Annotated in this window: 38 protein-coding genes and 1 pseudogene; 27 read left to right on the forward strand and 12 right to left on the reverse strand. The window is 41.9% G+C overall.

All coding sequences use genetic code 11. The annotated features are described in order from the left end of the window. Positions 1 to 170: 170 nt before the first annotated feature. Entirely contained in the window at positions 171 to 857 is a 687-nt protein-coding gene (locus ACYVLS_RS07225; protein WP_460323014.1) for a DUF4230 domain-containing protein, read from the forward strand. Between the two features lie 236 nt (positions 858 to 1,093). Here the strand turns inward: ACYVLS_RS07225 and ACYVLS_RS07230 are convergent, their stop codons facing one another. From ACYVLS_RS07230 to ACYVLS_RS07240, 3 genes are all read right to left on the reverse strand, one after another. Then, positions 1,094 to 2,206: an alpha-hydroxy-acid oxidizing protein gene (locus tag ACYVLS_RS07230; protein WP_460323016.1), complete on the reverse strand. Its 1,113-nt coding sequence runs from the start codon at positions 2,204 to 2,206 to the stop codon at positions 1,094 to 1,096. 64 nt (positions 2,207 to 2,270) lie between these two features. After that, positions 2,271 to 2,975, reverse strand: a complete 705-nt coding sequence (locus ACYVLS_RS07235) for an LrgB family protein (protein ID WP_460323018.1) — start codon at positions 2,973 to 2,975, stop codon at positions 2,271 to 2,273. Further along, positions 2,968 to 3,375, reverse strand: coding sequence for a CidA/LrgA family protein (locus ACYVLS_RS07240; protein ID WP_460323020.1), 408 nt, complete (start codon positions 3,373 to 3,375; stop codon positions 2,968 to 2,970). Before ACYVLS_RS07240 ends, ACYVLS_RS07235 begins: the two co-directional genes overlap by 8 nt. Positions 3,376 to 3,630: 255 nt before the next feature. Between ACYVLS_RS07240 and ACYVLS_RS07245 the strand changes: the two genes are divergently transcribed. Further along, positions 3,631 to 4,515: a LysR family transcriptional regulator gene (locus ACYVLS_RS07245; protein ID WP_460323023.1), complete on the forward strand. Its 885-nt coding sequence runs from the start codon at positions 3,631 to 3,633 to the stop codon at positions 4,513 to 4,515. 96 nt (positions 4,516 to 4,611) lie between these two features. On the opposite strand, the pseudogene ACYVLS_RS07250 reads toward ACYVLS_RS07245, so the two are convergent. After that, positions 4,612 to 5,836 (reverse strand): annotated as a pseudogene (locus ACYVLS_RS07250) (IS256 family transposase). Positions 5,837 to 5,943: 107 nt separating this feature from the next. Between ACYVLS_RS07250 and ACYVLS_RS07255 the strand changes: the two are divergent. Further along, positions 5,944 to 6,330 (forward strand): helix-turn-helix domain-containing protein, encoded by a 387-nt coding sequence (locus tag ACYVLS_RS07255; RefSeq protein WP_460323025.1) that lies wholly within the window; start codon positions 5,944 to 5,946, stop codon positions 6,328 to 6,330. A gap of 72 nt (positions 6,331 to 6,402) precedes the next feature. Here the strand turns inward: ACYVLS_RS07255 and gloA are convergent, their stop codons facing one another. Next, complete coding sequence (gene gloA, locus ACYVLS_RS07260) at positions 6,403 to 6,783, reverse strand: lactoylglutathione lyase (protein ID WP_460323027.1); 381 nt, start codon at positions 6,781 to 6,783, stop codon at positions 6,403 to 6,405. Between the two features lie 106 nt (positions 6,784 to 6,889). Further along, on the reverse strand, positions 6,890 to 7,357 hold the full coding sequence (locus ACYVLS_RS07265) for a hypothetical protein (RefSeq protein ID WP_460323029.1): 468 nt from the start codon (positions 7,355 to 7,357) through the stop codon (positions 6,890 to 6,892). Between the two features lie 411 nt (positions 7,358 to 7,768). Here ACYVLS_RS07265 and ACYVLS_RS07270 point away from each other — a divergent pair, with 411 nt between their 5' ends. The 3 genes from ACYVLS_RS07270 (at position 7,769) to ACYVLS_RS07280 (ending at position 10,738) form a co-directional block, all read left to right on the forward strand. Then, entirely contained in the window at positions 7,769 to 9,181 is a 1,413-nt protein-coding gene (locus ACYVLS_RS07270; RefSeq protein ID WP_460323031.1) for a DEAD/DEAH box helicase, read from the forward strand. 199 nt (positions 9,182 to 9,380) lie between these two features. Continuing rightward, positions 9,381 to 10,253, forward strand: a complete 873-nt coding sequence (locus tag ACYVLS_RS07275; RefSeq protein ID WP_460323034.1) for a DegV family protein — start codon at positions 9,381 to 9,383, stop codon at positions 10,251 to 10,253. 188 nt (positions 10,254 to 10,441) lie between these two features. Further along, positions 10,442 to 10,738: an MGMT family protein gene (locus ACYVLS_RS07280; RefSeq protein WP_460323036.1), complete on the forward strand. Its 297-nt coding sequence runs from the start codon at positions 10,442 to 10,444 to the stop codon at positions 10,736 to 10,738. Between the two features lie 339 nt (positions 10,739 to 11,077). On the opposite strand, the gene fabV is transcribed toward ACYVLS_RS07280, so the two are convergent. Continuing rightward, the gene (gene fabV / locus ACYVLS_RS07285; protein WP_460323038.1) at positions 11,078 to 12,274 is read right to left on the reverse strand and encodes an enoyl-ACP reductase FabV; all 1,197 of its coding nucleotides are present in this window, start codon (positions 12,272 to 12,274) and stop codon (positions 11,078 to 11,080) included. A gap of 233 nt (positions 12,275 to 12,507) precedes the next feature. Between fabV and gloB the strand changes: the two genes are divergently transcribed. The 4 genes from gloB (at position 12,508) to ACYVLS_RS07305 (ending at position 16,052) form a co-directional block, all read left to right on the forward strand. Further along, positions 12,508 to 13,209, forward strand: a complete 702-nt coding sequence (gloB, locus tag ACYVLS_RS07290; protein ID WP_460323040.1) for a hydroxyacylglutathione hydrolase — start codon at positions 12,508 to 12,510, stop codon at positions 13,207 to 13,209. A gap of 203 nt (positions 13,210 to 13,412) precedes the next feature. After that, positions 13,413 to 14,456, forward strand: coding sequence for a zinc-dependent alcohol dehydrogenase family protein (locus tag ACYVLS_RS07295; RefSeq protein ID WP_460323042.1), 1,044 nt, complete (start codon positions 13,413 to 13,415; stop codon positions 14,454 to 14,456). 279 nt (positions 14,457 to 14,735) lie between these two features. Next, positions 14,736 to 15,593, forward strand: coding sequence for a DMT family transporter (locus tag ACYVLS_RS07300; RefSeq protein ID WP_460323044.1), 858 nt, complete (start codon positions 14,736 to 14,738; stop codon positions 15,591 to 15,593). A gap of 66 nt (positions 15,594 to 15,659) precedes the next feature. Then, positions 15,660 to 16,052 (forward strand): VOC family protein, encoded by a 393-nt coding sequence (locus tag ACYVLS_RS07305; protein WP_460323047.1) that lies wholly within the window; start codon positions 15,660 to 15,662, stop codon positions 16,050 to 16,052. 28 nt (positions 16,053 to 16,080) lie between these two features. Here ACYVLS_RS07305 and ACYVLS_RS07310 read toward each other — a convergent pair whose 3' ends face one another. Next, positions 16,081 to 16,572, reverse strand: a complete 492-nt coding sequence (locus tag ACYVLS_RS07310) for a cupin domain-containing protein (protein ID WP_460323049.1) — start codon at positions 16,570 to 16,572, stop codon at positions 16,081 to 16,083. Positions 16,573 to 16,750: 178 nt separating this feature from the next. Between ACYVLS_RS07310 and ACYVLS_RS07315 the strand changes: the two genes are divergently transcribed. After that, the gene (locus ACYVLS_RS07315; RefSeq protein ID WP_460323051.1) at positions 16,751 to 17,188 is read left to right on the forward strand and encodes an OsmC family protein; all 438 of its coding nucleotides are present in this window, start codon (positions 16,751 to 16,753) and stop codon (positions 17,186 to 17,188) included. A 59-nt stretch (positions 17,189 to 17,247) separates the two neighbouring features. Here ACYVLS_RS07315 and ACYVLS_RS07320 read toward each other — a convergent pair whose 3' ends face one another. Further along, complete coding sequence (locus tag ACYVLS_RS07320) at positions 17,248 to 17,988, reverse strand: class I SAM-dependent methyltransferase (RefSeq protein ID WP_460323053.1); 741 nt, start codon at positions 17,986 to 17,988, stop codon at positions 17,248 to 17,250. Between the two features lie 241 nt (positions 17,989 to 18,229). On the opposite strand from ACYVLS_RS07320, the gene ACYVLS_RS07325 reads away from it, so the two are divergent. Genes ACYVLS_RS07325 through ACYVLS_RS07340 form a run of 4 tightly spaced genes read left to right on the forward strand, consistent with a single transcriptional unit; the run spans position 18,230 to position 22,431 of the window. Beyond that, the gene (locus ACYVLS_RS07325; protein WP_460323056.1) at positions 18,230 to 19,075 is read left to right on the forward strand and encodes a MurR/RpiR family transcriptional regulator; all 846 of its coding nucleotides are present in this window, start codon (positions 18,230 to 18,232) and stop codon (positions 19,073 to 19,075) included. Between the two features lie 17 nt (positions 19,076 to 19,092). Continuing rightward, positions 19,093 to 19,965, forward strand: a complete 873-nt coding sequence (gene murQ / locus ACYVLS_RS07330) for an N-acetylmuramic acid 6-phosphate etherase (protein WP_460323101.1) — start codon at positions 19,093 to 19,095, stop codon at positions 19,963 to 19,965. A 17-nt stretch (positions 19,966 to 19,982) separates the two neighbouring features. Then, on the forward strand, positions 19,983 to 21,407 hold the full coding sequence (locus ACYVLS_RS07335; RefSeq protein WP_460323058.1) for a PTS transporter subunit EIIC: 1,425 nt from the start codon (positions 19,983 to 19,985) through the stop codon (positions 21,405 to 21,407). Further along, positions 21,400 to 22,431 (forward strand): MupG family TIM beta-alpha barrel fold protein, encoded by a 1,032-nt coding sequence (locus tag ACYVLS_RS07340; protein WP_460323061.1) that lies wholly within the window; start codon positions 21,400 to 21,402, stop codon positions 22,429 to 22,431. The genes ACYVLS_RS07335 and ACYVLS_RS07340 overlap by 8 nt, the downstream gene beginning before the upstream one ends. 560 nt (positions 22,432 to 22,991) lie before the next feature. Here the strand turns inward: ACYVLS_RS07340 and ACYVLS_RS07345 are convergent. Continuing rightward, a complete protein-coding gene (locus ACYVLS_RS07345) occupies positions 22,992 to 23,948 on the reverse strand; it encodes a zinc-binding dehydrogenase (RefSeq protein WP_460323064.1) in 957 nt (318 codons plus the stop codon). Between the two features lie 206 nt (positions 23,949 to 24,154). Between ACYVLS_RS07345 and ACYVLS_RS07350 the strand changes: the two genes are divergently transcribed. Genes ACYVLS_RS07350 through ACYVLS_RS07375 form a run of 6 tightly spaced genes read left to right on the forward strand, consistent with a single transcriptional unit; the run spans position 24,155 to position 31,871 of the window. After that, positions 24,155 to 25,606, forward strand: coding sequence for a PTS galactitol transporter subunit IIC (locus tag ACYVLS_RS07350; RefSeq protein ID WP_460323067.1), 1,452 nt, complete (start codon positions 24,155 to 24,157; stop codon positions 25,604 to 25,606). A 28-nt stretch (positions 25,607 to 25,634) separates the two neighbouring features. After that, positions 25,635 to 26,546 carry an alpha/beta hydrolase gene (locus ACYVLS_RS07355; RefSeq protein ID WP_460323069.1) on the forward strand — a complete coding sequence of 304 codons (912 nt, stop codon included), beginning with the start codon at positions 25,635 to 25,637 and terminating at the stop codon, positions 26,544 to 26,546. A gap of 16 nt (positions 26,547 to 26,562) precedes the next feature. Beyond that, on the forward strand, positions 26,563 to 27,915 hold the full coding sequence (locus ACYVLS_RS07360) for a condensation domain-containing protein (RefSeq protein WP_460323072.1): 1,353 nt from the start codon (positions 26,563 to 26,565) through the stop codon (positions 27,913 to 27,915). After that, complete coding sequence (locus ACYVLS_RS07365) at positions 27,912 to 28,586, forward strand: DUF6320 domain-containing protein (protein ID WP_460323075.1); 675 nt, start codon at positions 27,912 to 27,914, stop codon at positions 28,584 to 28,586. The genes ACYVLS_RS07360 and ACYVLS_RS07365 overlap by 4 nt, the downstream gene beginning before the upstream one ends. 25 nt (positions 28,587 to 28,611) lie before the next feature. Beyond that, complete coding sequence (locus ACYVLS_RS07370; protein ID WP_460323078.1) at positions 28,612 to 29,013, forward strand: (deoxy)nucleoside triphosphate pyrophosphohydrolase; 402 nt, start codon at positions 28,612 to 28,614, stop codon at positions 29,011 to 29,013. Then, complete coding sequence (locus tag ACYVLS_RS07375) at positions 29,010 to 31,871, forward strand: DUF3427 domain-containing protein (protein WP_460323080.1); 2,862 nt, start codon at positions 29,010 to 29,012, stop codon at positions 31,869 to 31,871. Before ACYVLS_RS07370 ends, ACYVLS_RS07375 begins: the two co-directional genes overlap by 4 nt. A gap of 386 nt (positions 31,872 to 32,257) precedes the next feature. Here ACYVLS_RS07375 and ACYVLS_RS07380 read toward each other — a convergent pair whose 3' ends face one another. Beyond that, complete coding sequence (locus ACYVLS_RS07380; RefSeq protein WP_460323082.1) at positions 32,258 to 34,120, reverse strand: DUF4084 domain-containing protein; 1,863 nt, start codon at positions 34,118 to 34,120, stop codon at positions 32,258 to 32,260. A gap of 392 nt (positions 34,121 to 34,512) precedes the next feature. Here ACYVLS_RS07380 and ACYVLS_RS07385 point away from each other — a divergent pair, with 392 nt between their 5' ends. Then, positions 34,513 to 35,511 (forward strand): ion channel, encoded by a 999-nt coding sequence (locus ACYVLS_RS07385; RefSeq protein ID WP_460323085.1) that lies wholly within the window; start codon positions 34,513 to 34,515, stop codon positions 35,509 to 35,511. A 322-nt stretch (positions 35,512 to 35,833) separates the two neighbouring features. Here ACYVLS_RS07385 and ACYVLS_RS07390 read toward each other — a convergent pair whose 3' ends face one another. Then, positions 35,834 to 36,796, reverse strand: a complete 963-nt coding sequence (locus ACYVLS_RS07390; RefSeq protein WP_460323087.1) for an alpha/beta hydrolase — start codon at positions 36,794 to 36,796, stop codon at positions 35,834 to 35,836. A 171-nt stretch (positions 36,797 to 36,967) separates the two neighbouring features. Here ACYVLS_RS07390 and ACYVLS_RS07395 point away from each other — a divergent pair, with 171 nt between their 5' ends. The 5 genes from ACYVLS_RS07395 to ACYVLS_RS07415 all read left to right on the forward strand — a co-directional run bounded on the left by ACYVLS_RS07395 (position 36,968) and on the right by ACYVLS_RS07415 (position 40,329). Next, positions 36,968 to 37,285 carry a rhodanese-like domain-containing protein gene (locus ACYVLS_RS07395; RefSeq protein WP_460323089.1) on the forward strand — a complete coding sequence of 106 codons (318 nt, stop codon included), beginning with the start codon at positions 36,968 to 36,970 and terminating at the stop codon, positions 37,283 to 37,285. Then, positions 37,286 to 38,947: an FAD-dependent oxidoreductase gene (locus ACYVLS_RS07400; RefSeq protein ID WP_460323091.1), complete on the forward strand. Its 1,662-nt coding sequence runs from the start codon at positions 37,286 to 37,288 to the stop codon at positions 38,945 to 38,947. Further along, the gene (locus tag ACYVLS_RS07405) at positions 38,940 to 39,236 is read left to right on the forward strand and encodes a rhodanese-like domain-containing protein (protein ID WP_460323094.1); all 297 of its coding nucleotides are present in this window, start codon (positions 38,940 to 38,942) and stop codon (positions 39,234 to 39,236) included. Before ACYVLS_RS07400 ends, ACYVLS_RS07405 begins: the two co-directional genes overlap by 8 nt. A 1-nt stretch (position 39,237) precedes the next feature. Then, complete coding sequence (locus ACYVLS_RS07410) at positions 39,238 to 39,498, forward strand: metal-sensitive transcriptional regulator (protein ID WP_460323097.1); 261 nt, start codon at positions 39,238 to 39,240, stop codon at positions 39,496 to 39,498. Positions 39,499 to 39,654: 156 nt separating this feature from the next. Next, the gene (locus tag ACYVLS_RS07415) at positions 39,655 to 40,329 is read left to right on the forward strand and encodes a PepSY domain-containing protein (protein ID WP_460323099.1); all 675 of its coding nucleotides are present in this window, start codon (positions 39,655 to 39,657) and stop codon (positions 40,327 to 40,329) included. The last annotated feature ends 182 nt before the right edge of the window (positions 40,330 to 40,511 follow it).

Raw genomic sequence — 40,511 nt, forward strand, 5'->3', positions numbered from 1 at the left:
CATTTTTGTTTTATACTTATCCATGCGTAGATCCTTTGTATTGGTCTTGGATAAGTCATCCAAGTACTAGTATAAAGGATTTTTTTATGCCATGGAACAGGTTACTATTTTAATGCAACACTAGTGAAACGATACATAATATAATACTGACAAAGTGAGGTGGAAATACTATGAGAAGAATGAATAAATCGAATACTGAGTCTTCAAGAATGAATAACAAGAAACGAAAACGCTCATCTATATTAGCACCCAGTTTGATTAGCAAGTTTGGTAGGAAGCTATTATTAGCTGTATTAGTGCCCGTTATAAGTATTGTCGCTTTTATGTTATATCCTAGAGGCGCACAAATGACGGAAACGACAATTTTTGTTGAACAGATTCAAGAATTAGCCTTTCTTGCTACAGCTGAAGCGAAAGTGACATTGGTCAAAGAAGAAGTCGATCATAAACTTTTTGGCAAGGATATTCCGATAAATTTCATACCTGGTACACAGAGAGAAATCTTATTAATTATTCCAGCCACAGTCATTGCTGGAGTTGATCTTGAAAAGGTGACGTCAGAGCAAATTATAGTTAATGAAGAAGAAATGGAGTTAGAAATTATTTTACCAAGAGCAACCTTTATACAGGATCCAGCAATTCAAATGGACAGTATTAGAACGTGGTCAGGTACAGGACTATTAAGAGGAGAAGTAAAATGGGATGAAGGATTTGATTTGGCAGGGATAGCACAAGAGGAAATTAAAGAAGAAGCTGTAAATATGGGAATATTAGAAACAGCTGAAAAAAGTGCAGAAAAAGTCCTTGAAGGTTTCTTTACTAATCTTGGCTATAAAGTGGCAATAACATACGAATAAAATGAGATTCAAAACGAGTACAATAGTCTGTCTAACATAAAAGATATGTTCATTTCAGATTGTTGCTGCAGCACCTTTCCTGTTCAATACATATTAAGCATTTATTTATGAGGGGAAATGTGATGAGTGAACAGTTTCCTTGTTCCTAGAATGTGCGCTTCGTAAACCACTGAAAGAAAAAAGCACAGGACCCGGAGAATACTTCTCTGATCCTGTGCTTTTGTTGTGTGGGGGCTTTATTTTATGTCATATAGTTTTGTCTGCTTGATATCTTCTACAGTCTGGGTTCCAGCTAGCTGCATGACGCGCTTCAAGTCTTTTTCGAAGTATTCAAAGACACTTTTTACACCTTTGTATCCGCCTAAAGCGAGTCCATAAAGGGCTGGGCGTCCAATGGCAACGACGTCGGCACCGGAAGCGAGGGCTTTAAAAATATGCTCACCGCGACGGATACCGGAGTCAAAGACAATTGGGACACGACCTTGGACAGCTTTGGAGATATTTTCTAAAGTTTCAAAGGACCCCGGAGCACCGTCAAGCTGACGGCCACCGTGATTGGAAACCCAGATTCCAGCAGCTCCGGCACCAATGGCTAGCAGCGCATCTTCAGCTGACTGGACCCCTTTGACGAATATAGGCAGATCGGAATAGTCAGATAGAAATTCTACATCTCTAGGGCTGATTTTCTGTTTTGATTGCGCATAAATATTGTTCAGAGACATCTTCTCACCAGCACCGGTCAGGTAACGGGATACAATGGGCATGCCGAAAGGATAGACAAACTTGTTGCGGATATCTTTTTCTCTATTTCCGGCTATCGTTGCGTCAGCAGTCAGAATAATAGCTGTAGCACCATCAGCTTTGGCTTCATCAACAATCATTTTGTTGATTTCATCGTCCTTGCTCATATAAAGCTGGAACCAGCGTGGGGATCCATTCAACCCTTTTTCAATTTCTTCAAATTTCGCACCCGAGTATGCACTAATAGACATGATGGTACCGAATTCAGATACACCTCTTGCTGTGCCGGCTTCTTTACTTTGGTGAGCCAGTCCGTGAGCAGCTATAGGTGCCATGATGAAAGGAGCCTTTATGTTGTGGCCGATTATGGACGTTTCTGTTTCAGGATTTTCGACATCGGCCAATACGCGTGGCAGAATTCCCTTGTGATTGAAACAGTCGACATTTTGCTTGAGTGTGTATTCATCGCCAGACCCGCCAGAAATATAGTCAAAGCCTCCTTGAGGAACGATTTCCCCTGCCATCATTTCCAGTTCATACGTATTGACCACGTTGATTTCCTTTACTTCTGAGGGTGCCTTGTATTCCATAACGTATGTTTGTTCCATTGTTAATTCCTCCATTTTAAGTGTGTATTATTTGAGTGATTAATGCTATATGTGTCATGTTTTTTTAAAAGAATAATTGAATCAGCATAAGCCCAAAAGGAGCCAAGATAACGACAGCGATACCAGTTAAAACAATGGATAGGCCTGACATAGCGCCCTGGACATCGCCCATCTCAATCGCCTTAGTTGTTCCCATGGCGTGAGAGCCTGAACCCATGGCTACACCTTGGGCAACGGGATCAGTTATGTTGAGCCAGTTAAATAGAGTTGGACCAATAACGGCGCCCAAGACGCCAGTAAAGACGACGACGGCAACAGTCAGTGAAGCAATGCCTCCAAGGGATTCAGACACTCCTAATGCAATAGCTGTGGTGACCGACTTGGGAAAGAGGGTAGCGGCTAGCTCTTCGTTAAACTGGAAGAGTAGACTCAGTATAACGATGATGACTGTATGAAAAATGACACCAATCCCAATACCCGAAAGAATAGCCGTGACATTCTTTTTCAGGTGCTCAATATTTTTCTTCAACTTGATGGCTAAAGCGACTGTCGCAGGTGTGATCCACATGTTAATGTACTGCCCACCATTAAAGTAGGACTCATAAGAAATACCGAAAGCCAGTAGAATCACAATCGTCATGACGATTGCAAAAACTAAAGGGGTAAAGAGCGGAATCGGCCATCTTTTGTGCAGTTTCTGTCCCATCAGATACAAAGAGACCGAGAGAACGATTCCAAAAAATGGGTTGGATGTGAGCTGTTCAATCAATGGCACGCTCTCCTTTCCATGCCAGCGGAGAATTAGAGACTTGCGCTGCTTTTTTGTGTGATTTTCTAATAATTGCCTGGACAGTGACACCGACTAGAGCAATCATCAGTGTAGTGGATACAAAGATAACGATTAATAGCTGCCACCAGACTGAACTGATGATGCCGAAGTTGGTCATCAGACCGACACCAGCAGGGATAAACAGGATGGCCATGTTATTGGTTAGCCATTCTCCAGCCTCTTCTACTTGTTCCATTTTTATCCAGTTAAACTGCAGGGCCAGAAACATTAGTACCATACCGAGAACACTGCCGGGTACTGCCACTGGACTAAGGTATGATAAAACTTCTCCAGCAAAAGAGAACGTAAAGAGCCAGAATAACTGCTTGATAATCTTCAAAAAGACACCTCCATATTTACTTGTAAAATTATGACAACAGATAAACTATTAACCAGATTAGAAGCTGTCGACAAGCTTCTAGAAAATTCCCAGAAAAAACAAAGAAAGTAGTTTGACAGTGTAAGCGCTGTCTACACATTCAATATAGCAAGCGTTTACAAAATAGAAAATATAGAATTTTTATGCTATTATAAATATCACTTATAAGTAATAATATCGTGATTATACTCACTAAATAAAGGAGACAGCTTACTGATGAAGAATCCGGATCTATATTACTTTCGAAAATTAGCCGAAACAAGGAGTTTCACCCTAACAGCGGAAGCGTTTTACATATCTCAGCCCTCTATATCGATTGCACTAAAGAGACTGGAGACCGAATTCGGATTGAGTTTGATCAATCGTGATCGTTCTTCAAAAAGTGTCGAACTCACCGAGGCAGGAGAATTGTTTTTTAAACGGTGCATTGAAATCACCGATCTGCTTGATCAGACGAAAAAAGATATGGACAGTTTAGGGTCTAAAGTAGTAACCCTCGGTTTCCTTCCAACCATTGGAGGGCATTTCCTACCACAAATCATGCCACAGCTCACGGAATACCTCTCTGATCTGAAATTTTTAGAAGAAGAAAGTTCTGATGCAATGTATGAACTGGTCCAAAAAGGAGAGGTAACAGCGGCAATTGTCGGGAGCGACAAAAAGACAATGGAAGACAGCCACCTGATTCAAGCACCCATTGCTCAAAAGAAGTTGCACCTTTGGGTTTCTCCCAGTCATCCATTGGCTGGTTACAAGCGAATTAATTCCCGGATGCTCAAGGAAACAAACTTTGTGACTTTAGCGAAAGGATACACCCATCAGCGTATTTTTGAAAAATGGGCTAAAGAGCATCAGATTGACGAGTCCCATATTCACTATACTAATGAAATACAAACAGCCAATTCAATGATTGCGTCCGGCATGACTGCCGGCCTTATGATTGACTCCCTGGTCAGGGACCGGACAGATATAGTCAAGCTGGAGCTGACCGATGCCCCGGAGTTTTATGTCAGTATGCTGGTCAATCCAAAAGCCATACAGTCGGACAGACAGAGGGCTTTCAATGAATTACTGATCGAGACGGTTGAAGACCTATTTTAAAAAGAGAAATTGGACAATACATCTACTTTGGGGAAGAACATTTTCTATTTAATGAATAATCAACTAGAAGTTGCGCGCTAGTTGCTTGTATGAAAGTCAAGTCCATAATATTGTGTAAAATACAGTACACTGTTTTCGTGTCTTAATCTCGCGGTCAAAATTTAATATATTTTCAAGTAGAGTTTAGCCAGTCTTCGTGACGATCGATAAGAACTGCGCCAATTAATTGATTGGCAGAGGCGTGGTTAGGAAAGATTCGAATAACTTTCTCTCTGCGTCTAATTTCTTCATTTAGCCGTTCAAGCAGGTTTGTGCTCTTTAATCTCGATTGAACCTGACCAACCACTACGTATCGAAAGGCATCTTCGAAGCCTTCGTCCAACTTTTCACAGGCTTTTTGGTATTTCGGTTGTTCTATACAGCCGTTGACCAGATTATTATTGGCCTTTCGGGCCATTTCAACATCTGTCAATTTAAACAGGACCTTAACCGCTTCTCTGAAAGGTTTTGATTCTTTCTTAGGAATACAGCTAAGGATGTTACGCATAAAGTGTACCTGACATCGTTGCCATGAAGCGTGGGTAAATGATTGTTTGATCGCTTTAACTAAGCCCTTGTGGGCATCAGAAATCACCAGCTTTACGCCATTTAACCCTCTGGCTTTAAGGTAGTCGAAGAAGAGAGACCAGGTTTCATCACTTTCGTTATCTTGAATCATAAATCCGATGATTTCTCGCTCACCTTCTTCAGAAATACCAACCGCTATATGGCAGCTTTTAGATACCACACGATGATGTTCTCTAATCTTGATGTAAATGACGTCGGTCATAATGTAAGGAAATACTGTGTCGGATAGTGAGCGGTTTTGCCACTCGGAGACCAATGGATCTAGTTGTTCTGTTAAGCTAGAAACAAAGGATTTAGAGACTGATTTACCGCACAGTTCCTCAACAATTTGAGACACTTTTCGAGTAGATACACCAGAGACATACATTTCTAACATTGAAGCCAAAAGAGCCTTCTCGTTGCGCTGATAACGTTCAAATACAGTTGGAGAAAATTCACCGTCACGCGTGCGAGGGACTTTCAATTCTAGCGTACCCACACGAGTCGTCAACTCTCTATCGTAATAGCCGTTACGTTGGCTTTTACGGTCATCTGAACGTTCGTAACTGGTTGCTTGAATGTAATCCGTACGCTGCTCTTCCATTAATTGGTTAAAAACGGTTTGTAGGATTTGCTTGGCTGCATTATCTTTGACCGAATGGTCAATTAGGCTTTGTATATCTTCTGTTTCCAGTGTAAAATGTACTTGGGTCATGTAAAGTCCTCCTGGGTATGTTTTTGTGGTTAAAAACATTGTACCGTAAAAGGACGTTTACATGGCCTTTTTACTTTTACACAATTATATGGACTTTATCGAAAAGTGTGTCTTTAGGGACAAATATTAGAGAAAAAAGAAAAGAGAAGAATTTTTCACAGGAGTATGTGGCTGAGAAAATGCAGGTTAGTAGACAAGCAGTATCGAAATGGGAAACAGGTAAATCAGTACCGTCGATGGCTAACCTTAAAAAGTTGGCGGAATTATTTTCGTGCGACATAGATGAGCTGCTCTCTAATGGTAAACGTGAAAAAGAAACAGCTCCACCTACTACAAAATGTAATCTTTACGATATATTAGGTATACTGTTGTGTTTCATGCTTTTCGTTATTGGCATGGTGTATGCAGAACAAGTGCCATTACTTACTATAGTAGGGATATTAGGTCTATCTGGAACTATGTTTTTTTATAATCGATATATTAATGGAAATTAGTTTTAGATAAGGGACAAAAAGCAAGCACCCAGGCATCAGCCGGTGTGCTTGCTTTCATTCTATCTATCCAAACTATTTTCTACGCTTAACTTCAATTCTGTAGCCATCTGGGTCTGTGACGAAGAAGTAGCTTGGTGTGCCGCCGGACAGGCCTTTTAAGTCGCCTGTTTTGTAGGCAGATTCTTTACAGATGTCGTGCATTTTTTCCAGGTCATCAACTTTCACGCCTAAGTGACTGAAGCCGTCTCCGATAGTGTATGGATCGGCATCATAGTTGTAAGTGAGCTCAATCTGTACAGAAGAGCCGGGAGAATTCAGGTAAATTAAATCGAATTTATTTTCCGGGAATTCTCTGCGGCTAGCCACTTCAAAATCAAACAGGTTAGTGTAGAAGTCTAAAGTCGCTTCAATGTCTCTAACACGCAGGCAAATTTCAACAAGTTCTTGGTTCATGGTATCATCCTCCATAATAGTTTCTCTATTTATTCTAGCATGAATTGGATATATACGCATTTCTTAGGCTGTGCGAGTTAAATACTAAAGGACAGAATGTATTATTTTATTCGTCTATCTCAAAAGGGATAACGATAGTGAAAGTCTCGTCATCTCCTGCGTCGGGTATAGGCGATTCGTTACCAAACCAGGCATGGTGGCGGATTCTGTAAGAACCAGGGTCCTCTATTGAACGCGTAGCCGAACTGAAATAAGGCATGATGTCCTCCGTACTTTCAGGAAAAATCGGGTAAGCGCCTAAACTGTTTGTACCTGTACCCCATTCTTCATCTACTTCTCTCCAGGTTCCATTGTCGTAGTAGTCAATGACGGGCATCGGATTCATATAAAAGAGCTCGTCTTCCAAATTAGTGATGGAATGACTGGACTCGCTCTCTAAGCCGTGAAAGGTTACTTCGACAAAGTCAGGGTTATCGTAGTCCTGAACGGAAGCGCGTGAACAGGCCGTCAGAAAAAGCAGCATAAGAATAGTTGGCCAAAACAGTTTATTGAGTATAGGTTTATGGTTATCCATATGTTTTCTCCTAACCTTAGTGAGTGTTCCTAAAGAGTTGCGACTTGATTTCGATTCAGTCTCGTACTGGTAGGCAGTTATATTCTATCATTGGTACTACAGGTGGTTTAAGTTTACTATAGCATGCCCCGACTGATTATTCAGTTGTTTATAAATAATAATCTGTAAGTATGTAATCTGATTTATTTCCGACATAAAAGCGATTATACCTCTTATTACTAACAAAACCATTTATAATCCCGGCCCAACGTGGTAAACTCTAGACCGCGGCAGATTCCATACAAGGGGTCTGCACAACTTTAATCATACAGTCAAGCAGCTGAATGCTTCAGAGCAATTCAGCTTTAGAAAAGAAAGCAGGAGAATAACATTAAACAATCATTTGAAACTTTCGGGATCAGTCCCGAGATAGTGAAAGCACTGACGAGTTTACGTTATTACAATCCAACGGCGGTACAGGAAGCAGTTATTCCGTTGGCTTTGGAAAAACAGGACGTATTAGTTGAGTCTCAAACAGGAAGCGGGAAGACCGTCGCTTTTGGTATTCCCCTTTGTGAACAGGTAGAATGGGAAGAAAACAAACCGCAGGCCATCATTTTAGTACCAACACGTGAACTGGCTTTGCAGGTTAAGGACGACCTTATGAATATCGGCCGGTTGAAACGGATAAAGGTGACGGCGGTATTTGGAAAGTCCTCTTTTAAAACACAGAAATCTGAACTGAAGCAGAAAAGCCATATTGTGGTTGGGACGCCGGGCCGGATGCTGGAACATCTAAGAGAAGGCACGCTGAAGGTGGATAAAGTCAGCAGTCTCGTCCTGGATGAGGCGGATGAAATGCTCAATATGGGCTTTATTGATGAAGTGGAAGAGATTATCGGACAGTTGCCGACCAATCGCCAGACGATGCTGTTTTCAGCCACCATGCCATCAGAAATCGAACGCCTGGCCAGCTTTTACATGAGCGATGACCGAGCAACTGTAAAAATGGAACAGTCAGAGCAGAATACGCCTAAAATCGTACACTCTTACATTAAAGTGGACGAAGACACTAAAGAAAAACAGCTATTGGACTTATTAACGATTGAAAATCCCGATGCCTGTATCATCTTTTGCAATACAAAAGACGTCGTCGATTCGGTTGAGCAGTATTTGAACAAAGCAGGCTTGCCGATTGATAAGCTGCACGGTGGGATGGACCAGGATGACCGTCTGGCCGTACTGGATGATTTCCGCTATGGAAAAATTCGTTACTTGGTCGCAACCGATGTGGCTGCTCGTGGAATTGACATCGATAGTGTAACGCATGTCGTCAACTTTGATGTACCCTTTGAAAAAGAGAGTTACACACACCGAACGGGCCGAACAGGTCGTGCAGGTAAAACGGGACTGGCGTTAACGCTGGTCAGTGACAAAGATCAGAAACGATGGGAAGAAACACAAGACTATGCTTTTGATGACTCACAAGAAGTCACTGAAGTGTTTGCCCCCAAAGAACGTTTAGTCGCTCGTGCCATGACCGCTTTTCAAAAGAAACTGACTACACGCGTAGCGCCTAAAAAAGCCCGTAATAAAGAGCTGAACAAGGACATTACCAAGGTTTACTTTAATGGCGGCAAGAAGAAAAAACTGCGCGCAGTTGATTTCGTCGGCACACTGACAAGTATTAAGGATTTGTCAGCTGACGATATCGGCATTATCACGATTCAGGAAAATGTCACCTATGTTGAAATCATGAACGGCAAAGGCCCATATGTCATTTCCGAAATGCAGGACCGCACGGTTAAAGGAAAAACACTGAAAGTCCGTAAAGCACGCAAGTAACAGGACCGCCCAGCTATTAAAAGAGGTATTGGCATTAAGAAGCGATCTATGCTAGTAACATTTAGAAAAAGGACATTCCAATTTGATTTGGGTGTCCTTTTTACTTACTTAAAATAATTAGTATATTATCTGTTCCGAATGCATTATAATAAATCAAAGTCCCCAGGTTTTTAAAAGGGATAAAAAAGGGGAAATTAAAATGATTAAACTTATGGCAGATTCGACGTGTGATTTATCCAAGGAGATTATCGAACGGTATAACATTGGCGTGGCACCGTTAAATATTGAAATTGAAGGCGCTAACTACCGTGATAAAATAGACATAACCTCAGATCAGTTTTTTGAACGCCTGCCTGATATGGAAAAATTGCCGACGACAGGCGCTCCCAGTCCGGATACCTACTTGAGTATTATTGAAGAGGCGATGGCAGAGGGCTATAATGAATTCTTGTGTATCTGTATGTCGAGTGGGACAAGTGCGTCCTATCAAACGGCTGAACTCGCACGAGATACGTTTTATGAAAAATACGAAGATTCAGATGTAAAAATCCATGTGGTCGATTCCTGGTCCATGAGTCATGGCAGTGGCTGGCTGGTGCTTAAATCGGCTCAGTTGCTTGCAGAAGGCTATACATTTGAAGATCTGGTAGCTTTCAATGAAACACATAAAAAACAAGTGAAACACTTTTTATGCGTGGATGATTTGCATAACTTAACGAAAAGCGGACGCATCTCAAATACGGGTGCGTTTATCGGCAGCCTTTTAAAAGTGAAACCCATCATGAGTATGAAAGATGCGAAAGGACATATTGAGGCCAAAGTTAGAGGGACTAAAAAAGCTCTGAAGTATTACGTCGAAGAATTTAAGAAACGGGTCGATACGAAATGGACGAACTTTATTATCATCGGCTATTCAAATGACGAAAACATTGCCTTGGAGCTGAAAGAAAAGCTTGTGCAGGAGACAGACTTCGACGGCACCATTTACATTATGCAGATGGGCGTCGCTGTAGGAACCCATGTCGGTCTGGGCGGCTTGTCTCTGTTCTTCATGGAAAAAGAAATGGTTTAAGTAAATCCAGGTCCTCCAGGAAATCTCTGGAGGACTTTTTAAAGTAATAACGAGGAATTTCATCATTTTGTTTCATGTGAAACAGTTTGTGGTCGAAGTGTTAATATAATACAATTATATTAAGGGTATCATAATCTTAATAACTAAGGCTAATATATGTCTATAAGAAATGATGCAGGAGGGCACTCATGGATGAACAGTTAGTTTACGAAATTCTATCAGTAGTAGACGAAATACCCCGAGGAAAAGTTGCGACGTATGGTCAGATTGCCCGGCTGATTGGGAGAGAAAAGAGTGCCCGACTAGTGGGAAAAGTTCTGAGTCAAGCTGATTTTTACGGTAGTTATCCTTGTCACCGTGTAGTCAATCACGCAGGACGTCCGGCTCCGGGATGGAAAGAGCAGTGGGCGTTACTGGAGGCTGAAGGGGTACCTATGAGAGATGCTACGCATGTTGACATAAAAAGCTGTCGGTGGGGACTGTGATAAGGTGTTAAAGTGTGTCAGTTTCATCAGGACACGCTTTATCCGCTGTTATTTCGCTATACTTGTGTCGATTAGCACTTAATTGATACAAGTAAAGCGACAATAAGGAAAAACTCATGCCGATTAACCGCTATCGGTATGAGTTTTTCAATTTTAGTAAGAAAGTTGTGTCGATGACAGCGTATTTGGAAAAGTTTTAGTCATTTACCGGAAAAGTAGTTCCGAATAAAAGTTTAGTTTAAAAAGACACGACTCTCAAGGCTTAAAAATCTTTTACAAAAAGAAAAAAGAGACCAGCGTCTACGGATGCTGGTCTCTTTTCTCATATTTGACTTAATACTAATATTCCATTGCTTTCAGGTCGTCAATTGTGACATCCTGTTCTTCATAATTATCGACCATAAAGCCGCTCAAGTTAGAGAATTCTTTATAGAAGAGGTCATAAGCCGTCATGTCGGAATTGAAGTTGTCCTGATTTAATTTATAAATAAGTTCTTTTGCCCTAGCTTGGGTATCGCTGTCCAGTTCCCAGCTGTCCGGTCTCAGACGGCCTTTTTCATCATACTCAGGATTCTCACCGTAAATCATGTCACGGTAAATGCGGTCCTGATGCATGATAGGTGTCTCGTGCGTTCCTTTTTCTTCCATCACTTTGTACAAGCCGATGCAGTAGACAGGGAAGAAAGGAATAACGGAGCTGGCTTTAGTCGTAACGGCAGTCGCTACAACAATCAGCGCTTTCCCGTTGATGTCAGTAAGCAGTTCATTGATGTTGTCTGCTTTTTCATCGCAGTCGGCTTTCGCACGACCCAATGTTCCGCCACCGTAGTAAGGACGGTTCAGTTCGCTGCCCAAATAGGAGTAGTTTGTCGTCAGAACGCCTTCACTTAAAACATCCGCTTCTTTCAATGCTTTCATCCACAGTTCCCAGTCTTCACCGCCCATGACTTTAACGGTATCAGCTATTTCCTGTTCTGTCGCAGGTTCAAGTGTATCGGTGAAAAACTCTTCTTTTTGCATGTTAATGTTTGGACCAACGACGCTCTCGCCAATTGATTTAATAGAGGAGGTGTAGGTTTCTCCAGTATCCGGATCTGTTCGGCGACCGCTTGCGAGACTGTAGACAACCAAGTCGACTTTTCCGCCAAACTCTTCCTTGATATAGTCAATCACTTGCTGCTTGCTTTCATGACTGAAGGCATCCATGACAAAGTTCTTGGCAATCAGGCCTTCTTTTTCAGCGGCTTCTTTGAAGGCAGTATTATTGTACCAGCCGGCTGTTCCCAAGTTACGTTCACTTTTCGGTCCTTTTTCAAAAGAGACACCAATTGTATCTGCACCGGCACCAAAAGCGAGACTGATGCGAGTTGCGAGTCCGTAACTTGATGAAGCACCAATAATCAGTACTTTTTTCGGTGCATTATAAGTTCCTTTACTTTTAACGTAATTTATTTGATTTAAAACTTCCTGCTTCAAACCTACCGGATTGACCCCTAAAGCCACATTACCCCGAATATTCTGTTTGAATTCAACCATAAATCATTTCCCCCTATAAACTTCTTATAGGAATATAATAGCAGAAATTGAGACACATAGAAATATATTTTGAGTATCAAAGTAAATTTTCTGTTTTCGTTGTCAAATCAAGGCTTTTTTAAACGCGCTTAGAAAGAACGATTGTTATAAAATCCAATAATTCTCTCAAATAAATGCAATCTGCTATACTAAAATAAGAACAGTATACATTTTTAGGATTAGGAGTGAAACGGATGAAGGTTATTCCAATCAAAGCATTATCTGATAATTATATTTGGGTGATTGAAGAAGGAAAAGAAGCAGTGGTAGTCGATCCCGGAGAAGCAGAGGGCGTCCTACACTACTTAAAGCAGAATGAGTTTAATCTGAACGCGATTTTACTGACACACAAACATCATGATCATATCGACGGACTTGAAAAAGTTCTGGAAAGTTATCCTGATACTCCCGTATATGGACCAATTGAAACGGAGAGTCTAGTGACTGAGGTGGTAAAAGACGGCGACCAGTTCGAACTTTTTGGTAAAAAGGTAGACGTTATTAAAACAGCGGGACACTCAGAAGAGCACATCAGCTATTTAATGGACCAGCACCTCTTTTGCGGCGATGCCTTATTTTCTGCCGGCTGCGGCCGCGTTTTCACGAAAGACTATCAGGCCCAGTTTGATGCCCTGAAATTTTTCAACTCGCTGGAAGGCGAAGTAAAGGTTTATGCAGGTCATGAGTATACTGAAACCAATTTGCGCTTTGCTCAGTCCATTGAACCGGAAAACAAGGAAATCGAAACAGCTCTTAAAGAAGTCAGGAATCTTCGGGAAAAAGACCAGCCAACACTGCCGTCAACAATTAAAAAAGAGAAGCACATCAACTTATTTATGCAGGCAAGAGATTTGAGTATGTTCACCGACTTGCGTAATCAAAGAGATACATTTTAAGACAAAAAGTGAAACAATCGTCTTGTTCTGGGCTGCAATAGCTTAATAAAGATGATTGTTTTTGTTTGTGAAAAAATTAAATAATACTGAGGATATTGATTGCCGGAATGCTGTCGTTCTTTTAAGGTAAACGTGAATATAATTGTTCAGATATGAGCATTAGGCAGTTGTAGTTAGTACATAAGGGAAAAGGAGGAAATAAAATGAAGGCGCTTTCGTTTGCTGGAGTAGATAAGAAAGAAGTTTTGGATAAGGAGAAACCCGAGGTAGAAAAAAGTACAGATGCAGTCGTCAAGCTTGTCAAATCAACTATCTGTGGGACAGACTTGCACATTATGGCGGGTCACGTACCTGAGGTTCCAAATGGATTGACCATTGGACATGAAGGAGTCGGAGTTGTAGAGGAAGTCGGCAGTGGGGTATCCAATTTCAAAGTAGGGGACAAGGTACTCATTTCCTGCGTTACATCCTGTGGAAAATGCCACTACTGTAAAAAGGGACTTTATGCTCACTGTGAGGACGGCGGATGGATTTTAGGCCATTTGATTGATGGCACGCAGGCAGAGTATGTGCGTATTCCGCATGCGGATAACAGTCTCCACCATGTACCAAAAGGGATGGATGATGACAGTCTGGTTATGCTGAGTGATATTCTGCCAACCGGGCTGGAAATTGGGGTGCTGTCTGCTCACGTTGAACCGGGTTCTACTGTTGCTATTGTTGGAGCCGGTCCAATCGGCATGGCAGCTTTACTGACAGCTCAATTTTATTCACCAGGTAAAATTATTATGATTGATCTGGATGAGAACCGACTGGAAATGTCCAAGAAGTTTGGTGCCACCCACACGGTCAACTCCAAGGATGCAAATGATGCCATCAAGCAGATAATGGATATGACAGACGGCATTGGAGTAGACGTAGCCATGGAGGCTGTCGGCTATCCGCAGACATTCGATATCTGTCAGAAAATTATTGCTCCAGGAGGGAATATTGCCAATATCGGTGTACACGGCCAGAGCGTGGAACTGCATCTGGAAACACTGTGGATCAAGAATATCAATATTTCAACCGGTTTGGTCAGCACCTATACGACACCAATGCTACTGAAGACAGTAGAATCAGGTAAAATCACGCCGAAGGAACTGGTGACGCATCACTATCACTTTGATGATATTTTAGAGGCGTATAAGACTTTTGAAAATGCCTCTGAAAATAAGGCGTTGAAACTGATTATCGACTTCGAATAATAAATGTCTATTCACCTACAAAAAGAGCAATTGTCATTTCCTGCAATTGCTCTTTTTTACATAATATAGCCATTTTGATGAGGTGTTTTTGAAAATACTAAGCGAATGGTCTAGCGTTATGTTGTTTTGCTAATTTTGATTGAAATTCACAAGTGGTATCAATTGTATTAAACTGTTATTTTGAATAATATGTTAATCACCTTGTATCGGGTGTATAACTTTACATGTATCAGTACATATAGTTATTATTACGAAAATAACAGTTATAGAGGATTTATTATGCATTTTGGTGGAATAGGCTACGTCGTTTTGGCTGCTATATTCTGGGGACTCTCAGGCGGCTTGTACGGTTTTCTAATGGACAAGGGCTGGGATCCGCTCACGATTTCGTTTTATAGAGGATTTATCGGCATGATAGGGGTGAGTATCTGGTATGCATTGAAGCCCTCGGGCTGGAACAAGAAATTGATTCTGTGGTCCTTAGTCGCAGGTATTGGTGTGGCCGGGAACTTTATCTTTTATGCGGTGAGTATTTCAGAGGCTAGTATTGCTGTAGCAGCAACTTTAATGTACACTGCACCCATTTTCGTCCTGCTGATATCCTTTATATTTAACATTGAAAAGGCGACACTGTTTAAATGGCTGGCGATAGGCGCGGTAACAGCCGGTATCGTCTTGATGACCGAAGTGTATGATATGGGGTCGGAAGGCGTAACCCTCTTTGGCATTTTGACCGGTCTAGGAGCTGGATTGTCTTACGCCATGTTTTTATTCGGCTTTAAAAAAGCAGGGGAACACGGTGAGCCGCAAAGTATATTAATAACAGCTTTTCTCACGTTCTCTTTGATCCTGCCGTTTTTTATGGATTTTGACGAAGCCCTTTCCGTTACGACCTCACCTGATTTGTTATGGATGATATTACTGGGAGTTTTTGGAGCCGAGGTCTCTTTCTTCTTATATGTCGAAGGTCTGGAAAAAGCCTCACCGACTGCGGCCTCTGTTTCAGCCATGGTGGAACCCGTCACAGCCTCACTGTTTGGGGTACTAGTCATGAGCGAAGTTCTGACAGTGATACAGATGGTCGGGATGGGTATTATCCTTGGAACGGTCACCGTTTTGAACATGAAAAAAGACTAAATATTAGGCTGGCTTTTTGAAATATCGTATAATGAAGTTAACTAAAAAAGAGAAGAGTGGGTACAAATGATTAAAGGCATTCACCATAAAGGGTTTCATGTTGTGGATATGGAGGAAACGCTCAAGTTTTACTGTGATAAGCTGGGCTTTAAAAAGGCCTTTGAGATATATGATGACGACGATAAGCCTTGGATTGTTTATGTAAAAGTAGCAGAAGATTCTTTCCTGGAGTTCTTCTATGACGGACCTAAAGAAGAAAAAAGCCAGGTCGATCATATCTGCTTTGAAGTGGATAATATAGAAAAAGAAGCGGAACGCATGAAAAGCAAAAATATTCCTTTTGCTGCAGAGCTCTCAAAAGGAAAAGACAACAACTATCAGTTCTGGATTAAAGACCCGGACGGCAACTGGCTGGAGTTCATGGAAATGCAGCCTGACTCGCCTCAAGCACAGAGTTAACTAGAAAAACTGGCTTACGATCACGCTCCTATTCAGGAAGCTGATCGTAAGCCAGTTTTTCTATAATGCCTTCATGTTCAGGGTGCTCATCTAACAGTTCTGTTTTGGTGAATAATTTGAATTCAGAAAAGTCAAAGCCGGGGACGACTGTGCAGCTGACTAGGGCGTACCCTTTTTCAACAGTTGAACCAAAAATGGTTCCGGCAGAAACCGTATGATTGAGCCGCTGACCTTGCTCAGGTGCAGTACCAAGTGTTGTCTGACAGTAACTGCCGTCTTTCATGAGTGAATGAACAGTCAAAGGAGAGCCGGCATGAAAGAACCAGAGTTCATCTGACGATAATTGGTGAAAATGAGACGGACTGTCTTCTGTTAACAGAAAAGTGATGTTGGTATACAAAGGAAGCTGACGTCCGTTTTGTTCATACTCTTCCGCCGCTTTATCGGTCTGCTTATAGTAGCCGCCTTCCGGATGGGGGATGAGATTCAGTTCCTCAATCCACTGTTGAGCTGTTTCCATAATGTGTCGCCTCCAAGGATATGATTTGCTTTCAGTTTATCATAGAGTTCGAATAAGTCTAATACGGAATTCTCCGAGCCTATCCGGCAGTTCTAATAAAAGGTTACTAATTTAAAATAAGTAACAAAGATGGTACAATAAAACTGTAGACTAATTTGATAGAAAAGGATGAGTGATAATGGATAAAATGAAATTTGTAGTCAAGGCAGAAACGGACGGCTTTGCTCTGACGGCTAAAACTGGCAACCATGAGCTGGTGCTGGATGAGTCAGAAAAATTCGGCGGAAAGAATTCAGGTCCTAATCCGATGCAGACAGCTTTAGCAGCACTCGTATCTTGTGAAAATGTGACAGCTAACATGGCAGCACGGGAAATGGATTTCGATTTGCAGAGATTGACCTTTACGGTAAGTGGTGAATTTGACCCACGCGGTTTCATGGGAGATCCTAACGTGCAGCCTTACTTTGAAGAAGTTATCGTGAATGTCAAAGTGGAAACATCCGAAGAAGATGACCGCATTAAACTCCTTGAAGAACAGGTAGAAGCGCGCTGCCCGATTTACACACTATTTAAAGCAGCAGGCGTTAAACTGACAAATAACTGGGTAAAAGCCTAGACAGATAAGAAATACTCCAAACGGTATCAAAGCCGTCTGGAGTATTTTTTATGTCCATATCAGTTTTTCTGTAGTAGAAAGAAGACATAACCGTAGTAGTCTGCATAATTTTCAAAAAGTCTGATTTCAAATTCGCTTTCTTGGATGACAGCCTCAGCTTCTGGATTGTTCGGATATTTCTGTTTCATTTTCTCAATATTGCCTTCTAAAGGTGCATAATAGTGAATGCTCCAGTCGGCTTTCGGCAGCAAAAAATGACTGAGAGTAATGAATCCGCTGCGTTTAATGACAGCCAGCTTTTCTTCAACTGTAGCCATTTCATCATAGCTTTCATCCCAGAACTTTTGTAGAGCTTTCGGGCGGCTATCGCTTAACCAGCAGATTTCGCTACAGGCAATGATTCCTCCAGGTTTCAAATACCTCCGCCAGTCTTTCAGGCCATTCTCAAATCCCATAATATAAATAGCACCTTCAGACCAGATTAAATCAAAGCTGTCTTCGTCAAAGGGCAGCTGGTCCATCGATGCACAGACTGTTGTCACACGGTCCTCCAGTCCTCTCGCCTTGATTTTATTATTGAGTGAATCCAGAAATGGTTGATGGTTATCCACGGCCACAATCGTAGATTCTTTAAATCGATCAGCAAGGTAAAGTGTTTGTCTTCCCCGCCCGCAACCGACATCAAGAATTTTCAGTGGTTCATCCATAGGCACAAATGAAGTCGCCTTGAGTGTGGACTCTTTGCTCCCTGGCCCTAGCTGGTCCAAATTATCATATAGCTCAAAAAAATAGTCTGTCATTGTACCACCGTCCTCTTTGTTATTTATTATAGGGGAGTGAGGAGGTTTAGTCGATAGGGTTATAAAGTATACCTAACAATAAATAAGTTAAATAATAGCAACTTTTGGTTAAAAGTTTCATAAAAGAGAGTTGATTTGGACATTTTGGTTCATAGTAAGGTACAATGTACCACAAAGAAAGCGTTTTATTGACACTAAGTTTTATATTGATATGATGAAGAGGAATAAGGAGATAATGACTATGGCTATAGCTACAATCAGACTTAAAGAATTCAAGAAAGAGTCGAGTTCAACCGAAGCAACAATCATTGATTATATTTTAAGAAGTCCAGAGGAAACGAGCAGGTTAACCATTTATAAGCTTGCAGAAAAGACGTTTTCCTCGCCATCCACCATTATCCGCTTGTGTAAAAAGATTGGGTATGAAGGATATAAGGACTTTTCAAAAGATTTGATCTATGAACAGGCTATAAGGCTCAATTATAAAGAAAAAAACATCACTGACTTGACCCGGGATGATGAAGGCGAAGATATTATCCGAAAAGTGACACACAAGAATATTCTTTCTCTTGAAGAAACGTCGCAGCTCATGGATGTCAATGTGATTAAGAGATGTGTAGAAGAAATGCTGCGGTGTGAAAAACTGTCTATTTTTGGAATCGGAGCATCGCTGATTGTAGCGAAAGATGCCCAGCTGAAATTTACCCGGATCAATAAAATGTCTTATGTCAGTGAAGACTGGCATACACAGCTACTGATGGCGAAAAACATGAGTGATAGGGATTTAGCACTTGTCATCTCTTATTCGGGACAGACTGAAGAAATGATAACGTGTGCAGAAGTGGCCAAAGAAAATGGAGCAACTATTATCTCTATTACAAAAAATGAAGAGTCTCCCATCAATCAGCTGGCGGATTTATCATTATACGTCGCATCGAGTGAATTTTCTTTCAGAAGTGGAGCGATGTCTTCCCGAATTGCGCAGCTGAATGTCATCGATATACTGTACACCACCTATATCAATAAAAAATATGAGCAGTCTCTTGAAATACTGGAGAAAACTCAAATTAGAAAGGAGAAGGAATAGTGGTAGAACTAGGAAAAATGGCAACAGAGAAACAAAATCCGAACACCATGAACTTAGATGAAATGACTGTCAGAGAAGCAGTGGCAGTGATGAATCAGGAAGATAAAAATGTGGCAGAAGCAATTGGGGAGGTGATACCAGAAATTGAAGAAGCTGTTAAAATCATTATTTCCCAACTCGAAAAGGGGGGACGATTGATTTATACAGGTGCAGGAACCAGTGGAAGACTAGGTGTATTGGATGCGGCTGAGTGTCCGCCCACATTCGGTACCCCTAAAGAACAAGTTGTAGGCTTGATAGCAGGTGGTCAGAGAGCTTTTACAGAAGCAATTGAAGGGTCGGAAGACAGTCTGGAAATGGGTAAAAGTGATTTAGAAGCAATTGATTTGAATGAGAATGATGTAGTGGTTGGACTTGCGGCTAGCGGACGTACACCTTATGTTATTGGTGCATTGCAGTATGCCAATGAGATAAACACACCTACTGTAGCTGTCGCCTGTAATAAAAACAGTGAAATAGGCAAGGTTGCGAATATAGCAATTGAAGCTGTTCCGGGTCCGGAAGTACTGACAGGTTCTACGCGATTAAAAGCAGGATCAACGCAAAAAATGATTCTGAACATGCTGTCTACTGTTTCCATGGTAGGCATAGGGAAAGTATATAAAAATTTGATGGTCGATGTGCAGCCGACAAATGAAAAACTCGTCTCTCGTGCAGAAAATATTGTGATGAAAGCTACAGATGCGGACAGGGATACGGCTAAGAAAAAACTAGCAGAGAGTAACGGTAATGTTAAGTTAGCAATTATTATGATTTTATTGAATACAGACAAAGACTCTGCTGCTGAAAGATTGAATGAATCGAATGGACACATAAGAAAAGCGCTATAAGAAAAGGAGAATAGTCAATGGTTAAAAATAATGAAACCTTAATTCAGGAAATTGTAGAAGCCGTCGGTGGTTCGGAAAACATTAATTCGGCAACAAACTGTATGACTCGCCTGCGTATTAATATCAAAGATAAAGAAAAAATTCAGCATGATACCCTTAAGAATACTGAAGGGGTTATGGGAGTTGTAGATGCAGATACACTTCAAGTCGTTGTTGGACCAGGAAAAGCAAAAAAACTGGCTGACTTACTCGTTGAGAAATACAATGTGCCTGCTTCATCTGATTCTTCAAATAACTGGCAGGACAACAAACAGTCAGTTAAGGACCGTCAAAGCCAAGGCAAGCTGAAAAATGCATTGGAGACAATAGCGAACATCTTTATTCCAATGATTCCTGCTATTATCGCTGCTGGTATTTTCCAAGGGTTCAGCAGCTTGATTGGAACAATGATGGGTGAAGGGACGATATCCGGCGATGTCTGGGAAGGTATACGTCTGACCTTTGCTTTGATTGGTAACAGTTTCTTAGGTTACTTCGCAATCTTTACTGGTGTGAATGCGGCTAAGCGTTTCGGAGCGACGGAAGCTTTAGGTGGAATGGTAGGGGCCGCGTCAATTGCCGCACCTCTTATTGATTTATCTACTTTAGTTGGTTTATATGATGCGGAAGAACCACTAAACTCTATACTGACTACAGGAAAAGGCGGAATTATCGGGGTTATCTTTGGCGTATTCATTTTAGCCAAGATAGAAAGAGCCGTACGTAAACGTGTACCGGATGTTCTCGATCTGATTCTGACACCTGTCATTACCTTGCTAGTGACCATTCTATTGATGGCCTTCGTCATCATGCCTGTTTCAGGATTCCTGTCAGACTGGTTAGTCAGTGCTTTAAGTATAATTATCGGATCAGAAAATATGATAGTCAGCGTTATCTCAGGCTATATACTGGCGGCAGTCTTCCTGCCGATGGTTCTCTTGGGATTACACCACGGCTTAATTCCAATTTATGCTATTCAGCTGGAAGCATTGGGTGGCGTATCGCTCTTCCCGGTACTGGCAATGGCTGGAGCTGGACAAGTTGGAGCAGCAATTGCTATTTATATGATTGCTAAAAAAGTAGGAAACAGACGTCTGAAACAAGTCATCTCAGGTGCGTTGCCTGCAGGGATTCTCGGTATTGGTGAACCGTTGATTTACGGCGTTACCTTGCCACTAGGTAAACCATTTATTACAGCAGGTCTTGGATCCGGATTCGGTGGAGCCTACGTTATGCTGATGGGTGTCATGGCAAATGCATGGGGACCTTCAGGCTGGGTAGCTCTTCCATTAATGCAAGGGTCAGGCATACTGCATTACGGTATCGGTATAATCATTTCTTATATCGGTGGATTTATCATTACACGTGCCTTTATAAAAGCGAAGGACATTGAACATGTCTAAACAATTAGGATTCTCGGTCTACGTTTCTCACTTTGACAAACAGAAAGAAGCACTCGAGAAGCTTAAAGGGCAACAGTATCCCGTCTTTACTTCCTTACACATGAGTGAAGAAATGTCGCCGGATTATGTTGCGAAGGTGGAAGCAATGTGTCAGTGGCTTAGTGAGAACGACTTCGTTATTCTGGCAGACGTTTCACCCGTTACCATACAAAAATTTGAAGAAGCGTCCTTACTGACTTTGGCTAAAAGACTTAAACTGGACAATGTCCGTTTAGATTACGGCTTTGATTTTGATAAAATCGAACTGGGAGAAGCGTTGGCTATGACATTCAACGCTTCAACAGTCGATGCAAAGCAGCTCAGGTTTCCACATGCCTTATACATGCACAATTTCTATCCGAGACCGGAGACAGGACTTGATGCGGACCAATTCGTTCAAATGAATGAAGGGATACGTTCTGCTGAAGGAGAAGTCGCTGCTTTTATAGCTGGAGATACAGAGTTAAGAGGACCGCTGTTCGAAGGTTTGCCTTCATTGGAACATCATCGTGGGCAATCACCGTATGCTCAGTATGTAGATTTGGTTAAGAACTACAGTATTGAAAAGATATTTGTAGGGGATCTGACACTTTCTCCAACAGAACTGGATAGGGTTCATGCCTATACTGAGGACGGCATTATACGTCTTCCAGTTCAGTTTTCGGAGGAGGATGCCTACCTGTATCATCAGCCGTTTACTGTCAGGGTTGATTCTCCCAGTAAGCTGATTCGCGTTCAGGAATCAAGGGAGTACGCACAGCCTGGCAGAAAAGTTTTGCCGACTCATACAGAAGATAGACCCAAAGGAACAGTCACTATGGATAATGAGCATTATCTTCGTTATTCAGGTGAAGTTCAGATAACCAAAGCTAATTACTCAGCTGATAAACGAGTGAATGTCATCGGAAAGATTGACGAGTATTATCATTTATTACTGGACAACCTGCATAATGGAGATACCTTTATGTTTATTGAGGAAGACTAAGAAAAGCCAGTTCCCATTTGAGGAGCTGGCTTTTTACTGTTCTTGAAAATAAATATGCCATCTTAGGTAGACTCGGCAAGTCTTAGTAGTCGAGAATACCGAAGAAGGGAGGTTTTCGGTAAGGTGAAATGACAAGGGCATTTCAGTCTGCTGAAGTGAGATGGTCTTGGGTAAAGTGAAGAGTCAGCGAAGTCTGACTCTACCGAATATAAAAGCCCTTAGGTAAGCTCAAAAATTAATAGGCTTGAGAATGCCATACTTTATCAAAGTTTGGCATTCTGGCTGATGGGCATCTTCTGAGTTTGCCGAAGCACGGTCAAGTTCAGCAAAGTGGAAGCTCAGCCAGCGCTGAGCCTGCCAAATATTATCAAAGTTCAGCACACTCGCTGTTATAGACCTCCTGAGCCTTCTTAAGTCAGCTCCAAACAGATCCAAACAGCCGTAACCTAGCTAATAAAAGAATCCTTTCTGAAACAGACTGAGTAAAATTGGGCGCACAGCCTGCTTAGAAAGGATTTTTTAGTCAGTATATCAATTATGAGTAAAGCTCAGTCAGTACGTTAGTCCATGAGAGCAACAAGTCGGCCGGAAACTTCGTGACGCTCGAGTTTCAGCAAGCCTTCGTAGATTTCATCAAAGGTAATGCGGCTTATCTTCGGATCGATATCTCCAGAAGCCATTAAATCGTAGACAGCTGCAATATCGTCTCCATTTCCGCCAACGCTTCCTTTAAGCGAAACGGCTTTGAGGATAAGCGGGTCAGTATTGATGGTGGCTTCCAGTTTGCCCATCCCCACGAGTACAACCGTTCCGCCGGGAGCAACAACATCAATCGCTTCAGCAGTGGTTGTACCGAAGCCGGCATAGTCTACAATCAAGTCAGGCTGAACGTCTTTCAAATCAGTTACATTTTCGTAGACATGTTCAACGCCCAGTTCTTTCGCCAGTTTTCTGGCTTCAGGACTAAGGTCAACCGCATAGACATCGATACCCTCTACGACAGCTGCACGGGCAGCAATCTGTCCCAAACCACCGACACCGATGACAGCTACTTTCATGCCTTTTTTCGCGCCACCGGTTTTGAACATCGCGTGATAAGAAGTCATCCCCGCATCGGTTCCCGCCGCTGCCTGTTCAAAGGAAATTCCTTCTGGCATAGGCACTAAGTCTACTGCTGGAGCAGACACGTACTCTGAGTAGCCACCATCATAGCCATAACCGGGGCCCATGCCTACTTTACTAACAGGGCAAACACCGACTCTGTCACCAACTTTATAGTCTTCAACGCCAGGTCCGACTTCTTCAATGACTCCCGCAACTTCGTGTCCCATAATGATAGGCGTGTGTTCGATGATATTTAACCACTTTTCATCTCTCAATGCCCCTACATCCGAATGACACAAACCAGCTGCTTTCACTTTGATCAGAACGCGTCCCTCTGTTGCTTTAGGAACCTCTTTCTCCACCAGTTCCAGTGGCTCGTTCGTCGTATTGAATTGCCAGCCTTTCATTGTCATGCTAACTCCTCCTTTTAGTATATTAATATACAAGTTAACTGTAGCATAGTTATCAAACGGTTTCAATGGTGAAAAAACAAACAAGTTATTTAATTAATTGTCTCCGTTATTCTTTAAATAATGAGATAGCCTCTGTAAAATTATGCTAAACTGAGAGAAAGAAAAATCTAAGATAATAAGCTATCTAAACAATTAAGGAGTTCATTATGCAGCCTTTTTTACATACACTATCTCTAATTATGGACACATTTGGTGCAGCCGTTGTCGTGCCGGTCGTTTTGTATCTGTTAAATATTATTATGAAAGTCCCTTTAGGTAAGGCTTTCCGTTCCGGCTTGCACGCTGGAATTGGTCTGACCGGCTTTAACCTACTTATCGGAGGCTATACACCGATTGTGACTCCGGTGGTTCAGCGTATGGTAAATACAACGGGGGTCAACCTGAATAGTCTGGATACGGGCTGGCAGGCAACCAGTATCGTGGCGTATTCTACTCAGGCCGGAATGATTTTCCTGGGTCTGGGGTTGTTTCTACAGGTTGTTCTTTTCCTATTAAAAGTGACCAATGTATTTTTTCCATCAGATTTATGGAATAATTATTCCTATATGCTTTGGGGTTCAATGCTGTATTTTGCCACAGGGAATATGCTTTTGGCTATTGGCTTGATGGTTCTAATCAACCTTTATACCATGCTGTTTTCCGAAGCATTGTCACGCAGGTGGTCAACTTACTATGGCTATCCGAAGGCTACTATTGTAGCTTCTCATGCATTGGGATCATTTCCGGTTGCGGTTGCCATGAATGCCCTGTTGAACAAACTCGGGGCACATAAAGTGAAGTTCAATACGGAGTCTCTCCAGCGAAAGTTAGGACTGCTGGGGGAACCAACATCCATCGGATTCATTCTGGGACTTCTGCTAGGTATAGCGGGAAATTTGACGCGCTTGAATACAATGGAAGCCTGGGGCGAGTCTTTGACAGTAGGAGTTGCCATGGCAACCGTTATGGCAGTTTTTCCTAAAATTGCTGATCTGTTTGCCTCAGCCTTCACATCCATTACAGAAGCATCTCAGCAGTCAGCCGAGTCCAAAGAAGACGGGCGTGAGTGGGTGCTGGGTATAAACGATGCGGCGGGTTACGGAGAACCGGCAACGATTATGACCGGTCTGCTGCTTATTCCAATTGTTGTCGTTCTCTCGATTATCCTGCCGGGCAATCAGGCACTGCCGCTGGTCGATTTGGTAGCTATTCCTTATATGATTCAGGCTATAGTCTCTTTATCTAACGGCAATATTTTCAAGTCGCTGATAACCGGAACGGTTTACTTAATTATGGGGTTGTACCTCGTGACGTTTGTCTCGCCTATATTTACCGAAGTGGCTTTAGAAGTCGGCATTAATATTCCAGAAGGTGCGGTGATGATTTTCAGTCTGACCGTCATGACCAACTTACTCGGCGGCTTGCTGTTTCTCGCCTTTTTGACACAGCAATGGAGTCTGATTACACTAAGTATTGCTCTTTATATCGCTGCATTACTTGTTTTTAAAAAATTCAAACCACAAATTCTGGATTACCTTGAAAGTCAGGCATTGATCGGGGAGGAAATTTCGATAGTTGAACAGAAACAAAAAGCAGATGACCAAGGTGTGGTAAACTGATAGAAATCTGAAAGAATAAGGAGCACCCATGAATCCACTATTTAAGTTTATACTGCGTATACTGTCTTCTCCGAAAATTGATATCCAGGAAGACTATCAGTCAATGCGTCGGATGCAGAAACTGTTCAGTAAAAATCCGAAACCAACCTACCGATTTCTGGATGAGAAAATCTATGCAACAGAAGGCGATCATGAAATAGCGGTCCGGATTTTTTATCCGAAGAAAAAGAGTCACGAAGAGCCGGTGCTCTATGTTCACGGAGGAGGCTGGGTAATTGGAGACATTGAATCATACACCCGGACCTGCATTAATCTGGCGGACAGCCTGGGCCGCATCGTATATTCAGTGGATTACAGACTCGCACCGGAATACCCTTATCCGACCGGTTTGGACGACTGCCTACGGGTAGCTGAAGTACTGATGACGAAATTGGACGAGGAAGAAGAGCCCGATTGGATAGTGATGGGAGACTCAGCCGGTGCCAATCTGATTGCTGCGGTATCTCTTCTCTTAAGAGACAGAGGACGTCGACTGCCTGCAAAGCAGGTGCTTATTTATCCGGTTACGTACTGGGATCACACGGAAGACTCCCCTTTTGAATCGATTCGAACGAATGGGTATGAATATGGCCTGACGATCAAAAAAATCCAGGAGTATATGGAACTGTACGCGCCAGAAGAAGCGATGCGCAAGCATCCGACTATATCTCCTTTAATGGCGGAAGATTTGTCAAATCAGCCGGATACGCTCATTATCACGGCAGAATACGATCCGCTTAGAGATGAGGGCGAAGCATTTGGACAGGCACTGAAAGAAGCAGGCAATCATGTTCGCATCCACCGAATCCTTAACAGCGTTCACGGCTTCATTACTTATCCAAAATTTACTGAACCTGTTGAAGAAGCGTTTAAAGTTATAAATGAATTTTTAACAGACTAGCAAGGAGGCTTAGCTGATGGAAAAGAGAAATTGGGTACGGTTGGATAATGCGTCAAATATTTTTTTAGCCGCCCGTACTGAAGTGGATACGAAAGTGTTTCGCTTTTCAGCGCAGTTTAAGGATGCGGTTGATCCGGCCACCCTGCAGAAAGCGTTAATTAAAACCTATAAGGCCTATCCACTGTTTCAAAATGTGATGCGGAGAGGAATATTCTGGTATTATCTGGAGCACACCGATCGGCTCCCATATGTTCAGCCGGAAACGTTGCCGCCTTGCACAGCGATTTATCACTATGACCGAAAAGAACTGCTCTTTAGAGTACTCTACAACAAAAATCGTATTCACCTTGAAGTCTTTCATGCCCTGACAGATGGAACGGGAGCCTTATGGTTCTTTGAAGATTTACTGACCGAGTACACGCGACTGGCTCACCCGAAAGCGTTTGGTGAAGAGGCGCAGGTGACGCCTCGTCAAAAGCAGGATCTGGAAGACAGCTTTAACCGCTATTTCAAAAAGAAGAAAAAGAAGCAGGAAACTGTTCCGTCCCGAAAACCTTTTGAAAAAGCGTATAAGGAAACAGAGGACATAGAAAAAAGTCTGCAGCCTTATGAGGAACAGCCTAAGCAGAAAAATATTCACAGAGTCGGTGGAACGATTACCCCGGATCACCGTCCTCGTGTTATTGAAGTGCAGACGTCCGCTAAAGAAGCCCTTGGTATTGCGCGCTCCTATGGGGTGTCGCTGACCTTATATCTGACAGCGGTGTTTATGCAGTCTGTCTATGAAACAATCGAAGAGAAGAAGGATGACACGACCATTACGGTGTCTATCCCAGTGAATTTGAGGCAGTTCTACCCCTCCTTCTCCGTGCGGAATTTTTTTAGTACCACCTTGATGGCCTATACTTTTAAAAAAGGACAAGAAGTGGATATTAAGGACATGTGTGATGTGCTCGACCGTCAGCTGAAGAAAGAAATACAGCCTGAAGCCATCGAGAAACGCCTGAAACGATTCATCGGCTTTGAATTTCATCCGGCAATCCGAGTTGTATTCCGGCCGATAAAAGATCTGGTTCTGAAATGGGTCAATGTCTATACGAACCGGAAAATAACTGTAGCCATGTCCAATCTGGGACGTTTGAAGCTGCCCGAAGAAATTCAGCCGTATGTGACGAACATGAACTTTTATACAGCAGCCATTCGTCCGCAGTTCTGCATGAACAGTTACGGAGATAAACTGAATCTACTGTTTACGAGTCCTTTTGTCGAAACGACCATTCAGAAAAACTTTATCCGTCATTTAACAGACAAAAGACTGGCAGTACAGGTTGACGCCAATAAAGTGACGAGAGAGGAGCAGGAAGAGTGAAGCAGTGCAGAGAATGCAAGATAGATGTTCTGGATAACTGGTCGGTCTGTCCTTTGTGTCACACGCCTTTGGATGAAAAAGGCAGAGATACTACAGAAGCGCAAACGACGGCTTTTCCGGAAGTGCCCTTACGATTTCAGCGTAATAAAATCAAACAATTTCTGACTATGCTCTCCGTTGTGTCCATTGTTCTTTACTTAATCAGTCAGTCCATCTGGCGCTTTCAATTTTTCGGACTGGAATTTGTCCTGTTTGGTCTAATGGTGACCTGGCTGATGGTTATCGTACTGATTCGTAAACGGCGAAATATTGTCAAAGGCATCGTTTATATACTGATTCTCTTTTCACTGCTGAGTCTTTATTTCGATTATATATTCGGCTGGCTGGGCTGGTCGCTGACCTTTGTGATTCCGATTTTATGTATAGCAGCCCTTTTAGCGATGTTTGTCGTCATACAAGTCGTGAAGCTCCATGCCGGGGACTATATTCTCTATTTGCAGCTGGCAGCATTAATGGGCTTTGTGCCTTTTCTGTTTATCGTGATGGACTGGGTTGTTATCGACTTGCCGAGCTGGTTTTCAGTCCTGTTCAGTTTCGTGATGTTCTGGTCTGTTCTACTGAAGCACGGCAAAGCAATCAAAAGTGAACTAGCCAAACGGATGCATGTGTAAAGAAAAATAATTAAGGTGAGGTTTTATGAAACGTATAACAGTTGTTGGAGCAATTATTATTGAAGAAGGTAAAATTCTCTGTGCTCAAAGAGGGAATGAAAAGGCGCTGGCTAACTTATGGGAGTTTCCCGGAGGCAAAATTGAAGAAGATGAAACACCTATAGAAGCACTGGAAAGAGAACTAAAAGAAGAGTTGAAAATTGAAGTAGACGTTCAGCCTGAAACTTTTGAAGAAACAGCTTATCTCTATGATTTCGGAGAAGTGGTGCTCACGACGTTCATTTGTTATTTGTCAAAAGGAGAACCTGTATTGACTGAGCATCATCAGGTGAAATGGTTGACCCCGGCAGATTTAGATCAGTTGACCTGGGCACCGGCAGACATACCGGCTGTTCAAAAATTGATGACAGAAGGTGTGGAAGTATGACAGACAGTCTAACGCGCTCTCTTGAAAAAGCATTTATAAATCATGCTGTTACAGGTTCTCATTACGATCCCAAACTGATTATCAACGACACAGAAAAGAAAGAATATCTGCTTAATGTACTCCATGAAGAGATGGAAACATGCACCTCCTTCTTTTTTTCGGTTGCTTTTTTAACCCAAGACGGTCTGGCTTCACTGAAAACACAGCTTCATGACCTGAAAAAAAGAGGGGTTAAGGGACGGATTCTGACGTCAGTTTACCTGGCATTCAACCATCCGGATGTTTTTAAAGATTTGCTGACGATTCCAAATGTAGAAGTCAGAATTTCAAAAAAAGACGGCTTTCACTCAAAAGGGTATTTATTTAAACAACCCAATTACCATTCCTTTATCGTAGGCAGTTCGAACTTGACGATGGCAGCATTGAAAGTGAACTACGAGTGGAATGTACGTCTGACCTCTTATAATCATGGTCAAATGATTCAGGATATTTATGACCATATGGACAGTGAATGGTTTGAAGCCGAACCGCTTACGGGCAGATGGATTGAAAACTACCAGAGAACTTATACACCACAGTTTCGCTGGACAAAGGAATCGGAGGCTGTCATTGATGAACAGTTGTCTCCGTACATTACTCCAAATGCGATGCAAAAGGCAGCTTTGAGGAATCTGGCTCATTTACGTGCCCGAAATGAACGAAAAGGAATCGTGGTATCAGCTACCGGTACAGGTAAAACCTATCTCTCTGCTCTGGACGTGGACCAGGCTAAGCCAGACAGGGTTCTATTTGTCGTACATAGAGAACAAATTTTAAATAAAGCAAAAGAAGACTACAAACGTATATTGGGTGGCAAAGAATCAGACTACGGCATCCTATCAGGGAGTCGAAAAGAGGGCGATGCACGCTACGTATTTGCGACGGTTCAAACCCTTTCGAAAACACATGTGCTCGAACAATTTGAGAAAGAACATTTTGACTATATTTTAATTGACGAAGTGCATAAAGCCGGTGCGCAATCTTATCATACGGTGATTAATTATTTCGAGCCTGATTTTCTGCTTGGCATGACAGCTACCCCGGAACGAACAGATGGCTTCAATATATTTGAATTGTTTGATTATAATCTCGCTTATGAAATACGCCTTCAGGAAGCCTTGGAAGCTGATTTGCTTTGCCCCTTTCATTATTTTGGCATTACTGATTTTGAAAAAGAAGGCGAACTCATATCAGAAACAGCTTCTATCAATGAGTTAATTGAAGATGAACGTGTAGACTATATTATTGAAAAAATTAATTATTACGGGACTCACGGCAATCAGCCGAAAGGACTCGTCTTCTGCAGCCGAAAAGAGGAAGCAAAGCGTCTATCTGATCAGTTTAACAAGAGAAAATTCGCCAGCACGTATCTCTCAGGAGAGCATTCCCTCAATGAAAGAGAGCAGGCGGTACAGCAACTGGAAAACGGCGAGTTACAATATATTTTTACGGTTGATATTTTTAATGAAGGCATAGATATTCCTAAGATTAATCAAGTGATTATGCTGAGAAATACACAGTCGAGTATCATATTTGTTCAGCAGTTGGGGCGAGGTTTACGAAAGCATCCGTCCAAGGACTATGTGACGGTTATTGATTTTATTGGAAATTATAAAAATAATTATATGATTCCGATGGCTCTATCTGGAGACGTGACAAGAAATAAAAACAATTTAAGGAAAGATACCTATGATACCGGCTTTATTTCTGGCGTTTCTTCCATTAATTTCGAAGAAGTGGCTAAGAAAAAAATATTTGAGTCTATAAATACGGTAAAATTAGACTCGAAAGCTGAATTGAAAAAACAGTTTGACCTTTTACGTAATAGACTAGGGCGTGTACCATTTCTTAAAGATTTCCAGTTAAATCAGACGCTTGACCCATATGTTCTGGCAAATTATAGAAAAAGTTATTACGATTTCCTTGTATCGGTAAAGGAAAATACTGACACGCTGACAGATAGTGAGCAGGTATACCTGATGATCGCATCCAGGGAATTGCTGACCGGCATGCGAAAACAGGAGTTGCTGGTTCTGAGAGAGTTTTTATCTGTTCCTGATAAAAAGCTAAGTCGGAATAAGATGAGCGAATTATTCAGTCAGCACGACTGTCTTTGTAATAAAGAAACAATAGAATCGGTTATTCGCACCTTAGATTTAAGTTTCTTTACTGGAAGTGCTGCAAAAACCTATAGAAAACGCAAATTCATCGAAACTTTTAAAGACGATATAGAATTAGATTCATCATTCAAAGAAGCCCTGCTCAAACCGTATTTTAAGGAGCTGTTTCAGGATGTAATTGTGACGGGGTTAATGAAATCAGAAGAATACAATCACCTCATACCTCTAACACGCTATAAGAAATACAAGCGTAAGGATGTTTTGCGGTTATTGAACTGGGAGCAGCAGATGGTTGATCAAAATATAGGAGGCTACACAGCTAAAGACGGTGAATTTGTCATCTTTATTACTCTTGAAAAAGGAGACGATTTTGAAGGTGCACAAATGGCCTATGAAGATGAACTTCTGGATAACTCGACGTTAAAATGGTTCACTAAATCACCACGAACAATGAACTCCCCAGAAATAGAGAAACTTAAAAATCCATCTGAATGGACAACACGAGTCTTTATGAAAAAATCCGATGATGAAGGAACCGATTTTTATTACCTGGGTGAAGTCAAACCTGTTCAAGAAACGATTAAAGAAATGAAAAAGCCGATTAAAGACGGGACAGAACGCTCTGTTGTTGAAATGGAATTGAAATTCACCCAACCCATCGAATCAAACCTCTATCGTTATCTGACTTTGAATGAGTAAAAGCAAGACACCGGAGCTTTGAGGACATTTCATTTATGGTTGGCAAATAAAGTCGTCACTAAACAGGTTTTGAGGCGAGTTCAGCTGAAAAGTAAGGATGAAGTGGCATCAATCCGGGTGATTGCAGCCACTTCTCTGATAATACGCTTTTAAAGTGGTCTCAATAAGCCTTTTGAGACCACTTCCTAATTGGATTAGTTTTTAACTGTCCTCAAAAAGCTTTTAGTGACTAGTTCTTTTATATATTAAGCAGCAACTTGTTTCAAAACGCTTTTTGAAGCAAGTTCAAGCTCATCTCCAAGGTTAACTGGTCACTAATAGTACGTTAGCAATACGAAAAGACGATTCCCGCAACAGGAATCGTCTTTTTACATCATCTAAGGCCATTAGCCGAATTTTTTTGACTGGCGCTTGTTTTCGTACATTGACTTGTCGGCTTTGTTCAGTAAGACTTGTGCAGTTTCACCATCTCTGGGGTAGTAAGAAAAACCGATACTTGGAGTGCTGCTAACAGTTATTTCATCTATGTGGTAGGGCTTGCTGAGTTTATTCAGCAGCTGACTGGCCCAATGCATGGACTCGTCGTAGGAATTTAACTGGTCAATCAACAAGGTGAATTCATCACCACCTAGACGAGCCGCGAATGAGGGCTCGTGAATTGATTTGCGGATTCTATTAGCTACTTCAATGAGCAGCTTATCTCCAAAAGCATGGCCGTAGGTGTCGTTAATCGATTTGAAGTTATTCATATCCATGAACAGTAAGGCGAATTTTTTTCTAGTATGTTCTGATTCCACTATAACCTTGTCCAGCACCTCTTCAAAACGTTTACGATTAACGAGGTGAGTCAAGTGGTCATGGTAAGCCATATACTCAATCTGCTGCTCATTAATTTTACTTTCAGTAATGTCCCGTGCGATAGCATAAACACCGATGACTTCTCTATTTGATGTGATGGGGACATAGGTAATGCTTAAATAATAAAATTCCTTTCTTGAGTTAATTAGCGGCATATCGTAGTGTTTGAAAATACCATTTTTGACATTTCTGAACTGCTGAATGACCAGCTCATGGTAGTCCGGATGCAGAAAGTCTAAAATGGAACGTCCAATCATACTTTGCTGAGATTCACCTGCTATCTCAGCGCCACGCCCATTGACACTTTCTACTTTTCCTTGAAGATTCAGGGAATAAGCCCCATCCGGGTGGTGATTAAACAGAGACGTATAGCGCTCCTGATTGTCTTCCAGTTCTTTTGTGTTCTGGCGGTTTTCTTTCAGCAGTTTAAGGTTATCCATATGTACAATCAACTGACGAATGGATAATAAAGCAAGTGACAGACCGACGCCAATAATGATACTGTTGAAGGCATTGACTGACAGAATCATCATAAAATAAAGTAGAGCGACACCAACATAGGGAAGGGTGTACTGGAAATAGGGAATACGGATGGTTACTTTATACGTCGTCTTGTCAGTAAATAGGTTCTCTTCTTGCTGAAGCAGACCGGTATAACCGACTAACATCACGCCTATTATAAATAATGGATCAATCCAACTTCCCGAACTGTAAGCATTCAGGCTAATCAGATAGAGAAAAGCACTGTCTGAAAAAGTATAAAATAATATACCGGCAAAATAAATCGTCAGCATTTTACTTGAAAAGAGTTTCTTTCCCGCAAAGTAAATCAGTGTCAGACAATAGAGTAAAACCAGGTCTCCTAATGGATAAAGTAGGGAAACAAAGACATCGAAACGAGAAATCCCTTCTGATAGAATCAATGGTTCAACTATGAAATACCACTTTAGGGTAGTAAGAAAAATCAGTGTCAGAAGCACATCGAATACATGCCGAGTGACTTGTAGGGTGCATCTGTTTTGGTACAGTTCATGAAGAAAAGCAGATATAAAGAATAATATATTTAAAAGATAGAACACGTCTGCGATGCTGGGGTAGGGCAGAGTGCGATTTAATACACTTTCATATGTAAACCAGAAAAGTTCTGCGATAAAATAACTGGCAGATCCAAGGGTCAACAGCAGCCAGAATGTGGTGTGCTTTTTAACAGAGCGCTTAGCGGCCTTAGAAAGCCAGAAGATGGGAATAAAGGAACCGAATAATGACAGGCTATTGCCACCAAAAGTAGTTACAGTGGCGTTTCCCGGTTCAATTAAAATCCACATATAATAGATAAAAGCATAGAGTAATATGAAGCCGAGCCAGAGCTTGTTTTTTTGCTTTACGGTCATAGCGTTCTCCTTATCGTGTCAACAACAGCCAGGGGTTATACGATACCATATATTACGAATTTGAAATAGGACAGCGACTTTCATTAAGTGATACTTATTAATATGCACTGCCTTAGATAGTATTATACTATGTTTACATGAGAATAATAGCACTAATTCAATACTTTTTAAAAAATTAAAAAAATACTTCCTATATTATCAGGAAAAATAACAGCTATAGTTCTGGAAAATTATCACAATAATGCAAATAACACATTCGTTTTGAAGAGGTTTCAATAATTACTCATTATTTCGATTGTTTATGCACATTATAATAAATGTATTTAATTGCTTTGGTTCATTCAATTGCCTTATTATTAAGGTAACAAAAAACACGATTGAGGAGGGTAACTATGTCTGTCCTTTATTATCTAGCTGGTAGAGCTATGGTCCTGCTGGCGACAGTGGATCTTATCTGGACTACTCTATGGGTCGACGGCGGTGCAGGCCCTTTATCCAAACGCCTGGCCAGAGTCACTTGGCGTCTGACGAAATCCCTTAGCAGGGGAAATAAACATATATTCAGTTTGGTTGGGCCATTGATTCTGGTACTGACCATTACGTCCTGGGCGGTACTGCTGTGGGTGGGCTTAACCCTGTTTTTTGCCGGGAATCCAGAGTCGATTGTTCAAACGACCTTTGAGGGGCCAATTACCTGGTATGAACGTTTTTATTTTACAGGCTTTACTCTTTTTACATTAGGTGTGGGGGATTACTCACCTCAGCCAGGCTTCTGGCAGATAGTGACTGCCTTCAACTCTGGTCTGGGTATCATGCTGCTGACACTGGGCGCATCCTACGTTATTTCTGTTGTGGGAGCTGTCGTTAATAAACGGGCTTTTGCACGCACCGTAACAGGATTGGGATTAACCAGTTCTGATTTAGTCAAGCTGGCATGGGATGGCAATAATTTATACCAGCTTGATTTGATACTAATGGATTTTTCTTCTAAAATTACGGAACTGTGTCAGCAGCATCAGGCTTATCCGCTTTTACATTTCTATCACAGTAAAAAAATGGCAGAGTCATCTGCCGTCGCCGTTGCAATCCTGGATGAAACACTCTCGGTTATTGAATGGGGAATAGCTGATAATACGCTGTACAATGCGGTTCTGGTTCAGGAAGCTCGTTCGAGTGTAGAATCTTATTTAGGAACACTGACTTCAGCCTTTATAGACGAAGCGCAATTTGAGCCTGAACGACCCGATTTGAAAGAATTGGAGTCTATAGGTATTCCTCTCGTATCTCAGGCAGCGTTTAAAGAGGCTCTGGATCAGGCTGGTCAGAGGCGCCGCAAACTCTTAGGAGCCGTACAGGCTGATAATCGTGAATGGCCATCTGATAAAGAATAGTCATCATCAAATTAAATTTTGAGATCTGTAAAACGTCCTGGTCAACAGGACGTTTTTTTCTTATCCTACAAGCCGTCTTCCTTTAATCGGTACAAGTAATAGGTATTTTGGACTGAACATGTACCGATTAAAGGTTAATCAGTATAAGTTACCGAACCAGACAGATGAACTTGTACTGCATACAAGTAATCGGCACAAGTTTTAATCGAAATACTGTCAACTCGTACCGAATAAGACCTAATCGGCACAACTACCATGTACAAAAGTTAAAAGTAATCCCAATAAAAAAGACAACTGCCGAAACAGTTGCCTTTGACTTATATTAAACCGCCAATGGGTAACGGGCATGTTCTAAATGGGTGTTCAGGAAATGTTTGATGCGGTTTTGGTACATTTCCTTATTAGCGATATAGGCATAGCCGTGTTTCGCACCGACTGCAATATAAAGCTCTTTCGGGCATTTCGCAACATTGTAAAGCTCGTAAGCCATATGAGTCGGGACAAAATCATCTTCATCCCCGTGGATAAATAATAATGGCGTCTGAGACTTCTTGACTTGTTCTTCCGGACTGGCTTCACCGAACCAGTAGCCGGCTTTGACCTTGGTAATCAGACTGGTCATGGGAATAAACGGGTATTGAGGCAGACGGTACATGGTCTTGAGTTGATGGGCCATTTCTTTTGTCACCGAACTGTAGCCGCAGTCTTCTATAATGGCTTTTACCTGAGGGGGTAATTGCTCGCCACTGACATTCATGACCGTAGCGGCACCCATGCTTAAGCCGAACAACACAATTTCCGTATCTTCACCGTTTTCTTCAATAAGTTTGTCCATCCACTGTACATAATCTTTTCGCTCGTGCCAGCCGAATCCGATATAATCTCCTTCGCTTTCGCCGTGGCCTCTAGCATCCGGTAACAGGAGGCTGAAGCCTAAATCATAGAACAGCTTTGCCCAGGGAGCCATGTCTCTGTTGCTGCCGCTGTAACCGTGAGCGATTATCGCTACTTTGTCAGATGACTCACCATGAGGTATGTATAAGCCAGACAATAACAAATTATCCGTTGACCGAATAGTCAGGGTTTCCTTTTCAACCGACTGGTACCAGCGTTTTTCATCCTCCCATGGATCCTCAGGAATAATTTCAACCATACTGAACTCATCCACGAACTTTTTTTTTTTCAATCCAACGGCTGTCTTGTAAAAATAAGCACTGGCATAAGCCAAGGCAGATACGGTCAAGCCCAGAGACCCGAGCAGTCCCCATTTCACAGATTTCTTCATAGATATCTATCCTTTCTTCAGTAGCTATCTTCTTTCTAACAGTGTACATTATAATCGTGAAAAAAGTGAGAATAAAAATAATTTCATCTAATCCCTTGACAAAGGATAACATCTGCGGTTTAATATACCCTGCAGGGTATTTATTAGGCGATTTTCTAGGAGGAAAAAAGAATGTTTGGATTATTTAATCGCATCCCGTCTGTCAGCACCTCACAGTTAGCGTCTGACATGACTAGTAAAACAACACTATTAGATGTACGTATGCCGGGTGAATACCGTCAGGGGCATATTTCAGGAGCAAAGAACGTTCCTTTAAATAAAATTGAACAATACAAAGGCAGTCAGGACGAGAAAGTATATGTCATCTGCCAGTCTGGAATGAGAAGTAAAAGAGCCGCCAGCGCCTTGAAGAAAAAAGGATACGACGTGGTAAACGTCCGCGGTGGCATGAGTCAGTGGAGTGGGAACGTTAGAGGAGGAAAGATTTAAGTGAGTAAAGAAAAAATTGTTATCGTTGGTGGCGTAGCAGGCGGGATGTCCGCAGCAACACGTTTACGCCGATTAAAAGAAGATGCAGAAATCATTATTTTTGAAAAAGGGCCTTATGTTTCTTTTGCAAACTGTGGCCTGCCTTATTATGTATCAGGTGAAATTGATGAGCGCAGCAAATTGGTTGTGCAGAGTCCCGAAGCACTATATGACCGTTTCCGCTTGGATGTGAGACCGGAGCATGAAGTGGTTTCCATTAACTCGGAAGAAAAAACAGTATCTGCCAGCCACAATGGTGAGATTATTACTGAAACGTATGACAAACTGATCCTTTCACCGGGTGCCAGAGCTTTTATTCCACCCATCAAAGGATTGGATGAAGCAGAAAATGTCTTTACCTTAAGAAACATTCCGGATTTAGATAAAATCATGAAACGCATGGATGGCATGAATGTCAAAAAAGCAGCAGTTGTTGGTGCTGGTTTTATCGGTATTGAAATGGCTGAAAACCTGAAGCACTTAGGTATCGAGGTCACGATTATCGAAAAAGCACCGCATGTCCTGCCGCCTTTGGATGAGGAAATGGCTGCCTTTGTTCAAAATGAATTGAAAGAACAAGGCATTGAGATTATCACTTCACAATCAGCAGTTGAGTTCAAGGACAATGGCGATGTGATTGTGCTGGAAGACGGAACAGAATTCGCAACAGATTTGACTATCATGTCTGTTGGTGTCCAGCCGGAAAGTACTCTGGCTGAAGAAGCAGGAATCAAACTGGGCTTGCGCGGGGGGATTTTGGTTGACGAATCCTATCAGACCAGCAAAGAAGACATTTATGCTGTCGGAGATGCAATCGTTGTTAAAAACCAAATTTCTGGAGAAGATGCCCTAATTGCGATGGCGTCTCCCGCTAACCGTCAAGGCCGTCAAGTTGCTGACAACATTGCAGGCATTAAGCGCGCGAATAAAGGAAGTATCGGTACAGCGATTGTTCGTGCTTTCAGCATGACGGCTGCATCAACAGGTTTGAATGAACGAACAGTAAGAATGGCTGGGTTACCCGTTGCAGCTGTTCACACATTGGGTAAAGACCATGCAGGTTATTATCCTGGAGCAACAGATATCACGCTGAAACTCGTCTTTAACCCTGAAAACGGGAAAATTTACGGTGCACAAGCTGTTGGAGCAAAAGGTGTCGATAAGCGTATTGATATCATTGCTACAGCGATTAAGGCTGAGCTAACCGTTTATGACTTGCCGGAACTCGAATTCACCTATGCCCCACCTTTTGGTTCAGCTAAAGATCCAGTCAATATGGTCGGCTATGCTGCACTGAACATCATGGAAGGCATGAGTGATTCCGTACAATGGCATGAACTGAACGATGAACTGGCTAATGGAGCGGTCCTTTTAGATGTCAGAAATGAATCTGAACTACAAGGCGGACGCTTCCCTAATGCCCTGAACATTCCATTAAATGAACTGCGTGACCGCATGGATGAACTGGATCAGAACCAGTCATACATCATCAGCTGCCGCAGTGGTCAAAGAAGTTATATCGGTGAACGTATTTTGAAACAAGCAGGCTTTAACGTTAAAAATTTAGATGGTGCCTTTGCACTTTACAACACAGTGAAACCGGAGGAATTAGTAAATGTATAAAACAGTTATGATGGATGAATTTGGACAAAAGCAGAAAAGAGAAGATTTGAATATTGTGGATGTACGTGAAAGTCAGGAATATACATCTGGTCACATTCCAGGTGCAATCAATATGCCGTTAAGCGAACTAGGCCAAACCTATGACAAACTTGAAAAAGGCAAAGAGTATCACTTAATTTGCCTATCCGGCTCACGCTCATCTATGGCTGCTGACTTTCTAGGCAATCAAGGATATGATATAATCAATGTAATGGGCGGCATGTCCGCATGGAGAGGAGACGTCGAGTAGTATGGTAACTTGTGACAAAAGCGTTCTTAATCGATTAAAACGAACTGAAGGACAGTTAAGAGGCGTTCAGAAAATGTTGGAAGAAGGTAAAGAATGCGGAGATATTGTCACACAATTATCAGCTGTTCGCTCAAGTGTGGACCGCATCATGGGACTGATTGTTGCCGAGAATCTGAAGCAATGTGTCGAGAACCCTTCAGCCGACCCCGAAGAACAAGCAGCGACTATTCAAAAAGCCATCCAGTTGGTTATAAAAAAATAAATAAATGAAAATATCTTGAAGCATAAGGTTGCGCTGATTCAGCGTGATTTTATGCTTTTCTATTTTTTCACAAGCCTATTTCCTGTCAATTTAGATATAATATGTTATTATTTGAGTACTGAAAAGCAGTAACTTTGATGAAAGAAGGATGAAAATATGCTACAGAACACATGGATTAAGGTTGGTGTGCTCTCACTATCTGCAGCGCTGTTAATGGCGGCTTGTGATAATGGTGATGATACGCTGGATACAACACCCGTAGAAGAAGAAACGACAGAAACCGATAATGGTGACACAGCTGAGGATCAGACAGAAGAAGACGTTGAAGAAACCGCTGAAGAAGAAGCCTCCACAGAAGACGATACAGTAGAAGAAGATGCGACAGATGAGGACAGCAATATGACGGATTCGCAGGGGCTTGAAGGCATGACTTTTGCTGTCAGCCTGGATGATGCCATTGACCTCTTTTATGAGACGTTTGGCAGTGAAGACATCAATATTGAAGAAATTCAATTTGAACGCGATGACAACCGTTTCATTTACGAATTCGAAGGCTGGGACGAGTCAAATGAGTATGAGTTGGATATCGATGCAGAAACAGGGGATATTATTAAGCAGGAACAGGATGACAACGAGGATACCGAGGATATACTGGACTTGGATGGCATTATTTCTCCAGAGGAAGCCATGGATATCGCTCTCGAAGCAGCCGGTTCCGGCTATGTAGAGGAATGGAAACTGGAAGTGGAAGATGGGCGTACCGTTTATGAAATAGATATTGAAGAAGGCGACGACCAGGAAGTTGATGCCCATACTGGCGATGTTCTGTAACAGACTAAATGAATTAGTGCAAAAGTCCTGAAGTTTGATTCAGGGCTTTTTCTTTTAGTATAGGAAAGTATAAAGTTTTACCTTTTAGAAAGCCCATCACCTCAATCGCAAGTGACAATCAGTTGATTTGAAAAGAGAGGGATTGTAAGGGTATTATAAACATATGGTAAAGAAAAGAATTC

Source organism: Alkalibacterium psychrotolerans, from assembly GCF_054784355.1.

What these genes read in the sequence shown, in the direction of transcription:
- ACYVLS_RS07385 (WP_460323085.1), top strand. Translation starts at nt 34,513, where the DNA reads ATGTCTGTCCTTTATTATCTAGCTGGTAGAGCTATGGTCCTGCTGGCG.
- ACYVLS_RS07405 (WP_460323094.1), top strand. Translation starts at nt 38,940, where the DNA reads ATGTATAAAACAGTTATGATGGATGAATTTGGACAAAAGCAGAAAAGA.
- ACYVLS_RS07315 (WP_460323051.1), top strand. Translation starts at nt 16,751, where the DNA reads ATGGATAAAATGAAATTTGTAGTCAAGGCAGAAACGGACGGCTTTGCT.
- ACYVLS_RS07295 (WP_460323042.1), top strand. Translation starts at nt 13,413, where the DNA reads ATGAAGGCGCTTTCGTTTGCTGGAGTAGATAAGAAAGAAGTTTTGGAT.
- ACYVLS_RS07230 (WP_460323016.1), bottom strand. Translation starts at nt 2,206, where the DNA reads ATGGAACAAACATACGTTATGGAATACAAGGCACCCTCAGAAGTAAAG.
- ACYVLS_RS07320 (WP_460323053.1), bottom strand. Translation starts at nt 17,988, where the DNA reads ATGACAGACTATTTTTTTGAGCTATATGATAATTTGGACCAGCTAGGG.
- gloB (WP_460323040.1), top strand. Translation starts at nt 12,508, where the DNA reads ATGAAGGTTATTCCAATCAAAGCATTATCTGATAATTATATTTGGGTG.
- ACYVLS_RS07355 (WP_460323069.1), top strand. Translation starts at nt 25,635, where the DNA reads ATGAATCCACTATTTAAGTTTATACTGCGTATACTGTCTTCTCCGAAA.
- ACYVLS_RS07350 (WP_460323067.1), top strand. Translation starts at nt 24,155, where the DNA reads ATGCAGCCTTTTTTACATACACTATCTCTAATTATGGACACATTTGGT.
- ACYVLS_RS07280 (WP_460323036.1), top strand. Translation starts at nt 10,442, where the DNA reads ATGGATGAACAGTTAGTTTACGAAATTCTATCAGTAGTAGACGAAATA.
- ACYVLS_RS07415 (WP_460323099.1), top strand. Translation starts at nt 39,655, where the DNA reads ATGCTACAGAACACATGGATTAAGGTTGGTGTGCTCTCACTATCTGCA.
- ACYVLS_RS07360 (WP_460323072.1), top strand. Translation starts at nt 26,563, where the DNA reads ATGGAAAAGAGAAATTGGGTACGGTTGGATAATGCGTCAAATATTTTT.
- ACYVLS_RS07370 (WP_460323078.1), top strand. Translation starts at nt 28,612, where the DNA reads ATGAAACGTATAACAGTTGTTGGAGCAATTATTATTGAAGAAGGTAAA.
- ACYVLS_RS07305 (WP_460323047.1), top strand. Translation starts at nt 15,660, where the DNA reads ATGATTAAAGGCATTCACCATAAAGGGTTTCATGTTGTGGATATGGAG.
- ACYVLS_RS07225 (WP_460323014.1), top strand. Translation starts at nt 171, where the DNA reads ATGAGAAGAATGAATAAATCGAATACTGAGTCTTCAAGAATGAATAAC.
- ACYVLS_RS07390 (WP_460323087.1), bottom strand. Translation starts at nt 36,796, where the DNA reads ATGAAGAAATCTGTGAAATGGGGACTGCTCGGGTCTCTGGGCTTGACC.
- fabV (WP_460323038.1), bottom strand. Translation starts at nt 12,274, where the DNA reads ATGGTTGAATTCAAACAGAATATTCGGGGTAATGTGGCTTTAGGGGTC.
- ACYVLS_RS07380 (WP_460323082.1), bottom strand. Translation starts at nt 34,120, where the DNA reads ATGACCGTAAAGCAAAAAAACAAGCTCTGGCTCGGCTTCATATTACTC.
- ACYVLS_RS07345 (WP_460323064.1), bottom strand. Translation starts at nt 23,948, where the DNA reads ATGACAATGAAAGGCTGGCAATTCAATACGACGAACGAGCCACTGGAA.
- ACYVLS_RS07410 (WP_460323097.1), top strand. Translation starts at nt 39,238, where the DNA reads ATGGTAACTTGTGACAAAAGCGTTCTTAATCGATTAAAACGAACTGAA.
- ACYVLS_RS07335 (WP_460323058.1), top strand. Translation starts at nt 19,983, where the DNA reads ATGGTTAAAAATAATGAAACCTTAATTCAGGAAATTGTAGAAGCCGTC.
- ACYVLS_RS07340 (WP_460323061.1), top strand. Translation starts at nt 21,400, where the DNA reads ATGTCTAAACAATTAGGATTCTCGGTCTACGTTTCTCACTTTGACAAA.
- ACYVLS_RS07265 (WP_460323029.1), bottom strand. Translation starts at nt 7,357, where the DNA reads ATGGATAACCATAAACCTATACTCAATAAACTGTTTTGGCCAACTATT.
- ACYVLS_RS07275 (WP_460323034.1), top strand. Translation starts at nt 9,381, where the DNA reads ATGATTAAACTTATGGCAGATTCGACGTGTGATTTATCCAAGGAGATT.
- ACYVLS_RS07300 (WP_460323044.1), top strand. Translation starts at nt 14,736, where the DNA reads ATGCATTTTGGTGGAATAGGCTACGTCGTTTTGGCTGCTATATTCTGG.
- ACYVLS_RS07245 (WP_460323023.1), top strand. Translation starts at nt 3,631, where the DNA reads ATGAAGAATCCGGATCTATATTACTTTCGAAAATTAGCCGAAACAAGG.
- gloA (WP_460323027.1), bottom strand. Translation starts at nt 6,783, where the DNA reads ATGAACCAAGAACTTGTTGAAATTTGCCTGCGTGTTAGAGACATTGAA.
- ACYVLS_RS07325 (WP_460323056.1), top strand. Translation starts at nt 18,230, where the DNA reads ATGGCTATAGCTACAATCAGACTTAAAGAATTCAAGAAAGAGTCGAGT.
- ACYVLS_RS07310 (WP_460323049.1), bottom strand. Translation starts at nt 16,572, where the DNA reads ATGGAAACAGCTCAACAGTGGATTGAGGAACTGAATCTCATCCCCCAT.
- ACYVLS_RS07395 (WP_460323089.1), top strand. Translation starts at nt 36,968, where the DNA reads ATGTTTGGATTATTTAATCGCATCCCGTCTGTCAGCACCTCACAGTTA.
- ACYVLS_RS07375 (WP_460323080.1), top strand. Translation starts at nt 29,010, where the DNA reads ATGACAGACAGTCTAACGCGCTCTCTTGAAAAAGCATTTATAAATCAT.
- murQ (WP_460323101.1), top strand. Translation starts at nt 19,093, where the DNA reads ATGGCAACAGAGAAACAAAATCCGAACACCATGAACTTAGATGAAATG.